Origin of the sequence: Streptomyces sp. NPDC093065 (assembly GCF_044754585.1) — a bacterium.
Lineage (GTDB): Bacteria > Actinomycetota > Actinomycetes > Streptomycetales > Streptomycetaceae > Streptomyces.
Map to the genome: position 1 here is coordinate 1 of NZ_JBIVPJ010000021.1, position 56,417 is coordinate 56,417.

Below are 56,417 nucleotides of genomic sequence, written 5' to 3' on the forward strand. Positions count from 1 at the left end.
GGGCGCGCCTGCAGGGGGGGGGGCGCGGGCGGGGGGGGCCCGGGGGGGGGCCGGGGGGGGGCGGGGGGGGGCGCCCCCCCCCGGGGGGGGGGGGGGCCCGGGGGGCCCGGCGCCCCCCCCCACCGCCGTATCGCGTCGTCGGGCGCGTCAGGCCTTGCGGTGTCTGCCGCCGCGCAGGTCGGCGGCCTCCCCGTCGGCCTCGGACGGCGCGGGCGGAATGCCGTCGGTCTCCTGCAGGCGGCGTTCCCGCTCGGCCTTCTCCGCCTTCTCGGCCTCTTCCGCCGCCTCCATCTCCGCGAACACGTCGATGGGGGCCGGTGCCTTGGCCAGGAAGACCCAGGTCAGCCAGACGGCGAGCAGGAAGGGCGGGATCTTCAGGGTGACCAGGACCCAGCCGAGCTGCTCGGTGTTCGCCCACCAGTACAGCGGGAAGAGGATCGCGCTCTTGCCGAGCAGGATCAGGCCCCACGCGTAGCTGGCCTTGGTGTACGCCTTCTTGCGGCCAGGGTTGCGGGTGCGCCAGGAGAGGTTCTCCTTGAAGACCGGACCGAGGATCAGACCGATCAGCGGCACCCCCGCCAGCGAGGTGACGATGTACGCCAGTGCCAGGCCCAGGGTGTAGAGCATGCCCGGCAGGTAGAAGTTCTTGGCGTTGTCGGTCATCATCGCGAAGACCACGCCGAAGGCGACGCCGAAGACACCGCTGAACGCGTGCTTGACGGTGTCCTTCATCGCCAGCCGGACCACGACCAGCACGACCGACACGGCCAGGGCCGCGATCGCCGACATGTGCAGGTCGTTGTTGAGCGTGAAGATGGTGACGAAGAGCAGGCCCGGCAGCACCGTCTCGATCATGCCCCGCACGCCGCCGAACGCCTCGAACAGCGCGGCCTCCGTCACCGCCCGGGCGTCGTCGGCCTCTGTCGTCTCTTCGGTCGGCTTGTCGAGCGACGTCACCGGCTACTCCCGTCCGAGGGGTCTCAGTTCGTATTTCGGGTTGAAGAGCACCCGGCGGCCGTGGCTCATGGAGATCCGGCCCGATGCGATGAGCTTGCGCCCCGGCTCTATGCCCACGATGGAGCGTCTGCCCAGCCACACCACGTCCAGGGCGGCGGTGCCGTCGAACAACTCGGCCTCCAGGGCCGGGACGCCCGCACGCGGTCGCAGGGTGACCGTGCGCAAGGTACCAGTTACCGACACGACCTGTCGGTCCTGGCAGTCTCCGATGCGCGTGCAGCCGGTGGTGTCGGCGTCCTCGCGCAGTTCCTCCGACTCCAGGTCCTCCTGCGACGAGGAGAGCCGGTCGAACATGCGCCGGAACCGGCCCACCGGCTTGTCGGAACGCGGAGCAGCACTCATATCTGAAGCGTACCGGGGCCCGCCGACAGCCATGCACTCCTCTCGGGACGGGATGGCGAGGCTCACTTTCCGCTCACTCTCCGCTCACTTCTCGAAGCGGTACCCCATGCCCGGCTCGGTGATGAAGTGCCGCGGGTGCGCGGGGTCCGCCTCCAGCTTGCGGCGCAGCTGTGCCATGTAGACCCGCAGGTAGTTCGTCTCCGTCCCGTACGACGGCCCCCACACCTCCTGCAGCAGCTGCCGCTGGCCCACCAGGCGCCCCGTGTTGCGCACCAGCACCTCCAGCAGGTGCCACTCGGTGGGCGTCAGGCGTACGTCCCTGCCGTCCCGGTGGACCTTCTTCGCGGCCAGGTCGACGGTGAACCCCGCGGTGTCCACGACCACCTCGTCCTCGCCGCCCGGGACGGGCTCGGACCGACGGACGGCGGCCCGCAGCCGGGCCAGCAGTTCGTCCATGCCGAAGGGCTTGGTGACGTAGTCGTCGGCGCCCGCGTCCAGCGCCTCGACCTTCTCGTCGGAGGAGTGCCGGGCGGACAGCACCAGGATCGGCACCCGCGTCCAGCCGCGCAGCTCCTTGATCACCTCGACACCGTCCATGTCGGGCAGGCCCAGGTCCAGCACCACCACGTCGGGGTGGCGGGCGGCGGCGAGCCGGAGGGCGGTGGCACCGTCGTGGGCGGCGTCGACCTCGTAGTGGCGCGCCTTGAGGTTGATCACGAGGGCCCGCACGATCTGCGGTTCGTCGTCGATCACGAGGACGCGGGTCATCCGGCGGCCTGCCTTTCTGCGGTCGCGCTCTGCGGGGTCGCGCCTTCCGCGGTCGCAAGGCGGGGGGTCGTCGCGGAGGAAGCGGAGGAAGCGGAGGAAGCCGAGGAAGCCGAGGAAACGGAGGAGCTGGAGGCGCATGAGGAACCGGGGGAAGCCACCGCGCGCAGGGTCAGGACCATGGTGAGGCCGCCGCCGGGGGTGTCCTCCGCGTTCAGCGTGCCGCCCATCGCCTCGGCGAAGCCCCGGGCCACGGCCAGGCCGAGTCCCACCCCGGCCCCGCGCGGGGCGTCGCCGTGGCGCTGGAAGGGCTCGAAGATGCGCTCCTTGGCCTCGTCCGGGACGCCCGGCCCCCGGTCGACGACACGCACCTCCACGCGGTCCGCGAGGGCGCTGGCGGCGACCAGGACGGTCCGGTCGTCCGGGCTGTACTTGACGGCGTTCTCCACCAGGTTGGCCAGCGCCCGCTCCAGGAGCCCGGCGTCCACGGCGACCATGGGCAGCGTCTCCGGAATGTCCAGTTCCGCGCTCTCCTCGGGCACCCCGCCGAGCGCCATCGGCGCCACCTCGTCCACGTCGATCTCGCGGATCAGGGGGGTGACAGTGCCGGTCTGGAGGCGGGACATGTCGAGCAGGTTGCCCACGAGGTGGTCGAGGCGGTCGGCACCCTCCTCGATGCCTTCGAGCAGCGCTGCCCGGTCCTCCTCCGACCAGGCCACGTCGTCGGACCTGAGGCCGGTCACCGCGGCCTTGATGCCGGCCAGCGGGGTGCGCAGGTCGTGGCTGACGGCGGCCAGCAGCGCGGTGCGGATGCGGTTGCCCTCGGCCAGCGCGCGGGCCCGGTCGGCCTCCTCGCGCAGGCGGCGCCGGTCCAGGACGACGGCGGCCTGGGCGGCGAAGGCGGCGAGGACCCGGCGGTCCTCGGCGGGCAGGACGCGTCCGGTCAGCGCGAGGGCCATGTGGTCGCCGACGGGCATGTCCACGTCCGCGTCCTCCGGCCGGTCGACCGGCGGTCCGGACCCGGCGCGCCCGGCGCAGGTCCAGGGCGCCACGTCGCCCTCCCGCTCCAGGAGGGCGGCCGACTCCATGCCGAAGGTCTCGCGCACCCGCTCCAGCAGCGTCTCCAGGCTGGTCTCCCCGCGCAGCACGTCACCGGCCAGGAAGGAGAGGATCTCGGACTCGGCGCGCAGCCTGGCGGCCTGGTGGGTGCGGCGGGCCGCCACGTCGACCACGGAGGTCACGGAGAGCGCGACGCCCACGAATATGGCGAGCGCAAGCATGTTCCTCGGGTCCGCGATCGTGATGCGGTTGACGGGCGGCGTGAAGAACCAGTTGAGCAGCAGCGACCCGACCGCGGCCGAGGCCAGCGCCGGGTACAGCCCGCCGAGCAGGGCGGCCGCCACCGTCAGCGCCAGGTAGAGCAGGACGTCGTTGGCGAGCCCGAGGTGGACGGCGCTGAGCAGCAGCGTCAGCAGCACCGGCCCGCCCAGGCCCGCGAGCCAGCCCCAGACGATCCGGGAACGGCCGAGCCGCGCCCCCCTGGCCACCGGCAGCCCGCGCCCCTTGGCGACCTCCTCGTGGGTGACGATGTGGACGTCCAGGTCGGGACCGGACTCGCGGGCGACGGTGGCGCCGACGCCGGGTCCGAAGACGTACTGCCAGGCCTTGCGGCGCGAGGAGCCGAGGACGATCTGGGTGGCGTTGACACCGCGGGCGAAGTCGAGCAGGGCCGCCGGTATGTCCTCGCCGAGGACGTGGTGGAAGGTGCCGCCGAGATCCTCCACCAGGGTGCGCTGCACCGCCAGCTCCTTCGGGGAGGCCGAGGTCAGCCCGTCGCTGCGGGCTATGTAGACGGCCAGCACCTCGCCGCCCGCGCCCTTCTCGGCCAGACGCGCGGCCCGCCGGATCAGCGTCCGGCCCTCGGGACCGCCGGTCAGGCCGACCACGATGCGTTCGCGCGAGCCCCAGATCTTCGAGACCCGGTGCTCGCTGCGGTACTGCTGGAGGTATTCGTCGGCCCGGTCCGCCACCCACAGCAGCGCCAGTTCGCGCAGGGCGGTGAGGTTGCCGGGACGGAAGTAGTTGGACAGGGCCGCGTCGACCCTGTCCGGCTGGTAGATGTTGCCGTGAGCCATGCGCCGGCGCAGCGCCTGGGGCGACATGTCGACCAGTTCGATCTGGTCCGCGCGCCGCACCACCTCGTCCGGCACGGTCTCCCGCTGCCGTACGCCGGTGATCGACTCCACGACGTCGCCGAGCGACTCCAGGTGCTGGATGTTGACGGTCGAGACGACGTCGATCCCGGCGGCGAGGAGTTCCTCGACGTCCTGCCAGCGCTTGGCGTTGCGCACGCCGGGGACGTTGGCGTGGGCCAGTTCGTCCACCAGCGCCACCCGGGGGGCGCGGGCCAGGACCGCCTCCGGGTCCAGCTCGGTGAAGGTGGCGCCCCGGTGCTCGACCTCCCGGCGCGGCACCTGTTCCAGGCCGCGCAGCAACGCCTCGGTGCGCGGGCGGCCGTGGGGCTCGACGAAGGCCACGACGCAGTCGGTGCCCCGTTCGACCCGGCGGTGGGCCTCGGACAGCATGGCGTACGTCTTGCCGACGCCCGGCGCCGCGCCGAGGTAGATCCGTAGCTTGCCGCGTCCCATGGCCTCATTGTCTTCTGGTCACCGCTGATGGAGCAGCGTCGACCCTACGATCCGCATTCGCGGGCAAATGGGGCGGGGTGCGGATGCGGCGTCCTCGGCGCGACTCCGACGCGGGCGTCACTCCTCGACGATCTCCCCGTCCCTCAGCTCCAGCACCCGGTCGGCGAGGCCGAGCAGGGTGGCGTCGTGCGTGGCGACCAGGGCGGTGACCTGTTCACTGCGTACGACGGCCCGCAGCAGCTCCATCACCGAGTGCCCGGTCTCCGCGTCCAGCTGGCCGGTGGGCTCGTCGGCGATCAGCAGCGCCGGGTTGTTGGCGAGGGCGCGGGCGACGGCGACCCGCTGCTGCTGTCCGCCGGACAGCTCTCCGGGGCGCTGGGCGGCGTGGCCGGCGAGACCCACGAGGGCGAGCAGCAGCTCGACTCGCTCCTCGCGTTCACGGGGCGCGGCCCGGCGCAGGCGCATCGGTACGCCGACGTTCTCGGCGGCGGTGAGGATCGGGATGAGACCGAAGGACTGGAAGACGAAGCCGACCCGGTCCCGGCGCAGGGCGAGCAGTCCGTCCTCGTCCAGCGCCGCGAGGTCGCGGCCGTCGACCTCGACCCGCCCGGCGTCCGGGGTGTCGAGGCCGCCGACGATGTTGAGCAGCGTGGTCTTCCCGGAGCCCGACCGCCCCTTGAGGGCGACCAGCTCACCGCGGGGCACGTCGAAGGAGACTCCGCGCAGGGCGTGCACGGCGGCGCCGTCGCGGCCGTACGACTTCCGTACGTCCTCGACGCGCACCATGGTCTGGGTGACCACCTGGCTCATGTCGCGCCCTCCCCCGTCGCCGTGAACCGGGCGCCAGTATCACCAACGGGCGCGGACGGGGCAACGGTCCGGCCGGGATCACCGGGGATGCGCACGCCGCGAGGGTCGCATCCCCCGGCGGGGTGCGGCCCTCGCGGCGTGCGTACGGCGGAAGGCCGTACCGGGTCCCCGCCTAGCGGACCTCGGTGATCTCCGGTCCGCGCTGGAGCTGACCCATGCCGCCGGCGAAGCGGGAGCCCTCCTCCTGCTGGACACCCTCGGGAACCATCTGGGCGTCGTTCGGCAGCTTGAGGACGATCGGGTCGCGGGGGGCCATCGGGCCCTCGCCGCGGACGACGACCGTGTCCCGGAAGATCTGCTCCAGCAGACCGGCGGCCTGCGGCTGCACGGCGCCCTGGCCCGAGATCACCCCGCGCAGGAACCAGCGGGGCCCGTCCACACCGACGAACCGCACGACCTGGAAGCCTCCGGTGCCGTCCGGCAGCTGCACCGGGACCTGGGCCCGCAGCTCCCAGCCCAGGGGGCCCTCGACCTCGTCGATGATCCCGCCCTGCTGGGTGATGCCGGAGCCGATCTCCTCGCGCACCTCGCCCCAGATGCCCTCGCGCTTGGGAGCGGCGAAGCCCTGGAGCTGGATGGCGCTGTCGCGCAGTACGACGGTCGCGGCGACGATCGCGTCACCCGCGACCTCCACCCGCAGTTCCATGCCGTCCACCCCGGGGATGAACAGGCCGCCCAGGTCGACCCTGCCCTCGCCCGGGTCGCGGACCTCGGTGCTGTCCCAGGGCCCGTCGGGGCGCGGCTCGGGCTCGAGCCGCACGCGTTCACGCTCTTCGTCCGCCTCGGTGTCGACGCTGTCGACGACCTGCTCGGTCTCGCCGGCCGCGTCCTCGGCGGCATCACTCTTCTTGCGACGTCCGAACACGTCACTGTCCTTCCCGGTCGGATACGACCGAAGCGTATCGATTCCCACCCGTCGGGCCGCCCTCGGCGACCTGACCGCTTGTGCCGCTTGCACGGTCCAACCCGGCGTGGCCGCCGGTGGACCCGAAGCCCCCCTCGGCCCGCGCCGAGTCGGGAAGTTCCGCGACCTGACGGAAGCGGACCCTCTCGACCTGCTGGACGACCAGTTGGGCAATCCGGTCGAAGCGCTCGAACCGCACGCTCTCGCGCGGGTCGAGATTCACCACGATCACCTTGATCTCCCCACGGTACCCGGCATCAATCGTCCCCGGGGCATTCACGAGGGCGACACCGCAACGGGCGGCAAGTCCGGAACGTGGGTGCACGAAACCCGCGTACCCCTCGGGGAGCGCCACAGACACGCCCGTGGGCAGAACGGCGCGTTCGCCGGGCGCCAGCTCGCAGCCGACGGTGGTGCGCAGGTCGGCGCCCGCGTCACCGGGCTGCGCGTACTCCGGGAGCGGCACGTCGGGGTCGACGCGGCGGATCAGCACCTCGAGGTCGACACGGCTCACGGGTTCACCTCGAAGGCGCGGGCGCGGCGGAGCTGGTCGGGGTCGTCCATGGCGGCGCGGATCTCCTCCTGGCGGCCGTTCTGGACGAAGTGCTCGACCTTGACCTCGACGAAGAGGGCGTCGGCGCGGACGGCCACGGGGCCGTCGGGCCCGCCGATCCGGCCGGTGGCGGTGGAGTAGATCTTCCGGCCGGCCACCGCGGTCACCTCGGCCTCGAGGTACAGCGTGGTGTCGACGGGCACCGGCCGCCGGAAGTCGGTCTCGAGCCGTCCGGTCACCGCGATCGTGCGCAGCAGCCAGTTCAGCGAGCCCAGCGTCTCGTCCAGGGCGGTGGCCAGCACGCCGCCGTGGGCCAGGCCCGGGGCGCCCTGGTGGGCGGGGCGGACGACGAACTCGGCGGTGATGGACACTCCTTCACCCGCCCGCGCCTGGAGGTGCAGTCCGTGGGGCTGGTCGCCGCCGCAGCCGAAGCACTGGCCGTAGTGGGCGCCGAGCAGCTCGCCGGGGGCGGGCGCGTCGGGGTGCCGTACGGGTTTCACGGCGTCGGCGGGGGGCTGAAGACCTGGGGAAGTACCACTCACAGGCGCAGACCTTACCCGTGCGTCGGCCGAACACCGATCCCGTGCCAAGCTTGGTTCATGCAGCTCTCCTCGGCCCCGTACGAAGAACGCCTCACCGCGCCCCGGTCCTGGTGGCTGGTCTCCTTCCTGGTGGGGCTGGCATTCGCGCTGATCCTGCTGCCCTTCGGCACGCTGCCGATGCTGGGCGGCCTGGCGGGCGGCACGGCCGTCGCGGCGGTGGCGGCCAGTTCGTACGGCGCGGTGCGCATCCGGATCGTGGGCGACTCGCTGATCGCGGGCGAGGCAAGGGTGCCGGTCTCGGCGCTGGGCGAGGCGGAGATCCTGGATCCGGAGGAGACCCGCGCCTGGCGCACGTACAAGGCCGACGCCCGGGCGTTCATGCTGCTGCGCGCCTACATCCCGCGGGCCGTGCGTGTGCTGGTCACGGACCCGGAGGACCCGACTCCGTACCTGTACCTGTCGACGCGTGAGCCGGAACGGCTGATCGAGGCCCTGGCGGCGGCGAAGACGGCCGCAGCGTAGCCCGCACCCCCTGCTCGGGGCGCCCCCGGGTCGCGCGTGCGCGTCACCTGTCGTCTTTGCCGAAGTTTTCCCCGCGTACGGCGGGACCGCGTCCGATGCCCTTGGTGATCTCGCCCATGTCCAGGGCGTCCTGCGGCCGCTCCAGTGCCGGGAGGTCGTCCAGGGCGCTCCAGGCGACCTGGTGCCTCCGCAGGTCGGTGCGGATTCTCGCGGCCAGCTTTCTGGTGTCGCGGCGGTTCATGACGGCGCCCACGGCCGCGCCCACCATGAAGGGCATCAGGTTCGGCAGGTCGCGCACCATGCGCTTCATGATCTGCTGGCGCAGCTGGCGCTTCATGTGGCTGTTCATCGCCGGGCCGAGGGTCGACGGCTTGGACACGTCGACTCCGCGTTCGTCGGACCACGAGTTCAGGTAGGCGGTGCTGCGCTGGGCGAGGCCGCCGGGCGGGCGTACGCCGTAGACCTCGTGGAGTTCGGCGATCAGCTTGAGCTCGATCGCGGCGACGCCGGTGATCTCGGCGGCCAGTTCCGTGGGCATCGCGGGCGGTACGGGCAGCATCGCCGCCGCTCCGACGCCCGCTCCCACGGTCGCCGTGCCCTTGGCGGCGCCGGCCACGAGCCGGTCGGCGAGCTCCTCGGGACCGAGGCCGGGGAACTGTCCGCGCAGTGTGGCCAGGTCCCGTACGGGCACGCGCGGTGCCAGGTCGATGATCCGGTCGGCGAGGTGCGCCAGAGCGGCCCTGGCGCGGGCTCCGCCGTTGCGGACGCCCTGTCCGGCCTTCTCCCGGAACGCCGCTGCCCGGCGCCGGGCAGGGGGTGCCGGGGGCCACGCGGCCGCCGGGAGGTCAGTCCGGCCGGCCACTGGTTCGAGCGGGGCCTTCCCCTTGTCGGTCGGGCCCCGCTCGTCGTCACGCGCGCTGTGCGGACCGTCGGGCGGTCCTTCGTCCGCTCCTCGTCGGGAGAAGCGGCGCTTCCAGGGAGGGGTCGAGCCGGTGGTCACGGCCGACCCCGCCTCAGTCGCAGTCGCGGCAGATCGGCTGGCCGTTCTTCTCCCGGGCCAGCTGGCTGCGGTGGTGCACCAGGAAGCAGCTCATGCAGGTGAACTCGTCCTGCTGCTTCGGCAGTACACGGACGGCCAGTTCCTCGTTCGAGAGGTCGGCGCCGGGAAGTTCGAGGCCTTCCGCGGCCTCGAACTCGTCGACGTCGACGGCCGAGGCGGACTTGTCGTTCCGCCTCGCCTTCAGCTCTTCGAGGCTGTCCGAGTCGACGTCGTCGTCGGTCTTGCGTGGAGTGTCGTAATCGGTTGCCATGGTCGCTCTCCCCCTCTGGGTGTCTGCGGTGTCTTCAGCGCACGTAACGCGTGAGAGGCCGGACTTGTGCCCGACCCGAGGCGGAGATTTTGCCTCACATCAAGGTCTGTTACTCAATCGACACCCAACCGGACCCCTCATGAGTGATCGGCTTGGATGGCGATGGGGACCGTACACGGTCCGAATGCCGCACTTCAAAGGCGTCTCACCGTGTACTTCCCGTGATCTGGACCCCTGAAAACCGGGATTTTCCCGGCTTTCCGACAGGGTGCATGATCACGGAGAGTAGAGGGCGGGAAAGCCTTCGTTGTGATCGATCACACACGCGACTCCTGGGTCAGTGGCCTGGAAATTCCGCTCAAAGCGAACATCCTCGGGTCTCGGTGCGATGTCGGGGTCATGATCTCAGACGGGCAGCGTCACGCGCATCACGAGCCCTCCGCCCTCGCGCGGCTGGGCGTAGATGTGCCCGCCGTGCGCCCGGGCCACGGACCGCGCGATGGACAACCCGAGCCCGACGCCCTTGTCGCTGCCCGTCCGCTCGGTGCGCAGCCGCCGGAACGGCTCGAAGAGGTTGTCCACCTCGTACGCCGGTACGACCGGGCCCGTGTTGGTGACCACCAGGACCGCCTGGCCGCCCTCCACGGCCGTGGTGACCTCCACCCAGCCCTGTTCTGCCACGTTGTAGCGCACGGCGTTCTGGACCAGGTTCAGGGCGATCCGCTCCAGGAGGACGCCGTTGCCCTGGACCACCGCGGCCTCCCGGGTGCCGCGGAGCTCCACGCCCTTGGTCTCGGCCTCGGCGTGCACCTGGTCGATGGCCTGGCCGGCCACCTCGGCGAGGTCCACCGGTTTGCGCTCGACGATCTGGTTGTCGCTGCGGGCCAGCAGCAGCAGGCCCTCGACCAGCTGCTCACTGCGTTCGTTGGTCGCCAGCAGGGTCCTGCCGAGCTGCTGGAGCTCCACCGGGGCACCGGGGTCGGACAGGTGCACCTCCAGGAGGGTGCGGTTGATCGCCAGCGGCGTGCGCAGCTCGTGGGAGGCGTTGCCGACGAAGCGCTGCTGGGCGGTGAAGGCCCGCTGCAGCCGCTCCAGCATGTCGTCGAAGGTGTCGGCCAGCTCCTTCAGCTCGTCGTCCGGGCCGTCCAGCTCGATCCGCCGGGAGAGGTCGGAGCCCGCGACCGCGCGCGCGGTGCGGGTGATCCGGCCCAGCGGGGACAGGACGCGGCCGGCCATGGCGTAGCCGAAGGCGAAGGCGATCACGGCGAGGCCGAGCAGCGCCAGCAGGGAGCGGCTGAGCAGGTTGTCCAGGGCCACCTTGCGCTGGTGGTCGATGCAGTCGCTGATCGCCGCGTTGAAGTCGGCCAGCGACAGGCCGCCGTTGTCGACCACCGGGCAGGTGCTGCTGGAGACCTTGAGGTCGGTGAAGTCGACGATCTTGTACAGCGGTTCGTTGCCGGTGCGCACCGCCTGGGCGGCGAGCAGGTAGATGATCGACAGCAGCAGGATGCCGGCGATCAGGAACATGCCGCCGTACAGCAGCGTGAGCCTTATCCGGATGGTGGGCCGCAGCCACGGCAGGGGCGTGACCGAGCGCGGGTCCCAGGTGGGCTTGGGGGGCGCCCCGGGGGGCGCGGGTGTCGTCGCCACGGCCGGTCAGATCCGGTAGCCGGAGCCGGGGACGGTGACGATGACGGGCGGCTCGCCCAGCTTGCGGCGCAGGGTCATGACGGTCACGCGCACGACGTTGGTGAACGGGTCGGTGTTCTCGTCCCAGGCCTTCTCGAGGAGCTGTTCGGCGGAGACCACGGCGCCCTCGCTGCGCATGAGGACCTCGAGCACGGCGAACTCCTTCGGAGCGAGCTGCACCTCCTTGCCGTCGCGAAAGACCTCGCGGCGGTTCGGGTCGAGCTTGATCCCGGCGCGCTCCAGGACGGGCGGCAGCGGCACGCTGGTGCGCCGGCCCAGGGCGCGCACGCGGGCGATCAGCTCGCTGAACGCGAAGGGCTTGGGCAGGTAGTCGTCGGCGCCGATCTCCAGGCCTTCGACCCGGTCGCTGACGTCGCCCGAGGCCGTGAGCATGAGCACGCGCGTGGGCATGCCCAGCTCGACGATCCTGCGGCACACGTCGTCGCCGTGCACCAGGGGGAGGTCGCGGTCGAGGACGACCACGTCGTAGTCGTTGACGCCGATGCGCTCGAGGGCGGCCGCGCCGTCGTACACGACGTCGACGGCCATGGCCTCCCGGCGCAGTCCGGTGGCCACCGCATCGGCGAGCAGTTGCTCGTCCTCGACGACGAGTACGCGCACGTCGCTTGTCCTTCCTGTGTCCACCCGCGTAGCGCTTCTCGGACGCACGAGGGCAGGGGGTTGGTGGGTGTGTTGCCTCCATCCTGCCCTTTTCGGCCATAAGTCGGCTGTAAGGCGGGTGAGGGGCCGGTGACGAAGGAGGGTACGGAAAGACTGCGGGAGCGGGAATGCGAGATTTTCTCGCGCGGTTGAGGTTTCCACGAAGGGGAGCTGGGGGAGGACGGCTTTACACCCCGCGATCACGCTCTGCCTGTACCGCGTTACCGCGCGGTACGTCGCGGTCCGCTTCCGCAGAGCGGGCGTGGGTGTCCGGCACCGTCGCCGCCCGGCCGGGCAGCGCTGGGCACTCCACCGGAGACGTGATCGTCCCTTCCGATCGGCACACCCCCGTGCCAACGACCCACGACCCAGGACGAGGGGGCGCAGCATGGACGCTTTCACCGCAGGACTTCTGCAGCGCATAAAGACGACCGAGTCCGACCTCTCCCGGGCCCGCGACGAGGGCGACGAGTTCCTTGTCGAGGTGGAGCTGGGCGAGCTCGACGATCTGCGCCGTCTCGCTGCCGAGCACGGCGTGGAGGTCAGCGCGACCAACGCCTGATCGGCCCGCACAGGACGAGGCCCCGGCGAGATCCAGCGCCGGGGCCTCGTCGTGTGCGTCGCCGTCGCGAGGCGCGCGGCGTGACCTGCCGGCGAGGGCGGTGCGATGCGCACGGTGCGGCCGTGCGGCGCGGGTGGACGGGCGGGCAGGCGGCTGGCCGGGGCCGGCAGAGTGGCTGCCCGCCCTGATTCGGCGGCGGCCGGACGGGCCCACGGCTGGGACGGAGCCGGGAACGGCTCGGACGGAACGGTGACAGGTCTCCCGGAGTGCCCACGGGGAGCGACCCGCACGTGCCGGGCCACTCTCGCGAGGAGACGGCGCCGACTCGGGTGGGCGAGGAGCGGGAGCGGACGCTCGCGCCCGTCCGCGCGGCCGACCGGACGCACACGGCCCCGCACGGACGCCGCCGACCGGCTCGTCGACCCGCAAACGCCGTGCGGGCGCCCGCGGAACTGACCGGCCGAGCCTGCCCGACACCGGCTCGGCCGGGCGTGCGGCCCGTCGGCCCCTCAGCGGCCGGCGGGTCGCACGCCGTACGGACCCGCGCGCGGGCGTCGCGTGCTGCTCGTACACCCACCCCGCGCCCGCCGGCTGCCCCGGGCTCGGCGCCTCCGGCGCCCTCCCTCCGCGCGACCGTCGGAGGCCTACGCGCCGAGTTCCGTCAGGAGCCGCTGGAGCGGTTCGAAGACGGCCGGGGTGGCGGCGATGGTCAGGGTGTTGGTGGGACGCTCGCCGGGGCGTCCACCGGTCACCGCGCCCGCCTCCCGGGCGATCAGGTCGCCCGCCGCGAGGTCCCAGGGGTGCAGACCGCGCTCGTAGTAGCCGTCGAGGCGTCCCGCGGCCACGTCGCACAGGTCGATCGCGGCCGAGCCGCCGCGCCTGATGTCGCGGACCAGCGGAATGAGCCGCCGCGCGATCTCGGCCTGCTCCGCGCGGACGTCGGCGACGTAGTTGAAGCCGGTGGAGACCAGCGCCTGGTCCAGCGGGGCGGCGGACCGGCAGGTGAGCCGGCGTTCGCCCTCCCAGGCGCCTGTCGCCCAGGCTCCGCCGCCCAGTCGCGCGTGGTACGTCTCGCCCCGCATCGGGGCCACGACCACGCCGGCCACCCGCTCGCCGTGCTGCTCGGCGGCGATGGAGACCGACCAGGTGGGCAGCCCGTAGAGGTAGTTCACCGTGCCGTCCAGCGGGTCGATGACCCAGCGGACGCCGCTGGTGCCGTCCGTGGCGGAGCCCTCCTCGCCGAGGAAGCCGTCGTCGGGGCGGCGGTCGGCGATCAGCCCGGTGATCAGCTTCTCCGCCGCGATGTCCATCTCGGTGACGACGTCGATCGGGCTGGACTTGGTGGCGGCGACGGCGAGGTCGGCCGGGCGGCCGTCCCGCAGCAGCTCGCCCGCGCGGTGGGCCGCCTCCCGGGCGATCTTCAGCAGGTCGGCATGGAGCGGGTCGGGCGTCACGTCGGTCACGGGGCTCCTCACGCGTAGGGACTGTCGGCGCCGGCCGCGGCGGGCCGGGGGGCACGGGCGGGACAGCAGCCGACCGGGCACAGGTTGTGGCTCGCGCCGAGCGTGCCGAGGGCGCACGGCGTGACCTCCTGCCCGCGCTCGTCCCCCGCCCGCTCCAGGACGAGGTCGCGGACGGCCGCGGCGAAGCGCGGGTCGGCGCCCACGGTGGCCGAGCGGCGCACCGGCAGCCCCAGCTCATCGGCCTTGGCGGTGGCCTCCGTGTCGAGGTCGTACAGGACCTCCATGTGGTCGGAGACGAACCCGATGGGGGCCATCACCACGGCGGGGACGCCGGCCGCGTGCCGCTCCTCCAGGTGGTCGCAGATGTCGGGCTCCAGCCACGGAATGTGCGGCGCGCCCGAGCGCGACTGGTACACGAGCTGCCAGGGATGGTCGACGCCGGTGCGCTCACGCACCGCGTCGGCGATCAGGCGCGCCACGTCCAGGTGCTGGCGCACGTACGCCCCGCCGTCGCCGTGCTCCTCGACCGGCCCGGAGGTGTCGGCCGCGGAGGTGGGGATCGAGTGGGTGCAGAACGCGATGTGCGCGCCGTCCCGGACCTCCTCCGGCAGCTCGGCGAGGGAGCGGACGACCCCGTCGGCCATGGGCTCGACGAAGCCGGGGTGGTTGAAGTAGTGCCGGAGCTTGTCGATCTTCGGCAGCTCCAGCTCCTCGGCCTCCAGGGCGGCCAGCGCGTCCGCGAGGTTCTCGCGGTACTGGCGGCAGCCCGAGTACGAGGCGTACGCGCTGGTGGCCAGGACCAGGATGCGGCGGCGGCCGTCGCGGACCATCTCGCGCAGGGTGTCCGTCAGGTACGGCGCCCAGTTGCGGTTGCCCCAGTGGACCGGCAGGTCCAGGCCGTGCTCGGCGAAGTCCTTGCGGAGGGCGTCCAGCAGGGCGCGGTTCTGGTCGTTGATGGGGCTGACCCCGCCGAAGAGGAAGTAGTGCTGTCCGACTTCCTTGAGGCGTTCCTTGGGGATGCCGCGCCCCCTGGTCACGTTCTCCAGGAACGGGACCACATCGTCCGGGCCCTCCGGGCCGCCGAACGAGAGCAGGAGCAGGGCGTCGTAGGGGCTGGCATCGAGCACGTCTGGCATGGCTCGATCCTGCCACCCGGCACTGACAGCGGGGAAACGGTGGGGTACCGACCGTGCGTTCCACCAGGTCCGAGGGGGGTGTTTCGGGGCAGGGCGAGGAGTAAGCTGTATCGACTGCGTTCGCACCTTACTCAGCGGTCACCAAGCCGTCGCTGAGCCGTTCCCGGAGACCTCGTTGGCCAGTCCCTACCGCGCCCTGTTCGCCGCCCCCGGCACCAAGGGCTTCTCCGCCGCGGGCTTCCTCGGCCGGATGCCGCTGTCGATGATGGGCATCGGCGTGGTGACGATGATCTCGCAGCTCACGGGACGGTACGGACTGGCCGGCGCCCTGTCGGCGACCATCGCGCTCGCCGCGGCCGTGGCGGGACCCCAGGTCTCCCGACTGGTGGACCGGTACGGGCAGCGCCGGGTGCTGCGCCCGGCGACCCTGGTGTCACTGACCGCGGCGGCGGTGCTGCTGCCGGCCGCGCACTACGGGTGGCCGGACTGGGTCCTGTTCGTGGCCTGCGTCGGCATCGGCTGCGTGCCGAGCCCCGGCGCGATGGTCCGGGCCCGCTGGGCGGCCCTCTACCGGGGCACGCCGCAGCTGCACACCGCGTACTCCTTCGAGTCCGTGGTGGACGAGATCTGCTTCATCTTCGGACCGATCGTCTCCATCGGCCTGTCCACGGCCTGGTTCCCGGAGGCCGGGCCGCTGCTCGCCGCCTGCTTCCTGGCGACGGGCGTCTTCTGGCTGACCTCGCAGCGCGCCACGGAGCCCGAACCGCACCCGCGCGAGCACAAGGGCGGCGGCACCGCACTGCGCTCCCGGGGCCTCCAGGTCCTGGTCGGCACGTTCGCCGCCACCGGGACGATCTTCGGGGCCGTCGACGTGGTCACCGTGGCGTTCGCCGAGGAGCAGGGGCACAAGGCCGCCGCCAGCCTCGTCCTCGCCCTCTACGCGGCGGGATCGTGCACGGCGGCCATGATTTTCGGGCTGCTGCGCTTCGCCGGGCCGCCGGAACGCCGCTGGCTCCTGGGCGTGTGTGCGATGGCCGTGAGTATGATCCCCCTCCTACTGGTCGGAAACTTGCCGTTTCTGGCCGCGGCACTGTTCGTTGCGGGTCTGTCCATCGCTCCGACGATGATCACGACGATGTCCCTCATCGAAGAGCACGTGCCACGCACGCAGCTCACCGAGGGCATGACCTGGGTGAGTACCGGACTCGCGGTCGGGGTCGCCCTCGGCTCCTCCGCGGGCGGCTGGGTGATCGACGCCTCCGGGGCGCGTGCCGGGTACGGGGTTCCGGCGGTGGCCGGGGCCGTCGCGGTCGCGGTCGGTTTCCTCGGGTACCGCCGGCTCAAGCGGCCGGACTCGCGTCGGGGAGGGACCGTTGAGCAGCACACGCACGGCGAGCGGCAGGACGAGCGGCCGGAACGGCACATGGCGTAACTGGGGCGGCAACGTCTCCTCGCGCCCCGCGCGGGAGGTCGCTCCCGCCTCCGTCGACGAACTGGCCGGCGCCGTTCGCCGGGCGGCCGAGGACGGGCTGCGGGTCAAGGCGGTCGGCACCGGGCACTCGTTCACGTCGATAGCCGCGACGGACGGTGTGTTGATCCGCCCTCAACTGTTGACGGGCATCCGCGCCGTCGACCGCGACGCCATGACGGTCACGGTCGAGGCCGGCACGCCGCTCAAGAGGCTCAATATGGCGCTCGCGCGTGAGGGCCTGTCGCTGACCAACATGGGCGACATCATGGAGCAGACCGTCTCGGGGGCCACCAGCACCGGCACCCACGGCACGGGCCGCGACTCCGCCTCGATCGCCGCCCAGATCCGGGCCCTGGAGCTGGTCACGGCGGACGGATCGGTACTGACCTGCTCCGAGGACGAGAACCCCGAGGTGTTCGCCGCCGCACGGATCGGCCTCGGCGCGCTGGGCGTCGTCACCGCGATCACCTTCGCCGTGGAACCGATCTTCCTGCTCACGGCCCGCGAGGAGCCGATGCCGTTCGACCGGGTCCTGGCCGACTTCGACGAACTGTGGTCGGAGAACGAGCACTTCGAGTTCTACTGGTTCCCGCACACCGGCAGCACCAACACCAAGCGCAACAACCGCAGCGCCGGTCCGGAGCAGCCGGTGGGGCGGTTCCAGGGCTGGCTGGACGACGAGTTCCTCTCCAACGGCGTCTTCCAGGCCGCCAACTGGGTCGGCCGCGCGGCACCCGCCACCATCCCGGCGATAGCCCGGATCTCCAGCAGGGCACTCTCCGCGCGGACGTACACGGACACTCCCTACAAGGTCTTCACATCGCCCCGCCGGGTGCGCTTCGTGGAGATGGAGTACGCCGTTCCGCGCGAGGCCGTCGCCGAGACGCTGCGCGAACTGAGGGCGATGGTCGACCGTTCGCGGCTGCGGATCAGCTTCCCGGTCGAGGTGCGCACGGCCCCGGCCGACGACATCACGCTGTCCACCGCCTCGGGGCGCGACAGCGCGTACATCGCCGTCCACATGTTCCGGGGCACGCCCTACCAGGCGTACTTCACCGCCGCCGAGCGCATCTTCACGGCGCACGAGGGCCGGCCGCACTGGGGCAAGGTGCACACCCGGGACGCCGAGTACTTCTCCCGGGTGTATCCGCGCTTCGACGAGTTCACGGCGCTGCGGGACCGTCTTGATCCGGACCGTCTGTTCCTGAACGACTACTTGCGCCGGGTTCTGGGGCCGTAGCCGAGGCACCCGGTTCGGGGGTTCCGGTGCCGCCGGTGCCCTCGTCGCCGGTGGCGTCCGGGGTAGGCGCCGGGCTGTTGTCCGAGTCACCGCCCTGCGTGCCGCCGTTCTCCGTGGCACCGCCGTCCGGGCTTCCGGAAGGGGTGGAGGCGGGGGCGTCCCCGCCGGAACCGGAGTCCTTCGAGTCGCCCGAGTGGTCCGGGTCGCCCGAGACGCCGGAATCACCCTGATCCCGGCCGTTCTGCGTGTCCTCGGAGCCGCCGGAACCGCCCGACTCCCCCGAGTCCGGCGCGGACTTGCCGTGTCCGGTGAAGGCGCTGCCCACGGTGGTGCTGCGGCCGCCGCTCAGGTTCTGGCCGGAGGTGACCTCGTACGCGGTGATCCCGGCCATGGTGACGCCGAAGACGAGCGCCGCCGCGACCACCGGGCGGCGCCAGCCCCTGGTCCGCGCGCGGTAGACCGTCCCGTCGGTGAAATCACCCGAAGCCGAAGCCGGAGCCCGATCGGAAGCCGGCCCCGGCGCCCCGACCGGAACCGACGCGGTCCGCCCGTCGATCCGCACGGCGGCGACGGTGCGCTTCACCCGGATCTGCTCCCCGGTGCGCTTGAAGAAGTGCTGGAGCACCGAGCCCCCGCAGGTGGCGACGACACTGATCAGACCGGCGCCCGCGATCGTGCCGTAGACGCCGAAGGATGAGGCGAGTTTGGCGGCCACCACCGCGGCCAGGGCGCTGCCCGCGACCTGGGGCACGCTCAGGTCGATTCGCCTGGATTCCCCCTTCGAACCCACGTCCGCCTGCTCTGGGCCATCGGACCTTTCGCGCATCCTCGGACCTTGCCTTCCTTTCCGGCACGGGAGCGATCAACTGCACGAGAAAGGGACGTGCGACCGAAACCATTAGTTCCGTTTCTGGCGATTGCGTGAAGTACGCCACGTCCAAGATCGCGGAAATCGCGCCGGGGACGGCCGGACGCCACCTCTTGCGAGAAGTTGGGCGGCGTGCCAATCCACGCACGTGGTCCGAATGGAGTACTGTTGCGAGCCCTGGAGCCGGTCTCCCGACAGGGGGCTCGGCACCTCGAAGGACCGCCGGGAGGGGGCTAGTTGCACAGGGTGACCGCGTTGGTCACTTAGCGTTGCGAATAGGTAACCGTGCCATAACGGCGATCCAGGGCCCGTGCCCGACACGCCGGGCAACTCGGCAAGGTTGTGGCAGGCTGCACCCGGGCAGGCCACACTCGACAGAGCGGAAGCAGCGACGCACGTGACGTCGGCAGGCACCACCCGGGAGGTCCCCATGCCCGAACTGCGTGTCGTGGCCGTCTCGAATGACGGCACACGGCTGGTGCTGAAGGCTGCGGACAGCACGGAGTACACGCTTCCGATCGACGAGCGGCTCCGGGCCGCCGTGCGCGGCGACCGTCCCCGCCTCGGCCAGATCGAGATCGAGGTGGAGAGTCATCTCCGCCCCCGCGACATTCAGGCACGTATACGAGCCGGCGCGACGGCCGAAGAGGTCGCCCAGATGGCCGGCATCCCCGTCGACCGCGTACGGCGCTTCGAGGGACCCGTGCTGGCCGAGCGCGCCTTCATGGCCGAGCGGGCCCGCAAGACGCCCGTCCGCCGGCCCGGCGAGAACTCCGGACCGCCCCTCGGCGAGGCCGTCCAGGAGCGGCTGCTGCTGCGCGGCGCCGACAAGGACACCGTCCAGTGGGACTCCTGGCGCCGCGACGACGGCACCTGGGAAGTCCTGCTGGTCTACCTGGTCGCGGGCGAACCGCATTCGGCGAGCTGGACGTACGACCCGCCCCGGCGGCTCGTCCAGGCCGTCGACGCGGAGGCGCGCGCGCTGATCGGCGAGTCCGACGACCTCGCCGCGCCCGAGCCCAGCTTCCCGTTCGTGCCCCGCATCGCCCGGCTGCCCCGCGACCGGCCGCTGGACCGCACCCTCGACCGGGAGCAGCGGGAGCGGCCGAGCCTGCCCCCGCCGCCGTCCGAGCCGGCCGACGACACCGTGGCCACCGCCTCGGCCGAGCGCGAACGCGACTCGCTCACCAGTCTGCTGGAGGCCGTACCCAGCTTCCGCGGCGACCTGGTGGTGCCCGAGCGCGCCCCGGAACCGGCGGAGGAGCCCGTCGAGGAACCCGAGGTGGAGGAGCCCCCCGCGCCCGCGGCGTCGGCCGGCTCCGCCTACGCGGACGTGCTCATGCCGCGCTCGGTGGCCAGCCACCGCGACCGCCTCACCGGCTCCACCGACCGTCAGGCCGAGGCCGACGGTGTCCGTCCGGGCCGCCGTGCCGCGGTGCCGAGCTGGGACGAGATCGTGTTCGGGACTCGGCGCAAGAAGCAGGAGTAGCGGGCCTCTTGGCCATGGCAGGTGAAGGGGCGGGGGCCGCATCGCATGGGTGCGGCCCCCGCCCCTTCACCGTCTCACCGCGTGCACTCCCACCCTGCGCACGGTCCTACTGCGGGTCGGGCCCCACCGCGACCGGCCGATCCGGGTCCGACGCCCACTCGGACCACGAACCCACGTACAGCGCCGCCGGAATGCCCGCCACCGCCAACGCGAGCACCTCGTGGGCGCCCGACACGCCCGAACCGCAGTACACGCCGACCGCGCCGTCCTCCGTGGCACCCAAGGTCTTGAAGCGCGCCCGGAGTTCCTCGGCCGGCAGGAAGCGCCCGTCCGCGGCCACGTTCGCACTGGTGGGCGCGGACACGGCGCCCGGGATGTGGCCGCCCACCGGATCGATCGGCTCGACCTCGCCCCGGTAACGCTCCCCCGCGCGGGCGTCGAACAGCGCTCCGGAGCGGGCCAGCGCGGCGGCTCCGTCCGCGTCCAGCAGTCCCGCCGCGCCCGGCACCGGTGCGAAGTCGCCCTCCGCGGGCGTCGGCACGTCCGTCGACAGCGGCGCCTCCCAGGCCGTCAACCCGCCGTCCAGGACCCGCACGTTCGGGTGACCCGTCCAGCGCAGCAGCCACCAGGCCCGAGCCGCCGCCCACCCCTGCCCGCCGTCATACACGACGACCGGCCGCCCGGACGACACGCCCGCCCGGCGCATCGCCGCGCCGAACTCCGCCACGTCGGGCAGCGGATGCCGACCGTGCTCCCCGGGTGCGGAGGCGAGTTCCCTGTCCAGGTCGACGTAGACGGCGCCCGGCAGGTGCCCGGCACCGTACTCGGCCCGGCCGTCGAACGGCGGGGCCCCGGTCGCCTTCGCCGTGCTCAGCTGCCAGCGGACGTCGAGGAGGACGGGCGGGTTGGCGCCCGCCAGTTCGTCGGCGAGTTCGGATGCGGAGATGATGGCGTTCATGGCCCCATCCTGACGTACCGAGTGGCCGAGGCGTCGATGTCGGGCTACTCTGCCCGCCGGACAGTACCGATCACGAGGCGTACGGGTTCGGGCACATGCTGTACTGCCCGGGCAGGGCGGGCTGCCCCCACGAGCGCGAGCGTGCCCGAAGCACCGCACCGGATCCGGTGCCGGCTTCGGTGCGAGAGCTGCGAGAGCCCGTCGGAGCGGAAGCGGACGCACGGCCCGCGGAGGGCCGAGAAGAGGGTGACGATGACCGACGCACGGGGATCGGACAGCCGGATCGGCGAGACGAACGCCCGGCGTGCACCCGGCACACCCTGCTGGGTGAGTCTGATGGTGCACGGACCGGCCGCCACCCACGACTTCTACGGCGCCCTGTTCGGCTGGGAGTTCCGGCCGGGACCCCAGCAACTGGGCCCGTACGCGCGGGCCCTGCTCGACGGGCGGGAGGTGGCCGGCATCGGGCAGCTGCCCCCGGACCGGCAACTGCCCACGGCCTGGACGCCCTACTTCGCCTCCGACGACGTCAACCGGACGGCCGAATCGGTGCGCCTGTGCGGCGGCACGGTCGGCGTCGGTCCGCTGGACGCGGGTGAGGCGGGCCGCATGGCCCTCGGCTCAGACCCCGCCGGCGCGGTCATCGGCGTCTGGCAGGCCGCCGCACACCTGGGCACGGCCGTCGCCGGGGTACCGGGCACACCGGCGTGGAACGAGCTGCTGACCTACGAGACGGCGAGTGTCGCCAAGTTCTACGAGACCGTCTTCGGCTTCGAGCCGGCCCCGGAGGCCTCCGCCGACCGCGACTACGTCACCCTGCGTCTCGGCGGCCACCCCGTCGCCGGCATCCACGGCGTCGGCGAGGACCTGCCGCGCGACCGGGGGCCGCACTGGATGACGTACTTCGAGGTGGCCGACACGGACGAGTCCGTCACGCGCCTCGTCGACCTGGGCGGACACGTGCTCGCCCCGGCCCGCGACACGCCCCACGGCCGGGTGGCGACGGTGGCGGATCCGGAAGGGGCCCGGTTCGCACTGCTCACGGTACGGCGATGACGGATTGCCTCACGAAAGCGGCAATGCCCTGGACGCTCAGTAGTCCCAGACGGTCGGAACGAAACGGAAGGCGTTGCCGACGGCGGCCACATGGCAGACGGACGGGAACGGCAGGTGAGTGGCCATCAGGTGCTCGCCGCTCGCCGCCATCTCCTTCAGGAGACGGATCCGGACCCGAGCCGATTCCTCGGGGTCGTGTTCGAAACCGTTGAACCAGCCGGGCTGGTCGAACCCGCACTGGAACACGGCATCGCCGGCGAACGTCAGCCGTTCCCCGCGCGATTCCAGACGGATGATGCTGTGGCCGGGGGTGTGACCGCCGGTGCGCTTGATCAGCACGCCCGGTGCCACCTCGTGCTCCGTCTCGAAGGGACGCAACTGGCCGCGGTACACGTCCAGGAACCGTGAGGCGGTCGTCCGAAGCGTCTCGGGCACCTGTGCCGGCATGGCGGTGCGGGAGAAGTCGGGCGCCTGCCAGAACTCGGCTTCGGCGGCCGCCAGATGGACCCGCAGGTCCGTACTCAGCCGCCCCCTCAGGCCCTCGACGAGCAGCCCGCCGATGTGGTCCATGTGCAGGTGGGTGAGAACCACGTCGGTCACGGACGCGGGATCGATCCCGGCGGCGTCCAGCCTCATGGCCAACTGCCCGGCCCGGGGGAAGCCCGGGAACTCCGTACCCAGCCCGGAATCGACGAGGATGGTCCGGTTCCCGCTGCGCACCACGGCCACGTTCAGCGGGTAGTCGATCACCTCGGGCGGCAGGAAGTTGTCACTGAGCCAGGCCGACAGCTCGGCCCGGTCCGCGTTGGTGGCCAGTGTCGCGGGGTTGATCGGCAGTACCCCGTCGCTGATCACCGTCACGTCGATGTCGCCGACCTTCAGCGCGTAACGCGACGGAACCGGCTCGTCGAGCCGCGGTGCGCCGGGGTGTGCGACGTTGGTCTGGTTCATGTTGTTGTCCTCCTGGAGAGCGTCGACCCAAGTCGTCGACGGGGCGACGAGGTCGCTCCGTCCCACTCACTCCAAGACCGGACAGGCCGGCCATTTGTGACGGCCCCTCAGCATTTTCAGGCCGGAGTCACAGGCAGGACGTCGGGAGACAGCGCCGCCGCCCGCGCCGTCGCGCTGGTCATACGTCTGCGGTGGTGGCGTCGGCACAGCACCTCGTAGCCGATCTCGTCGGGGGACTGGGCGACGTCGCCGACGACCACCTGTGCGCCCTCGACGACCATGACGCCGCCCACGGTGCGCGCGTTGTGCGTGGCGCGGGCACCGCACCAGCACAGGGCCTCGACCTGGAGCACCTCGACCCGGTCGGCGAGTTCCACCAGGCGCTGGGAGCCGGGGAAGAGCTTGGAGCGGAAGTCGGTGGTGATGCCGAAGGCGTACACGTCGACGTCGAGGTCGTCGACGACGCGCGCGAGCTGGTCGATCTGGCCCGGCGCGAGGAACTGCGCCTCGTCCGCGATCACGTAGTCCACCCGGCCGCCCTGCGAGAGGTGGTCGACGACGTGGGCGTACAGGTCCTGGCCGTCCCCGACCTCGACCGCGTCGGTGACCAGGCCGAGGCGGGAGGAGAGCTTGCCCTCGCCAGCGCGGTCGTCGCGGGTGAAGATCATGCCGGCCAGTCCGCGCGCCGACCGGTTGTGCTCGATCTGGAGAGCCAGTGTCGACTTCCCGCAGTCCATCGTTCCGGAGAAGAACACCAGCTCGGGCATGAGGGGTTGGGCACCTTTCGGCGGAGGACGGGCTTGCGGGGTCAGGAGCGTACTTCGAGCAGGGGGACGAGTTGCTCTGCGGGGGTCATCGACCCGTGGTTGCCGACCATCGCCGACTCCTTGGGCTCACGCTCGGAGGCGATGAGCAGGACGTCGTCGCGCGCCGCGGCGACCACGTCGCCGATGCGGCCGTACACCCGGTCGTCGATGCGGGGGCCGAACCAGCCCGCCGCGATCGCCTCGTCCCGCGAGGCCACCCAGAACTGCTCGCCCAGCACCTCGCGCCAGCAGGTCAGCACGTCGTTCCGCGCGCCCGGGACCGCGTAGACGTGGCGGGCGCGGCCCTCGCCGCCGAGGAGGGCGACGCCCGCCTTCAGCTCCCAGTCCTCGTCGAAGTCGATGCGGTGGTCCTCGTCGAAGGGCACGTCGACCATGCCGTGGTCGGCGGTGACGTACAGGGCGCTGCGCGGCGGCAGCTGCTCGGCGAGGCGCTGGACGAGCCGGTCGACGTGGCCGAGCTGACCGCGCCAGGTGTCGGAGTCGACGCCGAAACGGTGGCCGGCACCGTCGACCTCGGCGTAGTACGTGTAGACCAGGGCGCGGTCGGCGCGGGCCAGCTGCTCGGCGGCGCAGTCCATCCGGTCCTCGCCGGACAGGCGTCCGTGGAACTCGCCGCCGCTCAGCGCGACCTTGGTCAGCGGGGTGTTGGCGAAGGTGGGTGAGGAGACCTGGGCGGCGTGCACTCCCGCCTCGTGGGCGAGGCCGAAGACGGTGGGGTACGGCTGCCAGGGGCCCGGGGCGGTCCAGGGCTGCCAGCGCAGCTGGTTCATCAGCGCGCCGGTGTCGGGATTGCGCACGGTGTAGCCGGGCAGGCCGTGGGCTCCCGGCGGCAGGCCGGTACCGACGGAGGCGAGGGAGGTCGCCGTGGTCGCCGGGTAGCCGGCGGTGATCGGGCGCCCGGTGCCGCCGCGCGAGCTGTCCAGCAGCGAGCTGAGGAAGGGGGCGTCGTCCGGGTGGGCGCGCAGCTGCTCCCAGCCGAGGCCGTCGATCAGGAAGACGCAGTTGCGGTCGGCCGGGGTCAGCTCGGTGATGCCCGCGGTCATGCCGGGGACGCCGAGCCCGGCGGCCAGGGTGGGCAGCAGGTCGGCGAGGGAGCCCGTGCCGTACTCGGGCACGGGGGCGGAGTCGACGGGGAGCGGTTCCGGGTGGGTGTCCCAGGCGGTGTGCTGCACCATCAGCGGGCGGAGTCCGCGGTCGCCTCGGACAGGGCCTGGGCGAAGGCGAGTGCCTGGCGCACCGTCTCGGGGCCGTCGCCGGCCTCGCTGACGCGCAGGCTGAGGTCGTCGGCCGTGGAGCTGCCCGTGTAGCCGTGGTCGGCCTCGCAGTTGGGGTCGCCGCAGGCGGCGGGCTCCAGGTCGAGGCGGGAGACGGCGCCCCAGCCGATGGTCAGCACGATCTCGCGGGGCAGCGTGCCCGGCTTGTACTGCTCCGGGTTGGCGACGACGCGGCTGACGACGATGGACGAGATCCGGCCGAGCTTGACGGACTCCGTGGACGTCGTGGCGTACGGCGTGGGTGAGGTGTCGTCGGCGGCCTGCTCGTCGGTGTGGCTGACGATGAAGCGGTTGCCGGTGAGCACCAGCACGGTCACGTGCCGGCGCACCTCGTTCTGGTCGAACGTCGTCTCCTGGTGGACCAGGTACGACCGCACGGGCTCGCCGCCCACGGCGGCCTCCACCGCCTCGGCCACGAGGGCCGGGTAGTAGCCGCTGCGCTCGATCGCCGCTCGCAGCCCCTGGGTCGTCGTACTGGTCTTGGCCATGTCGTCCATCCTACGGGGACCCACTGACTGCGAGGGACGCTCCCGCGGGTACCCGTCCCGGGCCACGCTCGGGCCGCGCTCGGGCCGTCGCCGGGCCGCGGCGGGTCAGTACGCCGGCAGGGTCCGCGGTCCCAGGTCGTCGCGGGCGGGCGGGGGTGCGAGGCGGACGGAGGCGCCGAGGACACTCAGGCCGTGCGGGGCGACCACGACCGGTTCCAGGGTGACCGCGACGACCTCCGGGTGGTCGTCGACCAGCCGCGAGACCCGCAGCAGCAGCTCCTCCAGGGCGGCGGCGTCGACGGGGGCCGAGCCGCGCCAGCCGAAGAGGAGGGGCGCCGTGCGGATCGAACGGATGAGCGAGGTGGCGTCCCGGTCGGTGACCGGAATCAGCCGGTGCGCCATGTCGCCGAGCAGCTGTGTGGCGGCGCCGGCGAGGCCGAAGGAGAGCACCGCGCCGGCCGCCGGGTCGATGACCGCCCGCACGACGGTGTCGACGCCGCGCGGGGCCATGCCCTGCACCACCGGGCGCAGCTCCGCGGGCTTTCCGAACAGCTCCGTCAATTCGGCGTAGGCCCGGCGCAGTTGCTCCTCGTCCGCGAGGTCGAGGCGGACGCCGCCCAGGTCGGCGCGGTGACGCAGGTGAGGGGCGGTGGCCTTGAGGGCCACGGGGTAGCCGAGGGTCCGCGCGGCGGCCACGGCGTCGTCGGGGCTGGGCGCGGGCAGGGCGCGGTGGACGTGGACGCCGTACCTGCCGAGCAGCTCGCAGGTCTCCTGGGCGCCGAGGGTGAGCCCCTGCCCGCGCGCGAGGTACCCCGCTATCTGCTGGGCGGCGCCCTTCTCGTCGATGTCCTCGTACTCGGGCACCTTGCCGGGCTCGGCGGCCTCGCGCCGCCACTGGGCGTAGGCGACGGCCTCGCCGAGGGCGCGGACGGCGCGCTCGGCGGCCGGGTAGGCGGGGATCAGGTGGGCGCCTTCCGGGGCCCGGACGGCGGGCGGCTGCTGGGCCGGGGCGGCGGGCACGGCCTCCCCGGCGGGGCCCGGGCCGGCCTGGGGGGCGGTGCTCGCCGCCGCCGACAGGGCCTCCGCCAGGCCTCCGAGCTCCACGTGGACCACGAGGACCGGTTTGGTGGGAACCGCGGCCGCCGCCGAGCGCAGGGCCTCCGCCAGCGCGGAGTCCCCTGCCGCCCCCTCCCCCACCGTCGGGATGGCGGTGACGACGACCGCGTCGCACGTGTCGTCGGCCAGGGCCCGGGACAGGGCCGCGTGGAAGTCGTCGGCCGAGGCGGCCGTCGTCAGGTCCAGCGGGGGCTGGGGGCGCAGGTCCTCGGAGAGGCACGCGTCGTACGTGAGCAGTCCCAGGGACTCCGAGTTGCCCAGGATGGCCACCCTCGGGCCGGCCGGCAGCGGCTGGCGGGCGAGGAGCAGCCCCGCGTCGACCAGGTCGGTGATGGTGTCGACCCGGATCACGCCGGCCTGCCGCAGCAGTGCGGAGACCGTCGCGTGCGGCAGCCGTGTCGCCCGTACGGCGTGTCCCTGCGGCGCGACACCCCCGTGCCGGGCGCCCTGCACCACGACCAGGGGCTTGGCGGCCGCGGTCCGCCGGGCCAGCCGGGTGAACTTGCGGGGGTTGCCGATGGACTCCAGGTACATCAGCGCGACGTCGGTCTCCGGGTCGTCGTACCAGTACTGGAGGACGTCGTTGCCGGAGACGTCGGCGCGGTTGCCGGAGGAGACGAAGGTGGAGACGCCGGTGTGGCCGGTGACCCCGCCGCCGCGCCGGTGCAGCCGGGAGAGCAGGGCGATGCCGATGGCGCCGGACTGCGCGAACAGGCCGATCCGGCCGGGGCGCGGCATCTCGGGGGCGAGGGAGGCGTTGAGGCGCACGTCCGGGGAGGTGTTGATGATCCCGAAGGCGTTGGGTCCGATGATCCGCATGCCGTACGAGCGCGCCTGACGCACCAGGGCGCGCTGGCGTTCGCGTCCCTCGGGACCGCTGTCGGCGTAACCGGCGGAGATCACCACGAGTCCCTGCACGCCGTGCTCGCCGCACTCGGTGACGACGCCGGGGACGTGCGCGGCGGGCACGGTGACGACGGCCAGGTCGACATGCCCCTCGATGTCGCGCACGGAGCGGCACGCCGGGACGCCGTCGAGTTCCTTCTGCTCCTCGGGGAAGGCACTGTTCACGGCGTAGAGGCGACCCGGGTAGCCCGCGTCCCGGATGTTGCCGAGGATGCTGCGGCCGACGCCCCCGGGTGTGCGGCCGGTGCCGACGACCGCGACCGAGCCGGGCTGCAGCAGCCGCTGGACGGACCGGGCCTCCGCGCGGTGCTCGCGCGCGTACTGCACGGCGAGCGAGCGGTCGGTGGGTTCGAGGCCGAACTCCAGGCGGACCACACCGTCCTCGAAGCTCCGCTTCTGGGTGTACCCGGCGTCCATGAAGACTTTGATCATCTTGTTGTTGGCGGGCAGCACCTCGGCGGCGAAGCGGCGGATGCCCCGCTCGCGGGCGACGGCGGCGATGTGCTCCAGGAGCGCGGAGGCGACGCCGCGCCCCTGGTGGGCGTCCTGGACGAGGAAGGCGACCTCGGCCTCGTCGGCCGGTGCCGAGGCGGCCGTCCCGCCGGTGCCGATGCGGTCGTAGCGTACGGTGGCGATGAACTCGCCGCCGATGGTGGCCGCGAGTCCCACCCGGTCCACAAAGTCGTGGTGCGTGAAGCGGTGGACGTCCTTGGCGGACAGGCGAGGGTACGGCGCGAAGAAGCGGTAGTACTTCGACTCGTCGGAGACCTGCTCGTAGAAGCTGACCAGGCGCTCGGCGTCATCAACGGTGATGGGGCGGACGCGCGCGGTGCCGCCGTCGCGCAGCACCACGTCGGCTTCCCAGTGGGCGGGGTACTCGTGCCGGTCCGACGAGGTCTGCATGGGCCCCAGACTACGGCTCGCGTCGGACAACGGCGCGGGGCAGTCTGTGGAGGACGGGAAGCTCGGACCGAGGCCGCGGTCCGAGGACCACGCGGGGCGGCCCACGCGGTCGTCCCGGCTTGCTTCACGATGTGGGAAACTGGTCTAGACAACATGGTCTAGACAACTTCAACGCCTCTGAACACCTGAAGGGCAGCATCACATGGCTGAGCGCCGCGTCAACGTCGGCTGGGCCGAGGGCCTCCACGCCCGCCCCGCCTCCATCTTCGTCCGAGCCGCCACGGCCACAGGCGTCCCGGTGACGATCGCCAAGGCCGACGGGTCCCCCGTCAACGCGGCCTCCATGCTGGCCGTCCTCGGCCTCGGCGCCCAGGGCGGCGAGGAGATCGTCCTCGCCTCCGACGCCGAGGGCGCGGAGGCCGCCCTGGACCGGCTGGCGAAGCTGGTCTCCGAGGGGCTCGAGGAGCTTCCCGAGACCGTCTGACTCCGCCGGACGGCAACACCGAAAGGCCCGCCGGGACCGCCCGGCGGGCCTTTCGCCATTTCTCCCGCTTTCGGTGCACCCGCCCGTCCGTCCTGTTTCCCGGCAGGAGAAAAATCCCGGTTTCCGCGCAGAGGAAATACCGTCAGCAATTCCCCGTCCTTTTGTACGGCAACTGCATTACCACTGCGGGCTCGCCGTGTTTACGGGGTGTTGCGCATTCCTCACACGCTCCGTCCGCCCGCCGCCGGAAACAAAGCGCAGCCGGTGTGCGGAGGCCGACCGCTCGATGTGCAGGGCCATGAGCGCCCGCGCGCGATCCCCGTCGCCCCGGGCCACCGCGTCGGTGATCGCGCCGCGCTCCGCCCAGTACTCCACCGGCCCGGCCGGGGCCTCCACGACGTACATCCAGGCGATCTTGTGGCGGAGCTGGGTCAGCAGGGCGGTCAGGGAGGGGCTGTCGGCGGCCCGGGCGAGGGTCTCGTGGAACCAGCCGCCCAGCGAGCGCAGTTCCTCGCCGGTGCCGCGTCCGGCGCGCTCCTGTCCCAGCCTGACCAGGCCGCGCAACACCTTGAGGTGCGCCTCGGTGCGTCGCCGGGCGGCCCGGGAGGCGCCGAGCGGCTCCAGGAGCGCACGGGTCTCGAGCAGGTCGGCGGCCTCCCGCTCGGTCGGTTCCGCGACGCACGCGCCCGCGTGCCGCCGGGTCACCACGAAACCCTCGGCCTCCAGCGTGCGCAGGGCCTCGCGGACGGGGACGCGGGAGACGCCGTAGCGGCGGGCGAGGATTTCCTCGGTGAGCCGGCTCCCGCGGCCGTGGACGCCCGCGACGATGTCGTCCCGGATCGCCGTGCACACCGAATGCGCCGGAATACGCATGACCGACCTCCCCTTGACCCCCGTGAAACGTCGACGATTGACGCGTGTTGAGCGACCCCGGGCCAATCAAGCGATATTAAATGCGAAAAGCCCCGGCTCGGGAAGCCGGGGCTTTCGGACGCCGTCGTCGGTCAGACGTTCACGCCGTGGGAGCGGAGGTAGGCGACGGGGTCCATGTCCGAGCCGTACTCGGGGCTGGTGCGGGCCTCGAAGTGCAGGTGGGGTCCGGTGACGTTGCCGGTGGCGCCGGAGAGGCCGATCTGCCGGCCGGGCTCGACCGACTCGCCGACCGAGACGCCGATGGACGACAGATGCCCGTACTGCGTGTACGTGCCGTCGTGCATCTTGATCACGACCTGGTTGCCGTACGCCCCGCCCCAGCCGGCCTCGACGACGGTGCCGACGCCGACCGCGTGCACCGTCGTGCCGCTGGAGGCGTGGAAGTCGATGCCGGTGTGGCTGCCGGAGGACCACAGGGAGCTGCCGGCCTGGTACGCGGTGGAGACGTAGGAGGCGGTGATCGGCGCGACGAAGGTGTTGAGACGCTTGCGCTCCGCCTCCCGCGCGGCGCGCTCCTTGGCCTCGCGCGCCTCCTTGGCCGCCTCGGCCGCCCGCTCGCGGGCCGCTTCCCTGGCCGCCTCGCGGGCGGCGGCGTCCACCGCGGCCTGCTTCTGGGCGACGGCCTGGGCGTCGATCTCGTCGGCTACGGAGTCGCCGATGGTGACGACCGGGGTGAGACCGCTCTGCTCCACCTCGGGCTCGGCGGCGAGCGCCGGAGCAGCGAGGGAGCCGACGACGCCGGTGGTCGCGAGGGCCGCGACTCCCGCCGCGCGGGCGGTGGTGCGGTGCACCCGGCCGGTACGGCGGTGCTTCCCGGTGGCGCGCGTGAACGCCATGTAGAGGCTTGTCCTTTCCTTCCCTCTCGCCTACCGGGTTAGCTGACGGGTTCGGAGGTGGAAGGTCTCCTACGGGCCCCCTCGCGGTGCGCGCGGGCGTCCGATTCACCCCAGGGACTGCGGTGGGTCCCCGGCTCCCCTGGCTCGCGCCGTACGGGGACTCGGCGATGACTGTCCGGTGCCGCGGATGCGGCGCACTGCGTGACGAACAGCCCGGAAGACGCTAAGCGCGGCTGCGTTCAATCCTCAAACGCAACAAGCTTTTTGTAGCGCACGCCACAGGGCAGACGGGCAGCCACTGCCCCAATCCGGACAAACGGCGGCCCTGGTGACACTCCGGTCACCAGGGCCGTCACACGCGTGTGCCGCTACTCGGCGGCCACCACGGTGACTTCACCGATACCGAGGGCCTCGACGGGCTCCCTGATCTGCGCCGCGTCTCCGACGAGGACCGTCACGAGGCGGTCCACCGGGAAGGCGTTCACGACCGCGGCCGTGGCCTCCACGGTGCCCGTGGCGGCCAGTTGCCGGTAGAGCGTCGCCTGGAAGTCGTCGGACAGGTGCTGCTCGACCTGGTCGGCCAGTGTGCTCGCCACGGCCGCCGCCGTCTCGTACTTGAGCGGCGCCACGCCCACCAGGTTCTGCACGGCCACGTCGCGCTCGGCGTCGGTCAGCCCCTCTGCGGCGAGCTTGCGCAGCACCGTCCACAGGTCGTCCAGGGCGGGACCGGTGTTGGGGGTGTCGACGGAGCCGCTGATGGCGAGCATCGCGGCGCCGGTGCCGTCCGGCGCGGAACGCAGGACCTGGCCGAACGCCCGTACGCCGTAGGTGTAGCCCTTCTCCTCGCGCAGGACGCGGTCCAGGCGCGAGGTGAGGGTGCCGCCGAGGCAGTAGGTGCCGAGCACCTGCGCGGGCCAGACGCGGTCGTGCCGGTCGGCGCCGGTGCGGCCGATCAGCAGCTGCGTCTGGACGGCGCCGGGACGGTCGACGATGACGACCCGGCCCCGGTCGTCCGCGGTCACCGGGGGCACCGGGCGCGGCTCGGCGGCCGAGCCGGTCCACGCGCCCAAGGTGTCGCCGAGCAGCGCGTCGAGGTCGACGCCGGTGAGGTCGCCGACGACCACGGCGGTGGCCGTGGCGGGGCGCACGTGCCGCTCGTAGAAGGCGCGTACGGCCGCCGCGTCGACGGCCGCGACCGTCTCCTCGGTGCCCTGGCGCGGGCGCGACATGCGGGAGTCGGCCGGGAACAGCTCCTTGGAGAGTTCCTTGGCCGCGCGGCGAGCCGGGTTGGCCAGCTCGTGCGGGATCTCGTCGAGCCGGTTGCGCACCAGCCGTTCGACCTCGCCGTCCGCGAACGCGGGCGCCCTGAGGGCGTCGGCGAACAGGCCGAGTGCCCTGGCGAGGCGGGAGGCGGGCACCTCCAGGCTCAGCCGGACGCCGGGGTGGTCGGCGTGCGCGTCCAGGGTGGCGCCGCAGCGCTCCAGCTCGGCGGCGAAGTCCTCGGCGGAGTGCTTGTCGGTGCCCTCCGAGAAGGCGCGCGCCATGATGGTGGCGACGCCGTCGAGACCGGCCGGCTCGGCGTCCAGGGGGGCGTCGAGGAGCACCTCGACGGCGACGACCTGCTGGCCGGGGCGGTGGCAGCGCAGCACGGTGAGGCCGTTGCCGAGGCTGCCGCGCTCGGGGGCGGGGAAGGCCCAGGGCTTGGGCTCGCCGGCCTGCGGCCGGGCGTGGAATTCCATCGTGGCGAGCTCGGTCACTTGGCCGCCTCCTCGTTCTCGTCGGTGGCGCCGGCGTCGGTCGTGTCGGCGTCGGTCTCGTCGGCCGGGGCGGTGGGCTCGTAGACGAGCACCGCGCGGTTGTCGGGACGCAGGCGGGCCTTGGCGACCTCCTGGACCTCCTCCGCGGTCACCTCGAGCACCCGCCGCACGGCGGTGAGGGCGAGCTGCGGGTCGCCGAACAGCACGGCGTACCGGCACAGTTCGTCGGCGCGGCCGGCGACCGTGCCCAGGCGGTCCAGCCACTCGCGCTCCAGCTGGGCCTGGGCGCGCTCCATCTCCTCGGCCGTGGGTCCCTCCTCGGCGAAGCGGGCCAGCTCCTCGTCGACGGCGGCCTCGATGACCGGCACCTCGACGTCGCCGGACGTCTTCACGTCCAGCCACCCCAGGGAGGGCGCTCCGGCGAGCCGCAGCAGGCCGAACCCGGCGGCGACGGCCGTGCGGTCGCGGCGGACCAGCCGGTTGTACAGGCGGGACGACTCGCCGCCGCCCAGCACGGTCAGGGCGAGGTCGGCCGCGTCGCACGCGCGCGTGCCGTCCTCCGGCAGCCGGTACGCCGCCATCAGGGCGCGGGCGGGAACCTCCTCCTCGACGACCTCCCGCAGCTGCCCGCCCATGACGTCGGGCAGCGATCCGTCCCGCGGCGGCTGCTTGCCGTCGTGCGAGGCGATGGAGCCGAAGTACTTCTCGATCCAGGCGAGGGTCTGCTCGGGGTCGATGTCGCCGACGACCGACAGCACCGCGTTGTTCGGCGCGTAGTAGGTGCGGAAGAACGCGCGCGCGTCCTCCAGGGTCGCCGCGTCCAGGTCGGCCATCGAACCGATCGGCGTGTGGTGGTAGGGGTGGCCCTCCGGGTAGGCGAGGGCGGTCAGCTTCTCGAAGGCCGTCCCGTAGGGGACGTTGTCGTAGCGCTGACGGCGTTCGTTCTTGACGACGTCCCGCTGGTTCTCCATGGACTCCTCGTCCAGGGCGGCCAGCAGGGAGCCCATGCGGTCCGCCTCCAGCCAGAGGGCGAGCTCCAGCTGGTGGGCGGGCATGGTCTCGAAGTAGTTGGTCCGCTCGAAGCTGGTGGTGCCGTTGAGCGAGCCGCCGGCGCCCTGCACCAGCTCGAAGTGGCCGTTGCCCTCGACCTGGGCGGAGCCCTGGAACATGAGGTGCTCGAAAAGGTGAGCCAGGCCGGTGCGCCCCTTGACCTCGTGGCGCGAGCCGACGTCGTACCAGAGGCACACCGCCGCGACCGGGGTCAGGTGGTCCTCGGAGAGCACCACGCGCAGGCCGTTGGCCAGGCGGTGCTCGGTCGCTGTCAGGCCGCCGGAGCCTGCCTGGGCTGTGGCCGTGTGACCCATGGGCATGTACGTCCCTTCGATCGCGAAGAATCTGGTGGCGTCACTGGGTGAACCACCGGGTGGAATCAGCGGGCGGAACTGCGGAATTCCGCCGATCCTGCCACTGTATGCAAGCGTGCGGGACACCGGTGGAGTTCCCGTGCCCCGTACGCCGAGAGCGAGAACGCGGTTGACGGGCCGCCGGGGACGACTGCGCGGACGACGCCCCGGGACAAGGGCGTACCCTGCGGGCAGCGCCGGGCCGGCAGCCCCGTGACGGGTCCTGGTCGGTCGCTGTCAGTGCCGCAGTCCACAATGGACGGCGTCAGATCACCGTTCACGCTTCAGCAAGGAGCCGGCAGCGATGGCCCGCCGTAGTACGAAGACCCCGCCGCCCGACGACTCGTACGAGGAGAAGATCCTCGACATCGACGTCGTCGACGAGATGCAGGGCTCCTTCCTCGAGTACGCGTACTCGGTCATCTATTCCCGTGCGCTGCCGGACGCCCGCGACGGCCTCAAGCCGGTGCACCGCCGCATCGTCTACCAGATGAACGAGATGGGCCTGCGGCCCGAGCGCGGCTACGTGAAGTGCGCCCGCGTCGTCGGCGAGGTCATGGGCAAGCTGCACCCGCACGGCGACGCGTCCATCTACGACGCGCTGGTCCGCATGGCGCAGCCGTTCTCGATGCGCGTGCCCCTGGTGGACGGCCACGGCAACTTCGGCTCGCTGGGCAACGACGACCCGCCGGCCGCCATGCGGTACACCGAGAGCCGGATGGCCGAGGCCGCCGGCCTGATGACGGAGTCGATCGACGAGGACACCGTCGATTTCGCCCCCAACTACGACGGTCAGGAGCAGGAGCCGGTGGCGCTGCCCGCCGCCTTCCCGAACCTGCTGGTCAACGGCGCCTCGGGCATCGCGGTCGGCATGGCCACCAACATGCCGCCGCACAACCTGCGCGAGGTGATCGCGGCGGCCCGGCATCTGATCCGGCACCCGAACGCCGACCTGGACGCGCTGATGAAGCACGTGCCGGGCCCCGACCTGCCCACCGGCGGCCGCATCGTCGGTCTGCCCGGCATCCGGGACGCGTACGAGACGGGGCGGGGCACGTTCAAGATCCGCGCGACGGTCTCCGTGGAGACGGTGACGGCCCGCCGCAAGGGTCTCGTCGTCACCGAGCTGCCCTTCGCGGTCGGCCCGGAGAAGGTCATCTCGAAGATCAAGGACCTGGTCGGCTCGAAGAAGCTCCAGGGCATCGCGGACGTCAAGGACCTCACCGACCGCGAGCACGGGCTGCGCCTGGTCATCGAGATCAAGAACGGCTTCGTGCCCGAGGCGGTCCTGGAGCAGCTCTACAAGCTGACGGCCATGGAGGAGTCCTTCGGCATCAACAACGTCGCCCTGGTGGACGGCCAGCCGCTCACCCTGGGCCTCAAGGAGCTGCTGGAGGTCTACCTCGACCACCGCTTCACCGTCGTCAGACGCCGCAGCGAGTTCCGCCGCAGCAAGAAGCGCGACCGGCTGCACCTGGTGGAGGGCCTGCTCACCGCCCTGGTCGACATCGACGAGGTCATCCGTCTCATCCGCTCCAGCGAGAACTCCGCGCAGGCCAAGCAGCGGCTGATGGAGCGCTTCGCGCTGAGCGACGTCCAGACGCAGTACATCCTGGACACGCCGCTGCGCCGGCTCACCAAGTACGACCGCATCGAGCTGGAGTCCGAGAAGGAGCGGCTGAACGCGGAGATCGAGGAGCTGACCCGGATCCTCGACTCGGACGCGGAGCTGCGCAAGCTGGTCTCGACCGAACTGGCCGCGGTGGCGAAGAAGTTCGGCACCGACCGGCGTACGACGCTGCTGGAGTCGGGCGGTACCCCGGTCGCCGCCGTGCCGCTCCAGGTGGCGGACGACCCGTGCCGGGTGCTGTTGTCCTCGACGGGCCTGCTGGCCCGCACCGCGAACGACGAGCCCCTGGTCACGGAGGCCGGGGCCAAGCGGGTCAAGCACGACCTGATCGTCTCGGCCGTGCCGGCCACGGCGCGCGGCGAGGTGGGCGTGGTGACCTCCGCCGGGCGGCTGCTGCGGGTGAACGTCGTGGACCTGCCCCAGCTCCCCGAGACCATGCCGGCGCCGAACCTCGCGGGCGGCGCGCCGCTGGCGGAGTTCGTGTCCCTGGAGGACGACGAGGACGTCGTCTGCCTGATCACGCTCGACGAGTCCTCGCCGGGGCTGGCGATCGGCACGGAACAGGGCGTCGTCAAGCGGGTGGTGCCCGACTACCCGTCCAACAAGGACGAGCTGGAGGTCATCACTCTCAAGGAGGGCGACCGCATCGTCGGCGGCGCCGAGTTGCGCACCGGTGACGAGGACCTCGTCTTCATCACGGACGACGCGCAGTTGCTGCGTTACCAGGCCTCGCAGGTCCGCCCGCAGGGCCGTCCGGCGGGTGGTGTGGCGGGCGTCAAGCTCGCCGACGGCGCCAAGGTCGTCTCGTTCACGGCGGTGGATCCGGCGGTGGACGCGGTGGTCTTCACGGTGGCCGGATCGCGCGGCACGCTGGACGACTCCGTGCAGACCACGGCCAAGTTGACGCCGTTCGACCAGTATCCGCGCAAGGGGCGCGCCACCGGCGGTGTGCGCTGCCAGCGGTTCCTGAAGGGCGAGGACTGCCTGGCCTTCGCCTGGGCGGGTGCCGTCCCGGCGCTCGCGGCGCAGAAGAACGGCACGCCCGCCCAGCTCCCGGACATCGACCCGCGTCGCGACGGCTCGGGCGTGTCGCTGCCGAAGACGGTGGCGGTGGTGGCGGGTCCGGTCTAGGAGTCCTCGACCGGGCTGCCGGCTTCGCCGTCGGGGTCCTCGCCGTCGGGTGCGTAGCGCAGGACGCCCCACATGCCGTGCTCGTCGGCGGGTGGGGCGTCGGCGTCCCGGCGGCACGCGTCGAGTTCTTCGCCGAGGGCCACCGCGTCGATGCCGGAGCCGATGAGGACGAGCTGGGTGCGGCGGACCTCGGTGTCCTCGGCGGACGCCCAGGGCTCCGGGTAGAAGCGCAGGAAGCGTCCGACGGCGTGGACGGCGTAGCGGTTCCGCGTGTCGTACGGGCCGAAGTCGACGTATCCCTTGATCCGGTACAGGCCGTCGGGCCGGCTGTCGAGGAAGCGCATGAGCCGGCGCGGGTCGAGCGGGAGGCCGGAGACGAACGACAGGGTGTCGTAGGCGGCGTGCAGGTGCCCGGAGTGTGCGCCGTCCCCGGTGTGGTCGTGCAGGTCGTCGAAGGACAACTGCCCCACCCGCTCCTCGCTGGGCCGGCAGTCGTAGAGGAACTCGGGGTCGATGCGGCCGTAGACGGCGGGCACGACGGCCGCGCCGTCGACGAGCGAGTGCACGAGGGCCGGCACGCGCTCGGTGTCGGGGACCCGGTCGGTCTTGTTGACCACGACCAGATCGGCGAGGGCCAGGTGCCGGTCGATCTCGGGGTGCCTGGCGCGGGTGTCGTCGAACTCGGCGGCGTCGACGACCTCGACGAGCCCGCCGTACACGATCCCCGGCTGTTCGCTGGCGAGCAGCATGCGCACCAGTTCCTGCGGTTCGGCCAGGCCGCTGGCCTCGATGACGATGACGTCGATGCCGGCCTCGGGCCGCGCCAGCCGCTCCAGGTACCCGTCGAGTTCACTCGCGTCGACGGCGCAGCACAGGCATCCGTTGCCCAGCGAGACGGTGGAGTCGCCGAGGGCGCCCGCGACGGCCATCGCGTCGATCTCGATCGAGCCGAAGTCGTTGACGACGGCGCCGATACGGCTGCCTCCGCTGCGGTGGAGGAGGTGGTTGAGGAGGGTGGTTTTTCCGGAGCCGAGGAATCCGGCGAGTACGACGACCGGGATCTGCTGCGGAGTCGGGCGCTGCCCCACCATGCGACCTCTCTCTGACCCACGCGTACGCCGGCCCGCGGCAGGCGTACGTCCACGTACGGAATTGCCTGCTCAGGATACGAGCCGGCGGAGTACCCGCGGAGTGAACGATTGTTAGCAGCACTTGGTGGGCAGACGTTTTGCATGGCGCCGGACCGTGCGACCCTCGCTTCCCTCCGTGCGCCTCCTCTCCGCCTCCCCGTCGATCAGCGCCGCTCGGCACCCTGGAGGCGGCAGCACCACCCATCGCTCGCCGGTCCCCGTCAGCCGACCCGCACTCGACGACCGGCGGGCGGTCGCCTGATTCGGGGGTTGACATGGTCACACGGAAAAGTGTCACGGGGAGGTTCGGCTCCGTCGCGGCCGGGATGCTGGCGGCCGCGCGGCAGCGGCGACTGGACAGGGCCCGTCCGAACGAGCGGCAACTGCGGCTGGAGGAGTCGGCGATCCGACGCGAGGCACTGCGGCACCAGCAGCGCATGCACTGGGAGTTGCTGACCAGGGCGATCGACGACCCTTCGCTGGCCGAGGTCATCGACACGTACGACAAGAGCATCCCGGCCGCGCGGCGCCGTCAGTTCCTCTACGCCAACGCCTGGTACACCTACCTGTACCACTGCCACCGAGCGGGCCTGCTGGACCGGGAGGAGCTGTACCGGATCCTGCGCGAGTTCTTCCAGAGCCCCGTCTTCCGGGAGTACTGGGACGCGTCCGAGCACATGCGCGCCTCCCTCAACGAGGCGTCCGAGGAAGCCTTGCTGGGCCGCATGGTCGACGGCCTCGTCCAGGACCTCGACGAGGCCGACACCGATGAATGGTGGGTCGTGGGGACCCCGCCGACGGACTGACCGACGGACCACCGGACCGACGGCGAGTGCCGCAGACTCGGCCGGTCAGGTCAACGCGCTCCGGAACCCGCGACACGACGGAGTGAGTTTCGGCCATCTCGTCACGTGTACCTCATGAACACCAGTACCGTGTGCTCGCCATCACTCTGGAGACTCATAAGGACCGGTACCTTTGAAGATCGTGCGCCGCATCGGTGTGCCTCCCAGCGCCCGGGGCAGTAACTCGGGGTCCACCTGCCCCGACCTGTTCGAAATGAGCGACGGCAACTTCGCCGTCATCGGCACCGAGGCCACCGAGGCGCTGGAGCGTGAGCTGCCCGCCGATGCCGCCCGGGCCGACTACGAACGCATCGTGGTCATCAGCCGGGAGACCCTCATCCGGGCCAAGGCGGACATCCCCGACGCCTGACGTCCCCCGTGTCCTTGGCCCCACCCGCCGCCGACCGCGCACGGACCCACCACCGGCGAGCAACCCGGCACCCCGTCCTTGCTCGACATCCCACCGACCAGGCCTGGCGCCCGAACGGCACCAGGCCGCTCGTGTTCCTCAGGCCACCGCCGGTACACCGACCGGCGCTCCCGGCCCCACATACCGTGCCGCCGGCCGGATGATCTTCGAGTCGGCCGCCTGCTCCAGGATGTTCGCGCTCCAGCCCACCACCCGTGCCGCCGCGAAGGTGGGCGTGAACATCTCGCGGGGCAGACCGCACAGTTCCATGACCACGCCCGCGTAGAACTCGACGTTGGTGTGCAGTTCCCGGCCCGGCTTCAGCTCCGCGAGGATCGCCTCGACCTGCCGCTCCACCTCGACGGCGAACTCCACCCGTGGGCCGCCGAACCGCTGCGCCACCTCCCGGAGCATCCGCGAGCGCGGGTCCTCCGTGCGGTAGACCGCGTGACCGAAACCCATGATGCGGTCGCCGGCGAGCACGCGCTCGCGGATCCACCCGTCGATGCGGTCGGGCGTGCCGATCGCGTCCAGGGTGTCCAGCGCCCGGCTGGGCGCGCCGCCGTGCAGCGGGCCGGACAGCGCCGACACCGCGCCGGCCAGGCAGGCCGCGACGTCCGCACCCGTCGAGGCGATGACGCGCGCGGTGAACGTCGACGCGTTGAACCCGTGATCAATGGTGGAGATCAGGTACTGCTCGACCGCGCGCGTGCGCCCCTGGTCCGGCTCCTCACCGGTCACCATGTACAGGTAGTTCGCCGCGTACGACAGGTCCTCGCGCGGCTCCACCGGCTCGAGCCCCTGCCCCAGCCGGTACAGCGCGGTGAGCAGAGTCGGTACGGCCGCGGCGGCCACCAGGGTGTCCTGCCGGCGCCGGTCGGCCGACAGGTCGTACACGGGCTCGAAGCCACGTGCCGCGCCGAGCAGGGACAGACCCGTGCGCATCCCGGCGAGCGGGCCGGAGCGCCCACCGGCCGCGGCGACGGCGGGCAGTGCCGCGCGCACCGCGTCGGGGAGCCGCCGCAGCGCCGCGGTCTCGGCGGCGAAGGCGGCGCCACGTCGCGCGTCCGGGAGTTCCCCGTGGACCAGGAGATGCCAGACGTCCTCGAAGGTGCGGCTCTGTGCGAGCTCGACGGCCGAGTACTGGCGGTAGTGGTAGAAGCCCTCGGTGCCGCGCACGTCGCCGACCTCGGTGTCGGCCACCACGACACCGGCGAGCCCGCGCGGCACCTCGACGGGCGCCGCGGGAGCTGCGGTTCTGTTGACGGACATGATTACCTCCTAGAACTTGACTTAACTGTCCATACTTGACTTGCAATCTGTCAATATTGATTGAGTCAATGCATCATCACTTCATGACTCAACGGCAACCGTCTCCGATCGGTACGGTGACCTCATGCGTGATCAAGAGCCCGGCCGCCCCGCCGGCAACGAGCGGCGTCTGACCACCCGGGAGGCGGCCGAACTCCTCGGGGTGAAGCCCGAGACCGTGTACGCGTACGTCAGCCGCGGCCAGCTCGGCAGCCGGCGCACACCCGGTGGCCGGGGCAGCACCTTCGACGCCGACGAGGTCCGGGCCCTCGCCAGGCGCAACCGCCGCGACGGCGTCACCTCCGCGGCGTCGGCCGCCGGCCAGGAGCTGACCGTGCGCACCCGCCTCACGCTCATCGAGAGCGACCGGTACTACTACCGGGGCGTCGACGCGGTGGAACTGGCCGCACGTCACACCTACGAGGAGGTGGCCGAGTGGCTCTGGACCGGGCAGCCGCGTCCCGGCGCCGCCTTCTCGGCCCCGGAGTCCTCCGTGGCCGCCGCGCGCAGGGCCGTCGACGCCCTGCCCGAACACGCCGGCCCCGCCGACCGGCTCCGGGTGGCGGCGATCGCCGCGGCGGTCACGGACCCGCTCCGCTTCGACCTGTCCGAGGAAGCGGTGCTGGGCACGGCCCGCGTCCTCATCCCCACCCTCGTGGCCGCGCTGCCATCCGTACTGCGCGACGGGGACGACCGGGCCCCGATCGCCCACCGCCTGTGGACCCGGCTCAGCGGCCGAGAGGCGGACGAACCGACCCTGCGCGCCCTCGACACGGCGCTCTGCCTCCTCGTCGACCACGATCTGGCGGCCTCCACGCTCGCCGTGCGCGTCGCCGCGTCGGCGCGGGCACACGCCTACGCCGCCGTGTCCGCCGGGCTCGGCGTGATCGAGGGACCGCTGCACGGCGCCGCCGGAGGACTCGCGCACCGGATGCTGCTGGAGGTTCTCGACCTGGGCAGCGCGGCGCCGGTGGTCGCGGAGGAGCTGCGGGCCGGCCGGCGCATCCCGGGACTCGGCCACCGGCTCTACCCCGGTGAGGACCCACGCGCGCGTGCCCTGTTCGCGCTCCTGGAGGACATCCCCCGGGCGGCGCCCGCGCTCGCGGCGGCCAGGGACATCCAGGCCACCGCCGCCCGCCACACCCCGCTGAACGCCAACGTCGACCTCGCGCTCGCCGTGCTCACCGCCTCGTCCGGCATGGTGCCCACCGCGGCCGAGACGATCTTCGCCGTGGCGCGTACGGCGGGCTGGATCGCGCATGCCCTGGAGGAGTACGGGGAGCGCCCCCTGCGGATGCGGCCGAGCGGGCTGTACTGCGGTCCCAAGCCGCCACGCCCCCTACCGGAGTAGCGTCCAGGCGCGGCTGGAAGTCACCGCGGCCCAAGTCAGGTTAGGCTCACCTCTGTGAGTACGTGCTCAACCGTCTCCTGGGACCTCGACGAGCCCCTTTCCGGCACCGCACCCGTCGCGCGGACCTGGTTGCTGCTCGAACAGCCCGGCCCCTGGGGCGCCAAGGCGCTCACCGCGAGCCACCTGGACCCCGCGCTGGGCCGTGCCCTCGACGCGGCGACGAAGGGGACGGGCGTACGCGTCGCGCTCATCCGCCGCCCCGGGCGCCACGCGGACCGGGGCACGCCCGCCGAACGCCGGGTGTACGCGGCCCACACCGTGCCGGGGAACGTGTGGCTGCACGGCGCCGCGATCGAGGATCCCCGCCGGCTGCTCGACCTCGATCTCGCGGCACTCGGCCGGGGCGACCACCACGCCTTCGACTCGGTGCTGGACGGCGGACCCCACCGGGGCGATCCCTTCGCGCTCGTCTGCACCAACGGCAAGCGGGACCGGTGCTGCGCGCTCCTCGGCAGGCCGCTGGCGGCCGAAGTCGCCGCCTCCGGAGCCGACGGCGTCTGGGAAGTCACCCACCTGGGAGGCCACCGTTTCTCGCCGACCGTGCTGGTCCTGCCGCACGGCTACGTCTACGGCCGGGTCCAGGCGCACGCCGTCAAGGAGATCCTGCACCGGGCCCAGGAGGGCCGGGTCGTCGTGGAGGGCTGTCGTGGGAACTCCGCCTGGGAGCGCCCCGGCCAGGCGGCCGAGCTGGCCCTGCGCTCGGCCGTCGCCGAGGACGGGGCCCAGGCACTGACGGTCGTACGGACGGACGGCGCCGCACCGCGCTGGGAGGTGACCCTGGCCCACACGGACGGCCGGCACTGGCGGGTCACCGTCGTACAGGGAGCCTCGGCGCCACCGCGACCGGAGAGCTGCGGAGCGTCGGTACTGGGCTCGCCGGCGCGGATGGAGGTCACGGCGGTGCGCGCACTGCCGGTGCCGGCGACGGCACTGGCGAGCTGACGCCGGAGGATCGACCAGCGCGCCCGCCGGGGAGATACACGCCACACCCGGCTCCGGCCGGCCACCGGCCCCACGTACCGTCGTGGCCATGAGCTCCACTCCCCCCGCACGCCGACTGCGCCTGGGCCTGCCGCGGCGGGTGTTCTCGCAGGTGCTGCTGATGCAGGTGGCGATCGCCGCGGGCGTCACCGTGCTCGCGACCGGGCTGTTCCTGGCGCCGCTCGGCGACCAGCTGGACGATCAGGCGATGCGCCGGGCCCTGGCGATCGCACAGACCACCGCGCAGCAACCGCAGGTCGTACGGGACCTGCGGGCCACCCGGCCGGCGGCGGACGGGCCGGTGCAGCAGGAGGCGGAGCGGGTCCGCGAGGCCACCAGGGCGGAGTACGTCGTCGTGATGGACCGCGACGGCGTGCGCTGGTCGCACACCGACCCGGAGCGCATCGGCGAGGTCGTCTCCACCGACCCGGGGCAGGCCCTGGCCGGACGCGAGGTCATGGAGATCGACAACGGCACGCTGGGCCGCTCCGCCCGCGGGAAGGTGCCCTTGCGCGACGGCGACGGCGAGATCGTGGGGGCGGTCTCGGTGGGCATCGCCTACGACAGCGTGCGGGCCCGGCTGATCCACGCCATTCCCGGCCTCTTCGCGTACGCCGGTGGCGCTCTGGCCGTCGGTGCGCTGGCGTCCTGGATCATCTCGCGCCGGGTGCAGCGCCAGACCCGGGACCTGGCCTTCTCGGACATCGCGGGGCTGCTGGCGGAGCGCGAGGCCATGCTGCACGGCATCCGGGAGGGCGTCGTCGCCCTCGACCGCGAGGGCCGGGTGCGCCTGCTCAACGACGAGGCGCAGCGCCTGCTGTGCATCGGCGGCGAGGCCGTCGGCCGCTTCCCCGACGAGGCGCTCGGCGCGGGGCGCACGGCCGACGTCCTGGCGGGCCGGGTGACCGGCACCGACCTGCTGACCGTGCGCGGCCAGCGGGTCCTGGTCGCCAACCGGATGCCCACGGACGACGGCGGCGCCGTGGCCACCCTGCGCGACCGCACCGAGCTGGAGCAGCTCGGCCGGGAGCTGGACTCCACGCGGGGCCTGATCGACGCGCTGCGCGCGCAGGACCACGAGCACGCCAACCGCATGCACACCCTGCTGGGGCTGCTGGAACTGGAGATGTACGACGACGCCGTGGAGTTCGTCGGCGAAGTCGTCGGCGACCACCGGGTCACCGCGGAGCAGATCACCGGGCGGGTCCGGGATCCCCTGGTCGCCGCCCTGCTGGTCGGCAAGGCGACCGTCGCGGCCGAACGAGGCGTCGCCCTGTGGGTCTCGGACCGGACGCGGCTGCCGGACCGCCTGGTCGATCCCGGCGGCCTCGTCACGATCGTCGGCAACCTGGTCGACAACGCCCTCGACGCCACCGCGGGAACACGGCACGCGCGCGTGGAGGTCGAACTGCGCGCCGAGGGACGCGCCGCCACGCTCACGGTGCGCGACACGGGCCCCGGCGTTCCGGCGGACCACCGGGAGCTGGTCTTCACCACGGGCTGGTCCACCAAGGAGCCGCCCGCTCACCGCGAACGCGGCATCGGACTCCCGCTGGTGCGCCGCCTGGCCGAACGACAGGGCGGCAGCGCGCATGTCGAAGAGGCGTACGGCGGCGGCGCGGAGTTCGTCGTGGTCCTGCCGGAGGCCCTGACCGAACCGGAAACGGAACCGGCGACGGAACAGGAACCGGCTCCGGAGTCCGCCACCACCGCCCCCGTGACCACCGCTGCCGAGAAGGAGTCCCGATGATCGAGGTCCTGGTCGTGGACGACGACACCCGGGTCGCGCGCGTCAACGCCGCGTACGTCGAGAAGGTGCCGGGCTTCCACGTCGCCGGTGAGGCGCACAACGCGCAGGAGGCGCTGGGTGCCGTGCAGAGGCTGCCCCGCCTGGACCTGATTCTGCTGGACCACTACCTGCCCGACCGGACCGGTCTTGAGGTCGTCCAGGAGATGCGGCGGCGAGGACTCCAGACCGACGTGATCATGGTGACGGCCGCCCGCGACGTGTCGACAGTCCAGGCGGCGATGCGGCAGGGGGCCCTCCAGTACCTGGTGAAACCGTTCGCCTTCGCCGGTCTGCGCGCCAAGCTGGAGGCCTACGCCGAGTTGCGCCGCACCCTCGACGGTGGCGGCGAGGCGGAACAGGCCGAGGTCGACCGGATCTTCGGCGCCCTGTCGGCACCGTCCGAGCCCGGTCTGCCCAAGGGGCACTCGCCCACCACCGCCGAACTGGTACGCCAGTGTCTGCTGAAGGCCGACGGACCGCTCTCCGCCCAGGAGATCGCCGACCGGACCGGGGTGAGCCGCCAGACCGCGCAGCGCTATCTGAAGCTCCTGGAACGCACCGGACGGGCCGTACTGACACTGAAGTACGGCGAGGCGGGCCGCCCCGAGCACCGTTACGCGTGGGCGACCCGCGCCTGAACGACCACTGGGCCCCGGGCGTTGCCGCCCCTACACGGCCCCCGCCCCGGTCAGCGACCGCACCTCGGTCTCGGCGTGCTTGGCCTCGTCCGGGACCTCGGGTGAGGTGACGGTGCCCAGCCAGCCCGCGAGGAAGCCCAGCGGAATCGAGACCAGGCCGGGGTTCTGCAGCGGGAAGTACTGGAAGTCGAGGCCGGGGAAGAGCGACTGCGGGCTGCCGGAGACCACCGGGGACAGCAGCACGAGCACCACGGACGGCACCAGACCGCCGTAGACCGCCCACACCGCACCCCGGGTGGTGAAGCCGCGCCAGAACAACGAGTAGAGCAGCACCGGCAGATTCGCGGAGGCGGCCACGGCGAAGGCGAGGCCCACCAGGAAGGCGACGTTGAGGTCGCGGGCGAGCAGACCGAGCCCAATCGCGACGGCGCCGATGCCGACGGCGGCGACCCGCGCCACGGCGACCTCGCTGCGCGGCTTGGAGTGGCGGCGCCGCAAGGACGCGTACAGGTCGTGGGCCACGGACGCCGAGGAGGCCAGGGTGATGCCGGCGACCACCGCGAGGATGGTGGCGAACGCGACGGCGGCGACGACCGCGAACAGGACCGTCCCGCCGGTGGACTGCGCGCCGCCGCCCAGGTCCAGGGCGAGCAGCGGCACCGCCGTGTTCCCGGCGGCGTTCGACGCGCGTACGGCCTCCGGGCCGACCAGGGCGGCGGCACCGAACCCGAGCACGATCGTCATCAGGTAGAAGCCGCCGATGAGACCGATCGACCAGACCACGGACCGCCGCGCCGCCCTGGCGGTGGGCACGGTGTAGAAGCGGGACAGGATGTGCGGCAGCCCGGCCGTGCCCAGCACCAGGGCGAGCCCCAGGCTGATGAAGTCGAAACGGGAGACCCAGTCCCCGCCGTAGGCGAGGCCGGGCGCGAGGAACGCCTCCCCGTGGCCGCTGCGTTCGGCCGCCGTTCGCAGCAGCCGGTCGACGTCGCCGTGGAAGCGCACCAGGACGAGCGCGGTCAGCGCCACCGTGCCGCCGAGCAGCAGGACCGCCTTCACGATCTGGATCCAGGTGGTGGCGCGCATCCCGCCCAGCGACACGTAGATCACCATGAGGGCGCCGACGCCGATGACGGTCCACGTCCGCGCCGCCCCGCTCGTCCCGCCCAGCAGCAGCGCGACCAGGCTGCCCGCGCCCACCATCTGCGCCACCAGGTACAGGACGGAAACGGTGACCGAGGAGGTCCCCGCGGCGATCCGTACCGGCCGCTCCCTCATCCGGGCGGCCACCACGTCGGCAAGGGTGAACCGCCCGCAGTTGCGGACCAGTTCGGCGACGAGGAACAGGACCACGAGCCAGGCCACCAGGAACCCCACCGAGTAGAGCATGCCGTCGTAGCCGTAGAGGGCGATGAGCCCCGAGATACCGAGGAACGACGCGGCCGACATGTAGTCGCCGGAGATGGCAAAACCATTCTCCATCGGCGAGAAGAGGCGGCCGCCCGCGTAGAACTCCTCCGCCGAGCCGTGCCGATGGCGGCCCACCCAGGTGGTGATCCCGAGCGTGACGGCGACGAACGTGCTGAACAGCAGCAGGCTAAGAGTCTGGTGATCTCCCGTCATGACGCACCGCCTCGCACCCCGCGCGTCAGCTCCTGCGTGTCCCACCGCAGTTCGAGCGCGGCCCGGTCCCTGCGCAGCCGGGCGTGCCGCGCGTAGGCCCAGGTGAGCAGGAACGTGGTGAGGAACTGACCGAGCCCGGCGACCATCGCCACGTTCACCGCGCCGGCCACCGGTCGGGCCATCAGGGTGGGGGCCGACGTGGCGGCCACCACGTAGGCCACGTACCACAGGAAGAAGGCGATGACCGCCGGGGCGACGAACCTCCGGTACCGGCCGCGGACCTCCTGGAAGGCCGCGCTCCGCTGGACCTCCAGATACACGTCGGCCGCGGTCCTGGACGGCGCCTCCGCCGGCTCCCGGCGCATCGGCGGCGCCGCCGGCTCCGGGGCCCCGGAGCCGGCCGACTCGCCCCAGCCGGAGGCGAGCGCGTCGTACCACGGGTCGTCGTACCCCGGACCGTCGAACCTCTGGTCGTCGTACCGCGGGCCGTCGAACCTCTGGTCGTCGTACCGCGGGCCGGGGGCCGTCTCGACGTAGGCCCTGCCCGGCACTGCGCGGTGGTCGGCCGCGCCTTCGGGACCGCCCCCGGCGCCGCGGGACCGGTCGTTGCTTGACTGCATGCCCAAGGATGGACAGAACGGGAAGATCCCCGACTCTTCTTCCGCCGGCACTTCACCCCATCAGGTGATTCATCCCCCTGGTGGCCGCACCAGTCCCTTCGTATAGGCGTAACGCACCGCCTGCGCACGGTCCTTGATCCCCGCCTTGCCGAACAGGTTGTTGATGTGGGTCTTCACAGTGGCCGTCGAAACCTGCAGTCTGCTCGCGATCTGCTGGTTGTTGAGCCCCTCGGCGATGAGGACCAGCACCTCGGTCTCCCGCGTGGTGAGCCCGTCCGGCGGCTCGGGAGGCCCCGACGGCCGCGGCTCGGACTCGGACAGGCGCTCCAGCAGACGCCGTTGGATGCTCGGAGCCAGTCCCGCGTCTCCGGACAGCACGCCGTGCACCGCCCGGACGATCTCGTCCCCGCCCGCGTCCTTGGTGAGGTAACCGCGCGCCCCCGCCCTCAGGGCGGGAAACACGGACTCGTCGTCCCCGTACGTCGTGAGTACGACCACCTGCGTCGCGGGATGTTCGGCCCGGATCCGGCGGGTGGCCTCCACCCCGTCGCACCTGGGCATCCGCAGATCCATCAGCACCACGTCCGGGGCGAGTTCGGCGACGAGCCGCACCGCCTCGTCGCCGTCCCCGGCGGCGCCCACGACTTCGACTCCGGGCAGGAGTCCGAGCAGCATCACGATCCCCTCCCGCACCACGGTCTGATCGTCGGCGACCACCACGCGCGCGAGCCTCTGCCCGCCTTCCTCCGTCATACGGGAACCTTCAACGTCACCACGAACCCCTCCTCGCCCGGACCTGCCCGCAGCGAGCCGCCCAGCAGTTCGGCGCGCTCCCGCATGCCCAGCAGACCGTACCCACCCCCGGTGCCGGTGGCTTCGCCGGGCGGGCCCCCCGAGTCCCGCACATCCAGCATCACTTCGCGGGCGCCGTAGTCCAGCCGCACCCGCACCCGGGCCCCGGGGGCGTGCCTGCGGGCATTCGTCAGCGCTTCCTGGGCCACTCTGCGCACGGCTTGCGACGCCTCGGCCGGCAGTGGTCTGCGTTCCCCCGTAATGGTGACCTCCGCCGCGCCCTCGGCCGTGTCGACGAGCTGGGCCAGGAAGTCCTCCAGCGGTGTCAGGTCCCCGCGGAGCGCGGACAGCGCCTGCCGGGTCTCGGCCAGTCCGTCGCGGGCCATCCCCCGCGCCGCCACCACCCGGTCCAGGATCTGCTGCCGGTCGGCGTCCCGCTCGATCAGCAACCGGGCCGCCTCCAGGTGCACCATCTGCGCCGAGAGGCTGTGTGCCAGCACGTCGTGGATCTCCCGGGCGATCCTGGCCCGCTCCGCGAGTGCCGCGGACTCCGCCTCGGCGGCCCGGGCGGCCCGCTCCTGGGCCAGCAGCCGCTGTGCGCTTCCCCGCGCCTCGGCGTCGAGCCGCAGGACGTATCCGGCGAGCGCCAGACCGGTCACCGTCGCCACCGTGGTCAGCCAGGCGTCGTCGCTCACCACTGCGTAGGAGGCCAGCGCCACCGAGGTCACGGGCAGCGCGGCCGCGACGGGCATCCGCTCCAGAGCCACGACGGCGCAGCCGCACCAGATGACCCGGGCGGGGACGCCGAAGCCGACGGACTCGGCGACGGCCGCGATCACGAGCAGCACGGCGACTAGTGCCAGGGACGGCCACAGGCGGTGTGCGAGCGTGGTCCGGAAGTAGGCCCATGCCACGCACAGCGCGGCCAGCAGGCCGACGGCCGCCAGGACCGACCCCCACCCGTGCAGGCTGCTGCTGCTGAACGCGCCCCACAGCAGCGTCCCGAACACCATCAGACGCACCGCGTGGGCGAGCAGACGGCGGGGACGGGAGACACCCTCGTGCAGGAGCGCCTCTCTGGAAGGCCACGTCGTCCAGACGTTCTCCGTCACGCGGGCTCCTTCCAGGTGGGCCGGGACACGGCGTCACGGTACGCGGGCCCGGGGGCTCCGGCAGGGCGCCCGGTCCGAACGCGCCAGGCCAGGACGCCGGAGCGGACCAGCAGGGTCACCGCGAGGGCGAGCAGCAGGGCGGAGCCGTCCTGCCGCACTCCCAGGGCCGCACCGACTCCGTAGAGAGCGGCGCGGAGTGCGATGCCGACGGCCCACACGGCCACGCTCGCCCGGCTGCCCCTGCTCCACACGGCGCCGTCGGTGCCCGCCCAGACACGGGTGGTCCAGGCCCAGCCGGCCCCGGTGACCAGGCCGACGAGTATTTCGGCGGCGAGCAGCAGGACGGAAGCCACGGAATGGTGGGCGTCGACCAGGCCGGGCTCGCGCAGCGCGACCACGCCCAGCACCACGGGCAGCACCCACCAGCGCCGGTCGGTGTCGATCCGGCTTGCGCGGAACTGCCGGGTGATCACCAGCCCGGCCACCGCCGTGATGGCCAACGCGTCGACGAGCCCGGACATCGTGCCTCCGTGAGCGGAAGAAGGTGATGCCGGCGGCGGTCCCGCCGACGCCTTCGACATTACGGAAACGACGAGGTCAGGGGATCGGAGCCCGGGTGGATCATGGGTGGAGGTCCGTTGGGCCCGGCACTCCACCCAGGGGTGGAGAGGGCGACGGTCCCGGACCGCGGGGCGGGACCCGGGCCCGGATCTCGCTCCCGGGCCCGGTCCGACGTACGGGTGTGGTCACGCGTCGATGCGCGACCGGTCCAGCGTCGCAGCCGAACTGGAGATGAACTCCTTGCGGGGAGCGACGTCGTTGCCCATCAGCAGGTCGAAGACCTCCTCGGCGGAGTCCAGGTCGGTGAGGTTGATCCGGCGCAGGGTGCGGCGCCGGGGGTCCATGGTCGTCTCCGCCAGCTGGTCGGCGTCCATCTCGCCCAGGCCCTTGTACCGCTGGATGGAGTCCTTGTACCGGATGTTCTTGCTCTGGAACTCCATGAGCTTGTCGCGCAGCTCTCGGTCCGAGTACGTGTAGACGTACTTGTCCTGGCCCTTCTTCGGCTGGATCAGCTCGATGCGGTGCAGCGGCGGCACCGCGGCGAACACCCGGCCCGCCTCCACCATGGGCCGCATGTAGCGGTGGAAGAGGGTCAGCAGCAGGGTGCGGATGTGGGAGCCGTCCACATCCGCGTCGGTCATCATGATGATCTTGCCGTAGCGGGCCGCGTCGATGTCGAACGTGCGGCCCGACCCGGCTCCTATGACCTGGATGATCGCCCCGCACTCGGCGTTCTTCAGCATGTCCGTCACAGAGGACTTCTGGACGTTGAGGATCTTGCCGCGGATCGGCAGCAGCGCCTGGAACTCGGAGTTCCGCGCGAGCTTGGCCGTGCCCAGCGCGGAGTCGCCCTCGACGATGAACAGCTCACTGCGGTCGACGTCGTCGCTGCGGCAGTCGGCGAGCTTCGCGGGCAGCGACGACGACTCCAGGGCCGTCTTGCGACGCTGGGCGTCCTTGTGCTGGCGCGCGGCGATACGGGTCCGGGCCGCGGCGACGGCCTTCTCCATGACGACCCGGGCCTGCTGGGCCGCGTCACGCTTGGTCGAGGTCAGGAACGCCTTCAGTTCCTTGCTGATCACGTTGTTCACGATCCGGCGGGCCGCCGAGGTGCCGAGGACCTCCTTGGTCTGGCCCTCGAACTGCGGCTCGGCGAGCCGGACGGTGACGACCGCGGTCAGCCCCTCCAGGGCGTCGTCCTTGACGATGTCGTCCTCGGCGACGCGGAGCATCTTCTTGGTGCGCAGCACCTCGTTCATCGTCTTCGCCACCGCCTGCTCGAAGCCGGCGACGTGGGTGCCGCCCTTGGGCGTGGCGATGATGTTGACGAAGGACCTGAGCGTGGTGTCGTACCCGGTGCCCCAGCGCATCGCGACGTCGACACCGAGGTCGCGGGTGACCTCGGTGGGCGTCATCTGCCCCTCCTCGTCCAGCACCGGGACCGTCTCCTTGAAGGAGCCCTGGCCGCTGAAGCGGAGCGTGTCGCAGACGGGCCGGTCACTGGCCAGGAACTCACAGAACTCGCTGATGCCGCCGTCGAAGCGGAACGACTCCTCACCCTTGCTGCCACCGTCGCCGAGACCGAACTCGTCCCGCACCACGATGGTCAGCCCGGGCACCAGGAACGCCGTCTGGCGGGCCCGCTGGTGCAGCGTGTCCAGGGAGAGCTTCGCGTCCTTGAGGAAGATCTGCCGGTCCGCCCAGTACCGCACGCGTGTGCCGCTGCGGCTCTTGGGGATCTTCTTGGCCTTGCGCAGCCCGTTTCCGGCGTCGAACTTGGCGTCCGGACCCGTCTTCGCGAACGTGCCCGGGACGCCGCGGCGGAAACTGATCGCGTGGGTGTGGCCCCCGCGGTCCACCTCGATGTCCAGGCGGGCGGACAGGGCGTTCACCACGGAGGCGCCGACGCCGTGCAGGCCGCCCGAGGCGGCGTAGGAGCCGCCTCCGAACTTGCCGCCGGCGTGCAGCTTGGTCATGACGACCTCGACGCCGGACAGGCCGGTCTTGGGCTCCACGTCGACCGGGATGCCCCGGCCGTTGTCCCGGACCTCCACGGAGGCGTCGTCGTGGAGGATCACCTCGATGTGGTCGCAGTAACCGCCCAGGGCCTCGTCGACCGAGTTGTCGATGATCTCCCACAGGCAGTGCATCAGGCCACGGCTGTCGGTGGATCCGATGTACATGCCCGGACGCTTGCGCACGGCCTCGAGTCCCTCGAGGACGAGCAGGTGCCGCGCGGTGTAGTTGGACCCGTCCCGGTCTGCTCCTGCCAGCAGCGCAGTGGACGGCACGGATGTCTCGGCGGTCACGCGGTTCGCTCCTCGCTGAATTTCAGATGGGGCCCCGCTGGGTAAGGGCGCGGCTCGGTTCACCGATCAGAGGGTACCGAGGCCTGGTAGAGCCGTTGTAACGCCACCCTCGTCAATGACTCACCCTAGTCCACGGTCGCATGCATGTTCGATCCCTCGATGGGGTGAAGTACACATCACGTTCCCTTCGAGGCATGAACCATTTAGGCTCCGGGCACGTCCTCATGAACAAACCGGCAACCCAGCCGGCGGGACCGAACCTGACCGACCGCGCGAACCCGTACGACACAGAGACACGCAATACGGCACATTCGCCGCCAATCGGCAACAGCCGGCCCCTCGGAAAGTTTTTTTCGAGGAAAAGCCACGAGCGGGAACGTTTTGGGGCTGGTTGGATGTTGACCCTGGTACGACAGCTCGTCGAGCTAGAGAAGAGGCGACGTGACTACTGTTCTGACTTCCGCAAGCCCGCTGACGGCCGCCGATCGCTGCGACCGCTGCGGCGCCCAGGCATACCTGCGCGTCGTCCTGCTGAGCGGCGGAGAACTGCTCTTCTGCGCCCACCACGGTCGCAAGTTCGAGCCGGAACTCAAGAAGATCGCCGCTGAGATACAGGACGAGACGGAGCGGCTGACGGCCGTTCCGGCATCCTCCGCCGAGGAAGAGCGCTGATCAGACGCGCCCGACGACGAGCCGAATCGGCACAGGCCGATGAGCGGGCGGCCGCCTCCGTTTCCCGGAGGCGGCCGCCCGTACTCGTGTCCGGCAGGCTCTCAGCGGCCGTCAGGCGCGCCCCCGCGCTGCGTCGCGGCCGCGCCGTCCCAGCCCAGCGTCCGCAGCACGGAGGAGACGCGCGTGTACACCCCGGGGCTGCCCGGGCGGCCGCAGCCGCTCCCCCAGGACACCAGGCCGATGAGCCTCCCCCGACCGACCAGCGGTCCGCCGCTGTCCCCCTGACAGGCGTCACGCCCCCCGGCCTCCTGCCCGGCACAGAGCATGGTGTCCGGGAGGTACCGCCCGTCGTCGTTCCCCGGATACGCCCGCCGGCAGGACGCGTCGGAGAGCACCCGCACGCGCGCCGCGTGCAGGCCGTTCGCGTAGTCACCGGCACCTGAGGTGTCGCCCCAGCCGTAGACGAGGGCCCCCGTGTCGGGTGTGTACGCGGGGTCGCCCTCCGCGGCCATCCCTATGACCGATCCCTCGGGGAGCGCTTCGGAAAGAGTGAGCACCGCGAAGTCGCCCGCGTTGCTGCTGTCGTCGTGCTTTGGGTTCACCCAGACGGAGCGAATGGGGATCTCCTGCCCCCGGTCCGACAGCAGATCGGTCCGGCCCGCGATGACCCGCAGGTCGTCCACCTGGTCCGGAGGCGATCCGAGAACCTCCTCCCCCAGACAGTGGGCCGCCGTGAGCACGGTGGTCCGCCCGACGGCCACTCCCCCGCAGAACTGCCCCGCCCGGGTACCTCCGAACCGGTCACGACTGGACAGGGCGACCGTCCACGGGCTGTCGGACACTTCGACCGGAAAACCCCCGACGACGATGCTGTCGGCGGATGCGGGGGCGGCGGACCCCAGCGGTATCGCGGTCGCGGCGGCCGCCAGCACCAGCGGCCGGGCCAGTGTCCGGGCAAAGAGACGACGCATGCGGGCTCCTCACTCCTAGGTGGTCATGAGACACCCAGAGTGATCCAGTACGCCGTGTCGCGCACCCGCTGCCCAGCGCGGAGGCCCGGTTCCGCAACGGGCGGGACCGGGCCTCGTTGGCTCGTGCTGTCGCTCGTACCGCCTGCCGCGACCTAGTCGAGGTAGTCGCGCAACACCTGAGAGCGCGACGGGTGACGCAGCTTCGACATGGTCTTCGACTCGATCTGGCGGATGCGCTCACGCGTGACGCCGTACACCTTGCCGATCTCGTCGAGGGTCTTCGGCTGACCGTCGGTGAGACCGAAGCGCATGGAGACGACGCCCGCCTCACGCTCGGACAGGGTGTCGAGAACGGAGTGCAGCTGCTCCTGCAGGAGTGTGAAGCTGACCGCGTCGGCCGGGACGACCGCTTCGGAGTCCTCGATGAGGTCACCGAACTCGCTGTCGCCGTCCTCGCCGAGCGGGGTGTGCAGTGAGATGGGCTCGCGACCGTACTTCTGGACCTCGATGACCTTCTCCGGGGTCATGTCGAGCTCCTTGGCCAGCTCCTCCGGGGTGGGCTCGCGGCCCAGGTCCTGGAGCATCTGGCGCTGCACACGCGCGAGCTTGTTGATGACCTCGACCATGTGCACCGGGATACGGATGGTGCGGGCCTGGTCGGCCATCGCGCGGGTGATCGCCTGACGGATCCACCAGGTGGCGTACGTGGAGAACTTGTAGCCCTTGGTGTAGTCGAACTTCTCCACCGCGCGGATCAGACCGAGGTTGCCCTCCTGGATGAGGTCCAGGAAGAGCATGCCGCGACCGGTGTAGCGCTTGGCCAGGGAGACCACCAGACGGAGGTTGGCCTCCAGCAGGTGGTTCTTGGCGCGGCGGCCGTCCTCGGCGATGATCTCCAGCTCGCGCTTGAGCTTGGGCGCCAGCTTGTCGGAGTTCGCCAGCTTGTCCTCGGCGAACAGACCGGCCTCGATGCGCTTGGCGAGTTCGACCTCCTGCTCGGCGTTGAGCAGGGGGACCTTGCCGATCTGCTTGAGGTAGTCCTTGACCGGGTCTGCGGTGGCGCCGGCCGCGGCGACCTGCTGGGCCGGGGCGTCGTCCTCGTCCTCGTCGGACAGCACGAAGCCCGCGTTCTCGGTGCCCTCGGGCTCCTCCGTCGCGGCCTTCGGCTCCTCGGTCGCCTCGTCCTCGAGAAGCTCGCCGTCTTCCTTCTTGGCGGTCGTCTTCTTCGCCGCGGTCTTCTTGGCGGTCGTCTTCTTAGCCGTCGCCTTCTTGGCGGTCGTCTTCTTCGCCGCCGCCTTCTTGGCAGGTGCCTCTTCCTCGACGGCGGGCTCGGCGGCGGGCGCCGCGGGGGCGGCGGGAGCGGTCGCCTTCCTGCTGGTCACCGTCTTCGCCGCGACCGCCTTCGTGGCGGTGCGCTTGGCGGGACTCTTCGCTGCGACGCTCTTTCGGGTGCGCTTGGGCTCTGCGGCACTGACCATCAGCGTCACACCCTCTTCCTCGAGGATCTGGTTGAGGCTGCGCAGTACGTTCTTCCACTGAGTGGCCGGAATCTGGTCAGCTTCGAAGGCCCGACGCACGTCATCGCCGGCGATCTGCCCCTCAGCCTTTCCCCGCTCAATGAGCGCCATGACAGAGACGGACTCGGCGATCTCCGGCGGGAGCGTACGGGATGTGCTGGCCGACACGAACAACCTCTCGGAACGTTGAAAAACGGCTTCCGGCCCCGTCCACGGCGGAGGGGCCGACCACCGGCTTGGGATGGGCCGACGGTGCGGGCGGGCCGGGGAGATGCACAGCGCCGTGAACGGCGTCCGTATTCCCTCCGCGGCTGTCACCTCTTAGGTCATCGTGTTGTTCCCAAGAGCGTTACGCCCAATCCGCGTGGCCCGAGTCACACCCCGCAAGCGATCAAAACCAGTCAAATTCTAATAAACAAGGTCATCGCTCGTGCGTCCCGACCGTATGGGACGGCTCAGCCTCTCATCACACCGTCGGACCCCGGGGAACCGTGAGCGGCTCCGCGGGGCCCGACGATGCCGGCGGCGCGCCGGCCACTGCCACAGGAGGGGTTTGGCGTGCCCGGATCGCGCCGCCGCGGCGGAAGGCGGTCAGTGCTCGCGCGGAGCGGGCACCACGCGTTCCACCTCGGGGTGGACGGTCAGAAGCTGGCGCATGGCCGCTTCGGCCGCCGCGCCGTCGCCGGTGGCGAGGGCGTCGACGATCCTGCCGTGCTGCGCGAGCGACACGTCGTTCGGCCGGTCACAGCCGGTGACCGGCCCTCCGGAGACGTGGAGGGCGGCGGAGACGATCCCGGAGAGGTGGTCCAGCATCCGGTTGCCCGCGACCTGGATGAGCAGGGCGTGGAACTCGGCATCGGCACGCGAGAAGGTGAGCGCGTCACCCTGCCCCATGGCGTGCCCCATGATCCCGACCATGTCGGACAGGCGCTGCTGCACGTCCTCGCGCCCGTGTCCGGCGGCCAGGCGCGCGGCGAGCGGCTCGATCGTCCAGCGCAGCTCGCTCAGCTCGCGGCGCTGGT

At 72.0% G+C, this 56,417-nt stretch carries 51 protein-coding genes and 1 riboswitch (1 of these 52 running past the window's edge); of the genes, 15 read left to right on the forward strand and 36 right to left on the reverse strand.

Going from position 1 to position 56,417, the window contains the following annotated elements; translation table 11 throughout:
* Nucleotides 1–147 precede the first annotated feature (147 nt).
* The 8 genes from ACIQFU_RS29805 to ACIQFU_RS29840 all read right to left on the reverse strand — a co-directional run bounded on the left by ACIQFU_RS29805 (nt 148) and on the right by ACIQFU_RS29840 (nt 7,641).
* Entirely contained in the window at nt 148–957 is an 810-nt protein-coding gene (locus tag ACIQFU_RS29805; protein ID WP_402555577.1) for a DUF3159 domain-containing protein, read from the reverse strand.
* Nucleotides 958–960: 3 nt separating this feature from the next.
* Nucleotides 961–1,359 carry an OB-fold nucleic acid binding domain-containing protein gene (locus ACIQFU_RS29810; protein WP_402555579.1) on the reverse strand — a complete coding sequence of 133 codons (399 nt, stop codon included), beginning with the start codon at nt 1,357–1,359 and terminating at the stop codon, nt 961–963.
* Nucleotides 1,360–1,443: 84 nt separating this feature from the next.
* The gene (locus tag ACIQFU_RS29815) at nt 1,444–2,127 is read right to left on the reverse strand and encodes a response regulator (RefSeq protein ID WP_402555581.1); all 684 of its coding nucleotides are present in this window, start codon (nt 2,125–2,127) and stop codon (nt 1,444–1,446) included.
* The gene (locus tag ACIQFU_RS29820; RefSeq protein ID WP_402555583.1) at nt 2,124–4,772 is read right to left on the reverse strand and encodes an ATP-binding protein; all 2,649 of its coding nucleotides are present in this window, start codon (nt 4,770–4,772) and stop codon (nt 2,124–2,126) included. Before ACIQFU_RS29820 ends, ACIQFU_RS29815 begins: the two co-directional genes overlap by 4 nt.
* 117 nt (nt 4,773–4,889) lie before the next feature.
* Complete coding sequence (locus ACIQFU_RS29825) at nt 4,890–5,582, reverse strand: ABC transporter ATP-binding protein (protein ID WP_402555585.1); 693 nt, start codon at nt 5,580–5,582, stop codon at nt 4,890–4,892.
* A gap of 172 nt (nt 5,583–5,754) precedes the next feature.
* Nucleotides 5,755–6,507: a DUF3710 domain-containing protein gene (locus ACIQFU_RS29830; RefSeq protein WP_402555586.1), complete on the reverse strand. Its 753-nt coding sequence runs from the start codon at nt 6,505–6,507 to the stop codon at nt 5,755–5,757.
* Between the two features lies 1 nt (nt 6,508).
* Complete coding sequence (gene dut / locus ACIQFU_RS29835) at nt 6,509–7,060, reverse strand: dUTP diphosphatase (protein WP_402555587.1); 552 nt, start codon at nt 7,058–7,060, stop codon at nt 6,509–6,511.
* On the reverse strand, nt 7,057–7,641 hold the full coding sequence (locus ACIQFU_RS29840) for a PaaI family thioesterase (protein WP_402555588.1): 585 nt from the start codon (nt 7,639–7,641) through the stop codon (nt 7,057–7,059). The genes dut and ACIQFU_RS29840 overlap by 4 nt, the downstream gene beginning before the upstream one ends.
* Before the next feature lie 57 nt (nt 7,642–7,698).
* Here ACIQFU_RS29840 and ACIQFU_RS29845 point away from each other — a divergent pair, with 57 nt between their 5' ends.
* Nucleotides 7,699–8,163 (forward strand): DUF3093 domain-containing protein, encoded by a 465-nt coding sequence (locus ACIQFU_RS29845; protein WP_402555589.1) that lies wholly within the window; start codon nt 7,699–7,701, stop codon nt 8,161–8,163.
* A gap of 43 nt (nt 8,164–8,206) precedes the next feature.
* Here ACIQFU_RS29845 and ACIQFU_RS29850 read toward each other — a convergent pair whose 3' ends face one another.
* From ACIQFU_RS29850 to ACIQFU_RS29865, 4 genes are all read right to left on the reverse strand, one after another.
* The gene (locus ACIQFU_RS29850; protein WP_402555590.1) at nt 8,207–9,163 is read right to left on the reverse strand and encodes a hypothetical protein; all 957 of its coding nucleotides are present in this window, start codon (nt 9,161–9,163) and stop codon (nt 8,207–8,209) included.
* A gap of 13 nt (nt 9,164–9,176) precedes the next feature.
* A complete protein-coding gene (locus tag ACIQFU_RS29855) occupies nt 9,177–9,473 on the reverse strand; it encodes a DUF4193 domain-containing protein (RefSeq protein ID WP_003993510.1) in 297 nt (98 codons plus the stop codon).
* Nucleotides 9,474–9,878: 405 nt separating this feature from the next.
* Nucleotides 9,879–11,123 carry a sensor histidine kinase gene (locus ACIQFU_RS29860; protein ID WP_402555592.1) on the reverse strand — a complete coding sequence of 415 codons (1,245 nt, stop codon included), beginning with the start codon at nt 11,121–11,123 and terminating at the stop codon, nt 9,879–9,881.
* 6 nt (nt 11,124–11,129) lie between these two features.
* Nucleotides 11,130–11,783: a response regulator transcription factor gene (locus ACIQFU_RS29865; protein ID WP_007387794.1), complete on the reverse strand. Its 654-nt coding sequence runs from the start codon at nt 11,781–11,783 to the stop codon at nt 11,130–11,132.
* Between the two features lie 427 nt (nt 11,784–12,210).
* Between ACIQFU_RS29865 and ACIQFU_RS29870 the strand changes: the two genes are divergently transcribed.
* A complete protein-coding gene (locus ACIQFU_RS29870) occupies nt 12,211–12,384 on the forward strand; it encodes a hypothetical protein (RefSeq protein ID WP_007387792.1) in 174 nt (57 codons plus the stop codon).
* Nucleotides 12,385–13,028: 644 nt separating this feature from the next.
* Here ACIQFU_RS29870 and ACIQFU_RS29875 read toward each other — a convergent pair.
* Both ACIQFU_RS29875 and ACIQFU_RS29880 read right to left on the reverse strand, forming a co-directional pair.
* The gene (locus ACIQFU_RS29875) at nt 13,029–13,847 is read right to left on the reverse strand and encodes an inositol monophosphatase family protein (RefSeq protein ID WP_402555594.1); all 819 of its coding nucleotides are present in this window, start codon (nt 13,845–13,847) and stop codon (nt 13,029–13,031) included.
* 8 nt (nt 13,848–13,855) lie between these two features.
* Nucleotides 13,856–14,983, reverse strand: a complete 1,128-nt coding sequence (locus ACIQFU_RS29880) for a ferrochelatase (protein ID WP_402555596.1) — start codon at nt 14,981–14,983, stop codon at nt 13,856–13,858.
* 175 nt (nt 14,984–15,158) lie between these two features.
* On the opposite strand from ACIQFU_RS29880, the gene ACIQFU_RS29885 reads away from it, so the two are divergent.
* Nucleotides 15,159–16,415 carry an MFS transporter gene (locus ACIQFU_RS29885; protein WP_402555598.1) on the forward strand — a complete coding sequence of 419 codons (1,257 nt, stop codon included), beginning with the start codon at nt 15,159–15,161 and terminating at the stop codon, nt 16,413–16,415.
* Complete coding sequence (locus ACIQFU_RS29890; protein WP_402555600.1) at nt 16,357–17,694, forward strand: D-arabinono-1,4-lactone oxidase; 1,338 nt, start codon at nt 16,357–16,359, stop codon at nt 17,692–17,694. Before ACIQFU_RS29885 ends, ACIQFU_RS29890 begins: the two co-directional genes overlap by 59 nt.
* On the opposite strand, the gene ACIQFU_RS29895 is transcribed toward ACIQFU_RS29890, so the two are convergent.
* Nucleotides 17,618–18,520: a hypothetical protein gene (locus ACIQFU_RS29895; RefSeq protein WP_402555602.1), complete on the reverse strand. Its 903-nt coding sequence runs from the start codon at nt 18,518–18,520 to the stop codon at nt 17,618–17,620. The two genes, ACIQFU_RS29890 and ACIQFU_RS29895, sit on opposite strands and share 77 nt — an antisense overlap.
* Nucleotides 18,521–18,992: 472 nt before the next feature.
* Between ACIQFU_RS29895 and sepH the strand changes: the two genes are divergently transcribed.
* Nucleotides 18,993–20,051 (forward strand): septation protein SepH, encoded by a 1,059-nt coding sequence (gene sepH, locus ACIQFU_RS29900; protein ID WP_402555604.1) that lies wholly within the window; start codon nt 18,993–18,995, stop codon nt 20,049–20,051.
* A 106-nt stretch (nt 20,052–20,157) separates the two neighbouring features.
* On the opposite strand, the gene ACIQFU_RS29905 is transcribed toward sepH, so the two are convergent.
* On the reverse strand, nt 20,158–21,009 hold the full coding sequence (locus ACIQFU_RS29905) for a sulfurtransferase (RefSeq protein ID WP_402555605.1): 852 nt from the start codon (nt 21,007–21,009) through the stop codon (nt 20,158–20,160).
* 252 nt (nt 21,010–21,261) lie between these two features.
* Here ACIQFU_RS29905 and ACIQFU_RS29910 point away from each other — a divergent pair, with 252 nt between their 5' ends.
* The gene (locus tag ACIQFU_RS29910; protein WP_402555606.1) at nt 21,262–22,065 is read left to right on the forward strand and encodes a VOC family protein; all 804 of its coding nucleotides are present in this window, start codon (nt 21,262–21,264) and stop codon (nt 22,063–22,065) included.
* A 36-nt stretch (nt 22,066–22,101) separates the two neighbouring features.
* Here ACIQFU_RS29910 and ACIQFU_RS29915 read toward each other — a convergent pair whose 3' ends face one another.
* From ACIQFU_RS29915 to ACIQFU_RS29935, 5 genes are all read right to left on the reverse strand, one after another.
* Nucleotides 22,102–23,016 carry an MBL fold metallo-hydrolase gene (locus tag ACIQFU_RS29915; protein WP_402555607.1) on the reverse strand — a complete coding sequence of 305 codons (915 nt, stop codon included), beginning with the start codon at nt 23,014–23,016 and terminating at the stop codon, nt 22,102–22,104.
* A gap of 116 nt (nt 23,017–23,132) precedes the next feature.
* Nucleotides 23,133–23,783: a thymidine kinase gene (locus ACIQFU_RS29920; RefSeq protein WP_402555608.1), complete on the reverse strand. Its 651-nt coding sequence runs from the start codon at nt 23,781–23,783 to the stop codon at nt 23,133–23,135.
* A 41-nt stretch (nt 23,784–23,824) separates the two neighbouring features.
* Nucleotides 23,825–25,018 (reverse strand): alkaline phosphatase family protein, encoded by a 1,194-nt coding sequence (locus tag ACIQFU_RS29925; RefSeq protein WP_402555610.1) that lies wholly within the window; start codon nt 25,016–25,018, stop codon nt 23,825–23,827.
* Nucleotides 25,018–25,614, reverse strand: coding sequence for a DUF5998 family protein (locus tag ACIQFU_RS29930; RefSeq protein WP_402555612.1), 597 nt, complete (start codon nt 25,612–25,614; stop codon nt 25,018–25,020). Before ACIQFU_RS29930 ends, ACIQFU_RS29925 begins: the two co-directional genes overlap by 1 nt.
* Nucleotides 25,615–25,710: 96 nt before the next feature.
* Nucleotides 25,711–28,530: a GNAT family N-acetyltransferase gene (locus tag ACIQFU_RS29935; RefSeq protein WP_402555614.1), complete on the reverse strand. Its 2,820-nt coding sequence runs from the start codon at nt 28,528–28,530 to the stop codon at nt 25,711–25,713.
* 202 nt (nt 28,531–28,732) lie between these two features.
* Between ACIQFU_RS29935 and ACIQFU_RS29940 the strand changes: the two genes are divergently transcribed.
* On the forward strand, nt 28,733–29,014 hold the full coding sequence (locus ACIQFU_RS29940) for an HPr family phosphocarrier protein (RefSeq protein ID WP_402555615.1): 282 nt from the start codon (nt 28,733–28,735) through the stop codon (nt 29,012–29,014).
* Nucleotides 29,015–29,191: 177 nt separating this feature from the next.
* Here ACIQFU_RS29940 and ACIQFU_RS29945 read toward each other — a convergent pair whose 3' ends face one another.
* The 4 genes from ACIQFU_RS29945 to ACIQFU_RS29960 form a co-directional block, all read right to left on the reverse strand.
* Complete coding sequence (locus ACIQFU_RS29945) at nt 29,192–29,887, reverse strand: GntR family transcriptional regulator (protein WP_402555617.1); 696 nt, start codon at nt 29,885–29,887, stop codon at nt 29,192–29,194.
* Between the two features lie 131 nt (nt 29,888–30,018).
* Nucleotides 30,019–30,783 (reverse strand): M23 family metallopeptidase, encoded by a 765-nt coding sequence (locus ACIQFU_RS29950; protein ID WP_402555619.1) that lies wholly within the window; start codon nt 30,781–30,783, stop codon nt 30,019–30,021.
* Nucleotides 30,784–30,795: 12 nt separating this feature from the next.
* A riboswitch (cyclic di-AMP (ydaO/yuaA leader) is annotated at nt 30,796–30,960 on the reverse strand.
* Nucleotides 30,961–31,151: 191 nt separating this feature from the next.
* A complete protein-coding gene (locus tag ACIQFU_RS29955) occupies nt 31,152–32,540 on the reverse strand; it encodes a M16 family metallopeptidase (protein WP_402555621.1) in 1,389 nt (462 codons plus the stop codon).
* Nucleotides 32,537–33,910, reverse strand: coding sequence for a M16 family metallopeptidase (locus tag ACIQFU_RS29960; RefSeq protein ID WP_402555623.1), 1,374 nt, complete (start codon nt 33,908–33,910; stop codon nt 32,537–32,539). Before ACIQFU_RS29960 ends, ACIQFU_RS29955 begins: the two co-directional genes overlap by 4 nt.
* A 337-nt stretch (nt 33,911–34,247) precedes the next feature.
* Here ACIQFU_RS29960 and ACIQFU_RS29965 point away from each other — a divergent pair, with 337 nt between their 5' ends.
* Nucleotides 34,248–36,704, forward strand: a complete 2,457-nt coding sequence (locus ACIQFU_RS29965) for a DNA topoisomerase (ATP-hydrolyzing) subunit A (RefSeq protein WP_402555624.1) — start codon at nt 34,248–34,250, stop codon at nt 36,702–36,704.
* Here ACIQFU_RS29965 and ACIQFU_RS29970 read toward each other — a convergent pair.
* Nucleotides 36,701–37,795: a CobW family GTP-binding protein gene (locus tag ACIQFU_RS29970; RefSeq protein ID WP_402555626.1), complete on the reverse strand. Its 1,095-nt coding sequence runs from the start codon at nt 37,793–37,795 to the stop codon at nt 36,701–36,703. The two genes, ACIQFU_RS29965 and ACIQFU_RS29970, sit on opposite strands and share 4 nt — an antisense overlap.
* Before the next feature lie 314 nt (nt 37,796–38,109).
* Here ACIQFU_RS29970 and ACIQFU_RS29975 point away from each other — a divergent pair, with 314 nt between their 5' ends.
* Together ACIQFU_RS29975 and ACIQFU_RS29980 are read left to right on the forward strand one after the other, a co-directional pair.
* Nucleotides 38,110–38,640, forward strand: a complete 531-nt coding sequence (locus tag ACIQFU_RS29975) for a DUF6082 family protein (protein WP_402555628.1) — start codon at nt 38,110–38,112, stop codon at nt 38,638–38,640.
* 172 nt (nt 38,641–38,812) lie between these two features.
* On the forward strand, nt 38,813–39,049 hold the full coding sequence (locus tag ACIQFU_RS29980; protein WP_402555629.1) for a hypothetical protein: 237 nt from the start codon (nt 38,813–38,815) through the stop codon (nt 39,047–39,049).
* 138 nt (nt 39,050–39,187) lie between these two features.
* On the opposite strand, the gene ACIQFU_RS29985 is transcribed toward ACIQFU_RS29980, so the two are convergent.
* A complete protein-coding gene (locus tag ACIQFU_RS29985) occupies nt 39,188–40,360 on the reverse strand; it encodes a citrate synthase/methylcitrate synthase (RefSeq protein ID WP_402555630.1) in 1,173 nt (390 codons plus the stop codon).
* A gap of 124 nt (nt 40,361–40,484) precedes the next feature.
* On the opposite strand from ACIQFU_RS29985, the gene ACIQFU_RS29990 reads away from it, so the two are divergent.
* The 4 genes from ACIQFU_RS29990 (at nt 40,485) to ACIQFU_RS30005 (ending at nt 45,218) form a co-directional block, all read left to right on the forward strand.
* Complete coding sequence (locus tag ACIQFU_RS29990) at nt 40,485–41,750, forward strand: citrate/2-methylcitrate synthase (protein WP_402555632.1); 1,266 nt, start codon at nt 40,485–40,487, stop codon at nt 41,748–41,750.
* Nucleotides 41,751–41,804: 54 nt separating this feature from the next.
* The gene (locus ACIQFU_RS29995) at nt 41,805–42,752 is read left to right on the forward strand and encodes a sucrase ferredoxin (protein ID WP_402555633.1); all 948 of its coding nucleotides are present in this window, start codon (nt 41,805–41,807) and stop codon (nt 42,750–42,752) included.
* A gap of 88 nt (nt 42,753–42,840) precedes the next feature.
* Nucleotides 42,841–44,541, forward strand: a complete 1,701-nt coding sequence (locus ACIQFU_RS30000; protein ID WP_402555634.1) for an ATP-binding protein — start codon at nt 42,841–42,843, stop codon at nt 44,539–44,541.
* Complete coding sequence (locus ACIQFU_RS30005) at nt 44,538–45,218, forward strand: response regulator (RefSeq protein WP_402555636.1); 681 nt, start codon at nt 44,538–44,540, stop codon at nt 45,216–45,218. Before ACIQFU_RS30000 ends, ACIQFU_RS30005 begins: the two co-directional genes overlap by 4 nt.
* A gap of 30 nt (nt 45,219–45,248) precedes the next feature.
* Here the strand turns inward: ACIQFU_RS30005 and ACIQFU_RS30010 are convergent, their stop codons facing one another.
* The 6 genes from ACIQFU_RS30010 to ACIQFU_RS30035 all read right to left on the reverse strand — a co-directional run bounded on the left by ACIQFU_RS30010 (nt 45,249) and on the right by ACIQFU_RS30035 (nt 52,235).
* Complete coding sequence (locus ACIQFU_RS30010; RefSeq protein ID WP_402555637.1) at nt 45,249–46,841, reverse strand: cation acetate symporter; 1,593 nt, start codon at nt 46,839–46,841, stop codon at nt 45,249–45,251.
* Nucleotides 46,838–47,461, reverse strand: coding sequence for a DUF485 domain-containing protein (locus ACIQFU_RS30015; protein ID WP_402555638.1), 624 nt, complete (start codon nt 47,459–47,461; stop codon nt 46,838–46,840). Before ACIQFU_RS30015 ends, ACIQFU_RS30010 begins: the two co-directional genes overlap by 4 nt.
* A 69-nt stretch (nt 47,462–47,530) precedes the next feature.
* Complete coding sequence (locus ACIQFU_RS30020; RefSeq protein ID WP_402555640.1) at nt 47,531–48,214, reverse strand: response regulator; 684 nt, start codon at nt 48,212–48,214, stop codon at nt 47,531–47,533.
* Nucleotides 48,211–49,365, reverse strand: a complete 1,155-nt coding sequence (locus ACIQFU_RS30025; RefSeq protein ID WP_402555641.1) for a sensor histidine kinase — start codon at nt 49,363–49,365, stop codon at nt 48,211–48,213. The genes ACIQFU_RS30020 and ACIQFU_RS30025 overlap by 4 nt, the downstream gene beginning before the upstream one ends.
* Nucleotides 49,362–49,886 (reverse strand): DUF1453 domain-containing protein, encoded by a 525-nt coding sequence (locus ACIQFU_RS30030; RefSeq protein WP_402555642.1) that lies wholly within the window; start codon nt 49,884–49,886, stop codon nt 49,362–49,364. The genes ACIQFU_RS30025 and ACIQFU_RS30030 overlap by 4 nt, the downstream gene beginning before the upstream one ends.
* Before the next feature lie 225 nt (nt 49,887–50,111).
* Nucleotides 50,112–52,235: a type IIA DNA topoisomerase subunit B gene (locus tag ACIQFU_RS30035; protein WP_402555644.1), complete on the reverse strand. Its 2,124-nt coding sequence runs from the start codon at nt 52,233–52,235 to the stop codon at nt 50,112–50,114.
* Between the two features lie 441 nt (nt 52,236–52,676).
* On the opposite strand from ACIQFU_RS30035, the gene ACIQFU_RS30040 reads away from it, so the two are divergent.
* On the forward strand, nt 52,677–52,907 hold the full coding sequence (locus tag ACIQFU_RS30040; RefSeq protein WP_007445070.1) for a hypothetical protein: 231 nt from the start codon (nt 52,677–52,679) through the stop codon (nt 52,905–52,907).
* Nucleotides 52,908–53,008: 101 nt separating this feature from the next.
* On the opposite strand, the gene ACIQFU_RS30045 is transcribed toward ACIQFU_RS30040, so the two are convergent.
* The 3 genes from ACIQFU_RS30045 to whiH all read right to left on the reverse strand — a co-directional run.
* A complete protein-coding gene (locus tag ACIQFU_RS30045) occupies nt 53,009–53,878 on the reverse strand; it encodes a S1 family peptidase (protein WP_402555645.1) in 870 nt (289 codons plus the stop codon).
* 152 nt (nt 53,879–54,030) lie between these two features.
* Complete coding sequence (locus ACIQFU_RS30050; protein WP_076976682.1) at nt 54,031–55,563, reverse strand: RNA polymerase sigma factor; 1,533 nt, start codon at nt 55,561–55,563, stop codon at nt 54,031–54,033.
* 423 nt (nt 55,564–55,986) lie between these two features.
* Nucleotides 55,987–56,417, reverse strand: the 3' end of a protein-coding gene (gene whiH / locus ACIQFU_RS30055; RefSeq protein ID WP_402555647.1) for a sporulation transcriptional regulator WhiH. The gene runs 457 nt beyond the window's last position; only the last 431 of its 888 coding nucleotides appear in the window; the start codon falls outside the window, past its right edge — the gene reads right to left on this strand; its stop codon occupies nt 55,987–55,989.

Bases quoted from the DNA above. Each gene is read 5' to 3' on its own strand.
- ACIQFU_RS29810 (WP_402555579.1), bottom strand. From the start codon at position 1,359: ATGAGTGCTGCTCCGCGTTCCGACAAGCCGGTGGGCCGGTTCCGGCGC.
- ACIQFU_RS29815 (WP_402555581.1), bottom strand. From the start codon at position 2,127: ATGACCCGCGTCCTCGTGATCGACGACGAACCGCAGATCGTGCGGGCC.
- ACIQFU_RS29820 (WP_402555583.1), bottom strand. From the start codon at position 4,772: ATGGGACGCGGCAAGCTACGGATCTACCTCGGCGCGGCGCCGGGCGTC.
- ACIQFU_RS29825 (WP_402555585.1), bottom strand. From the start codon at position 5,582: ATGAGCCAGGTGGTCACCCAGACCATGGTGCGCGTCGAGGACGTACGG.
- ACIQFU_RS29845 (WP_402555589.1), top strand. From the start codon at position 7,699: ATGCAGCTCTCCTCGGCCCCGTACGAAGAACGCCTCACCGCGCCCCGG.
- ACIQFU_RS29855 (WP_003993510.1), bottom strand. From the start codon at position 9,473: ATGGCAACCGATTACGACACTCCACGCAAGACCGACGACGACGTCGAC.
- ACIQFU_RS29870 (WP_007387792.1), top strand. From the start codon at position 12,211: ATGGACGCTTTCACCGCAGGACTTCTGCAGCGCATAAAGACGACCGAG.
- ACIQFU_RS29880 (WP_402555596.1), bottom strand. From the start codon at position 14,983: ATGCCAGACGTGCTCGATGCCAGCCCCTACGACGCCCTGCTCCTGCTC.
- ACIQFU_RS29895 (WP_402555602.1), bottom strand. From the start codon at position 18,520: ATGCGCGAAAGGTCCGATGGCCCAGAGCAGGCGGACGTGGGTTCGAAG.
- sepH (WP_402555604.1), top strand. From the start codon at position 18,993: ATGCCCGAACTGCGTGTCGTGGCCGTCTCGAATGACGGCACACGGCTG.
- ACIQFU_RS29905 (WP_402555605.1), bottom strand. From the start codon at position 21,009: ATGAACGCCATCATCTCCGCATCCGAACTCGCCGACGAACTGGCGGGC.
- ACIQFU_RS29910 (WP_402555606.1), top strand. From the start codon at position 21,262: ATGACCGACGCACGGGGATCGGACAGCCGGATCGGCGAGACGAACGCC.
- ACIQFU_RS29915 (WP_402555607.1), bottom strand. From the start codon at position 23,016: ATGAACCAGACCAACGTCGCACACCCCGGCGCACCGCGGCTCGACGAG.
- ACIQFU_RS29920 (WP_402555608.1), bottom strand. From the start codon at position 23,783: ATGCCCGAGCTGGTGTTCTTCTCCGGAACGATGGACTGCGGGAAGTCG.
- ACIQFU_RS29925 (WP_402555610.1), bottom strand. From the start codon at position 25,018: ATGGTGCAGCACACCGCCTGGGACACCCACCCGGAACCGCTCCCCGTC.
- ACIQFU_RS29930 (WP_402555612.1), bottom strand. From the start codon at position 25,614: ATGGACGACATGGCCAAGACCAGTACGACGACCCAGGGGCTGCGAGCG.
- ACIQFU_RS29935 (WP_402555614.1), bottom strand. From the start codon at position 28,530: ATGCAGACCTCGTCGGACCGGCACGAGTACCCCGCCCACTGGGAAGCC.
- ACIQFU_RS29940 (WP_402555615.1), top strand. From the start codon at position 28,733: ATGGCTGAGCGCCGCGTCAACGTCGGCTGGGCCGAGGGCCTCCACGCC.
- ACIQFU_RS29945 (WP_402555617.1), bottom strand. From the start codon at position 29,887: ATGCGTATTCCGGCGCATTCGGTGTGCACGGCGATCCGGGACGACATC.
- ACIQFU_RS29950 (WP_402555619.1), bottom strand. From the start codon at position 30,783: ATGGCGTTCACGCGCGCCACCGGGAAGCACCGCCGTACCGGCCGGGTG.
- ACIQFU_RS29960 (WP_402555623.1), bottom strand. From the start codon at position 33,910: ATGCCCATGGGTCACACGGCCACAGCCCAGGCAGGCTCCGGCGGCCTG.
- ACIQFU_RS29965 (WP_402555624.1), top strand. From the start codon at position 34,248: ATGGCCCGCCGTAGTACGAAGACCCCGCCGCCCGACGACTCGTACGAG.
- ACIQFU_RS29970 (WP_402555626.1), bottom strand. From the start codon at position 37,795: ATGGTGGGGCAGCGCCCGACTCCGCAGCAGATCCCGGTCGTCGTACTC.
- ACIQFU_RS29975 (WP_402555628.1), top strand. From the start codon at position 38,110: ATGGTCACACGGAAAAGTGTCACGGGGAGGTTCGGCTCCGTCGCGGCC.
- ACIQFU_RS29985 (WP_402555630.1), bottom strand. From the start codon at position 40,360: ATGTCCGTCAACAGAACCGCAGCTCCCGCGGCGCCCGTCGAGGTGCCG.
- ACIQFU_RS29990 (WP_402555632.1), top strand. From the start codon at position 40,485: ATGCGTGATCAAGAGCCCGGCCGCCCCGCCGGCAACGAGCGGCGTCTG.
- ACIQFU_RS30000 (WP_402555634.1), top strand. From the start codon at position 42,841: ATGAGCTCCACTCCCCCCGCACGCCGACTGCGCCTGGGCCTGCCGCGG.
- ACIQFU_RS30005 (WP_402555636.1), top strand. From the start codon at position 44,538: ATGATCGAGGTCCTGGTCGTGGACGACGACACCCGGGTCGCGCGCGTC.
- ACIQFU_RS30010 (WP_402555637.1), bottom strand. From the start codon at position 46,841: ATGACGGGAGATCACCAGACTCTTAGCCTGCTGCTGTTCAGCACGTTC.
- ACIQFU_RS30015 (WP_402555638.1), bottom strand. From the start codon at position 47,461: ATGCAGTCAAGCAACGACCGGTCCCGCGGCGCCGGGGGCGGTCCCGAA.
- ACIQFU_RS30020 (WP_402555640.1), bottom strand. From the start codon at position 48,214: ATGACGGAGGAAGGCGGGCAGAGGCTCGCGCGCGTGGTGGTCGCCGAC.
- ACIQFU_RS30030 (WP_402555642.1), bottom strand. From the start codon at position 49,886: ATGTCCGGGCTCGTCGACGCGTTGGCCATCACGGCGGTGGCCGGGCTG.
- ACIQFU_RS30045 (WP_402555645.1), bottom strand. From the start codon at position 53,878: ATGCGTCGTCTCTTTGCCCGGACACTGGCCCGGCCGCTGGTGCTGGCG.